Source organism: Rhodovulum visakhapatnamense, from assembly GCF_004365965.1.
GTDB lineage: Bacteria > Pseudomonadota > Alphaproteobacteria > Rhodobacterales > Rhodobacteraceae > Rhodovulum > Rhodovulum visakhapatnamense.
Window position 1 is genome coordinate 1 of record NZ_SOEB01000005.1, and the last position, 50,786, is coordinate 50,786.

Below are 50,786 nucleotides of genomic sequence, written 5' to 3' on the forward strand. Positions count from 1 at the left end.
TGCCGAACCGCGCGGCGAGCTGGTTCATGGTGGCAATGGCGTCCTGGCGCTGGCCCCAGACCGCGCGCTTCTTCTGCTGCCGCCCGTTCCGGGTCGCGACCTCGTACCAGCTGCCGAAGGCCGCGATATCGCCGGTGAAGCGGATGACATCGGCCACCGCCTCGCAATAGATCGCAAACGGATCCTCATAGGCCGGATCGAGCCGCCGCCTGGCCGCCAGCACCGGCGCGAGCCGGTCCCAGGCGTCGCGCCCCTCGGCGCTCATCCAGCCGGGCGCCTCGGGCACGGGCGCCGTCTGGTCGGCCTTCATCGGCACGACATTGTCGAGCTTCGGCTTCTGACCGCGCATCGGACCTCCCTCTGTTTTTGTCTCGGGGGCTTATGTTCGTGGGCTTTTTTTGCCAATTCGGCCCGCGCAACAGGAAAGCTCCCATGCGCGGTTCCCGAGGGGGGCCCCGGATTTTTGGACACCCCCCGGTGTCAGTTGCGCCCCAGCACCTCGCGGGCGGTCTTGCGGCTGTGGCAGCTCTTGCAGAGCGCCTGCCAGTTCGAGCGATCCCAGAACCGGGCGCGGTCGCCCTCGTGGCGGGCGATGTGATCGACCTCGGTCGCCGGGGTCACCAGTCCCAGCCCCGCGCAATCGGCGCAGAGCGGATGGACCTCAAGGAAGGCCGCCCGCGCGGTCTTCCAGGCGGGGCTCGCATAGAGCTTCGCGCGGCGCCGGATCTCTTCGGCCGTCTTCACCTTCGCCCGCCGCGCGCGGTTCCGCTCAATCCGTTCGGCCTCGTGCTCTTCGCAAAGCGCGGCGCCAGGCACAGCGAGGTCGTCGCAGCCCGAGGCCGCGCAGAGCTTGCGGATCGTCATGGGGGAGGCCTCCCGGAAGTTTGTCGGCAGATGGGCCGAGCCCAAAGCGCGACACCTATTGCTTTTTGGAGGCCGCTTCTTTTTCTGCCCGCTCGGCCTCATCGAATATCTGATCAATCCGCCCGCGTTTCTTAGAGCGGAAATACACGCCCGCTCCCAGTGACAACGCACCGAACGCGACGCAAGTCAGGCAAACAGCCGTTAGAGGAGTGATGATCAGAGCTTCGGCCTCAAGAACCTGTTGAACGAGAACCCAGCCCGCACCAGACAGAAGGAACACTCCGAATGAGGCCCAGAACGACGACATCCCATCGAATACGCGAATGGTTTCCAAATCAACTTTTGTCACTCCGACCACCTTTTGCTCACGGACCATATGACGGTTGATAAGCAATGCGCTATTCTGCGGAGAAATAACGAGCGCCCGGCGCCTCATCTCCTCTAGAGTTTCGGAATGGTCAGTCGACACCTGCTCCCCCCGATTGAGGCGAGCTACCATTCTTGTCTTTGAGTACGCCGGACAACACAGCGTTCAAGAAATGGGTGTTTCCGCAGTTCGAGCACATCAGCCCGACATACGTGTAGACTGGACCCGTTCCCCACATACTCTCATCAGGGAACGGCTTCACTTCCAGAAGGTTGTCCAGGACAACCCACTTCCGCTCGCCGCAGATCGCGCACTTGCCGATCAACTGCGTTCGAGAATGCAACCAGTTCCCGAACTCTTCTTTCTGCGACTCAGACAATTTTTCTACTGACATGGCCGCATCGTGACCACACCGGTTGGTCTACGTCCAGATGTCGAAGATCAACCGCAAAACAAAACGCCCGCAGCGGGGATCCGCTACGGGCGCAGCTTGGGTGCTGACCGTTTGTCAATCATGGATGCCTAAATAGTCAAGAAGAATTTTTCCACGGGGTCATCGGCGGCATGTCGTCGGTCAGGCGGAGACTGCGCAGTCCGGCAGCTTCGAGCGCACACCGGACCTCCAGAAGGTAGCCGTACCAGTCGAGCCAGGCGCGCCGAGCCGATGCGATCTGACCGGCGGTAGGATAGTAGGTCACCGGGCAGCACGGCGCGCGCAACTCGACCAGCTTGTTGCCGTTCCGACCGCGCCCGGCCCGGTATCGCCAAGTGTCGCCGAAGTCCTGCGCGGCGCGCGGCCCTGCCGGGCTCGGCCGCCACTTGACCGGAACGCAATGCGGACGGGCGTCGGGCATCCAGTCGGGGGTGCGGCCCGCCCGGGCGAGGTCGGCAACCAGCGTCGCGGCGTACCAGGGCAGCACGTTCCGGACCACCGTCGCGATCAGCTCGGCATCGTCATGCGGGCTCGACCGGCCGCGGCTCGTGTCGACCCGGGTGCCCAGCTGGGCGCGTTCGAGGGCGACATATTCCATGCCATAGGACCGCCAGCCGGTGCCGCCGACCGCCTCGATCTCGTCATGGTCGAGCCGGGCGCATTCGGTGCCGAAGGCCCATTCCAGCGCCGCCCGCACCGGCATCGCGCGCCGGGTCCGGGGCGCGGGCGGCACCCTCACCCGGGCCACCGCCGTCATGCCGCGACCCCGGCCTTGCGCAGAGCCCGCGGCCCCACCGCCACCCGGATCCGGTCGAGCTCGACCTTCAGGACCGACAGCTCGGCCAGCTTCTTCTCGGCCGCCGCCCGCTGCCGCGCCGCCTCGTCGGCCACCGCCCGCATGTCGCGTTCCAGCGCCTCCATCCGGCCGAGCGCCGCCGCGATGTCCTCGTTGCCGCCATCGGGCCCGAAGAACGCATCCCGGATCTCGGCCACCCAGCCCGGCATCACCCCCAGCACCTCGGCCACCGTCGCGTCGGTGTCCCCCTGCCGGTAGCGTTCCGCTGCGGTGTCATAGACCTCTTCCAGCAGATCCATGATCTCGCGCTTCTGCGCCCGGGTCGGGTGCCGCAGCGCCTCGTCGGGTTTCGGCGCCGGGGCCGGTTTCGTCGTCGTCTTCGTCATGCCTGTCGCCTTTCGTTTCGCCTCGCAGCCCGGGCAGTGCAGCTTGCCTTTCACCTCGGCCCAGCCCCGCCCGATCATTTTCCGCCTCGTCTGCCCCTCGTCCGGCGCCCAGGCCTGGCCCGGCCGCCGCAGGTAATTGCAGGTCACCACCTCCTCGCGGCCGCAGCCGTCGCAGATCACGCGCGCGCGGTTCACGCCCTTGCCCTGGATCGCCCGGACGCTCATGTCGCAGCCCCCGCGAGATCGGCGATCCGGCGGCAGCGGGCGAGGCGCGCCTCGCGGTCGCGCAGCCAGGCCGCCTCGGCCGGATCGAGGCGGGCCGGATCGGCGCCCGCCAGATGCGCGTGGCGGCGCAGCGCCTCACCCGCCGCCTGGCGGATCTGCCCCAGCGCATAGCTGCCCGGCCAGCGGCGGTTGTGGCGCAGATCGTCCAGCAGTTCCGGCGCCCAGCCCTCGGCCAGCGCCTGCCGCCCGACCGCATGGGCAAAGACCGCCCGGATCAGCGGCGAGGCATCGTCGGCGGGCGGCTGGATCTGCGTCGCCGCCTTCAGGATCGCATTGGCGATGGGGAAGCGGTCACGGTCCTTGCCGCCGGGGGCGGCCGCCGCCATCTCCTCGAGCGCGGCGAGGTTCGGCGCGCTCATGTAGGCCAGCCGCTTCGCGAGATCGGCCAGCATCTCCTCGAACTGCGCCTTCGTCATCGCGCCCGGCTTCACCAGCCCGCGCCGCAGCAGCGGCCCGATCAGCAGATCCCGCACCCGCTTTTCGCCCTCGGCCTGTTCCTTCGCGTCCATCGCCGCTTTCCTCTTCTCAGCCTCGCCCCGCCTGGCCCTCCGCGCCCCCGTCCGGGGCGGCGCGACCAGTTTTCTCTTCTCGTTTCTTCTCGTTTCCTCTCCTTTCAGCGGTGACGGAAACGGCGCAAAAAAAGGGGATCGCCCGGCGGAAACACGGAAAATTCCGTGACTTTTCCGTCCGGTTCCGTGATTTTCCGTGATTGTTCCGGAATATTCTGTGACGGTAACAGAATGTCACAGATCGAACCTGACCGGCTCATCGGGCCATCTCCGCGGTGAACTCGTCCAGCGCCTGGCGGATGAAGCCTTCGCGGCGCTGGGTTTCGGGGTAGCGCTCGGCCAGCCAGTCGTCGAAACGGTCGAGGAATTGCGGCCCGCGCAGAAGCTGCCCGGCCCCGATCCGTTTCTCGATCATCTCGCGCAGATCCTTCAGCCGCTTGTTGCGGCGGCGCTGTTCGGCCTCGGCGCGGTTGCGGCGGCTGCTGGCCAGCGCCTCGACCGCGACCTCGGTCACCACCGGATGCGCCAGCCGGATCTCGCCATTGTCGCAGCGCACCCGCGACCAGCCATGCAGCGGCGTCATCTCGCGCTCGCAGATCTGGTGCCAGCGGTCGACCGTGATCCCCAGCGCCTTGGCCAGCAGGCGTTCGTCGGTCGGCAGCGTGCCCACCGGGGTCTCGTCATGGGCCTCGCAGATCAGCAGGAAGCCGTACCAGCCGACCTCGGGCTCGGCCAGCTGGCGGAACTTGCTCTTGCGCCAGCGCTTGAGGTTCCATTGCACGAAGAAATGGGAATCGAGCCGGTCCTCGCTGGAAATCGGGTAATCCGGCAGCCCGCCGGTCTCGACCGGGGCCAGATGGCGACGCGCGGCCATCACGCGGGCGCCCCGTCCGGGCGCAGGGGATCTGGGCTATCCATGGTGAAGCTCCTCCATCTGGTCCGGGCCTGCGGACCCGGTCGGTGACGATGTGCGGGGGCTGGCCTGCCGGGCGCTGAGCGCCATTGCGGCGGCCAGAATGCGTTCGCGGGCGGCGCGGCCGCCCCGGGTCAGGGCATGGGAGAGATAGTCGTCAGAGAACCCCAGCGCCCGGCTTGCCTTGCGCTGCGAGGCAAAGCGCAGGCCCCCGATCTCGACGGGATGCGGGTCGCGGCCGGGGCGGCGCTGCGGCCGGCCGATCCGGTCGGGATCGCCATCGGCGAGCGCCTTCCAGACCGCCTGCGGCGTCACCCCGAAGCGGGCGGCGGCGGCATGGGCATCCGTGAAGACCTCGCCCCGGATCCTGACCGGCATCGGCTCGGCCCCCTTGCGGCCCGCGCCGACCCGGTCGAGCCGCCCCTTGCGCGCAGCCGAGCGCACCGCCTCGGGCGTCACCCCCAGCGCGCGGGCGGCGGTGGCCGCATCGGGATAGGTCGTGCCGCGGATCGTGAGGTCGGTGTAAATCCGCGTGGCCATCACATCCCCAGGGCCTCGCGATAGAGCTGCAGGACCGCCTCTTCCTCGGCGATGTCGTCCGCGTGCCGCTTGCGCAGCGCGATGATCCGGCGCAGGGCCTTGGTGTCGTAGCCACGCGCCTTGGCGGCGGCCATCACCTCTTTCTGCTGATCGCCGATCTGGGCCTTCTCTTCGGCCAGCGCCTCGAAGCGTTCGATGAAGCCCCGCAGCTCGTCGGCCGCGACCCGGTAGGTTTTTTCGCGCACCGCCTCATCCTCGGCGGTCTCCTTCATCGGGGGCCGCAGCCCGGCGGTGAAGCTGTCGAGCGGGATCGGGCCGGTCACGCCCGCCCCCCCTTGAACCGCGCCAAAAACTTTTCCGCCCGCGCCTCGAAAACCCGGGCCGCGGCGCGGGCTCTGCCCGCGCGCACCTGATTGAAGCGTCCGGCGACGCGCCAGTAGATCCGAATTGCCAGTGTCATGCCGTTTGCTCCGGGTCGAAGAGTTCGAAGACGGTCTCGGCGCCCGCCAGCGCCAGCACCGCCAGGACGTAATGCAGCCCCGGCGCGTTCTCGGACCGCAGCCAGTTCCGCACCGTGCGCGGGTTCACCGGCCGCTGCGCCGTGTTCAGCGCCTCGGCCACCAGGTCGGCCAGCTCGGCCTCGCTCGTTGCTTCGGGGAAAGACCGCCACAGAAGCGAGGCGAACCACTTCCGCTCCCGCTCCTGCGGGTCGCGCAAATTCTGGAAGGACTTTTGCATAGCGACATCCCTATGGTGGCTTCGTGCAAAATGACTCGGGGGCGAAATCGATGGGGCGGAGACTGTCAGCATGGGGTGTCCTCTGAAGAAGCGAGCCCGTTCCGCATTTCCGAGAGACGAACCCGAACTGCATTCGCCGTCTCTGGCCAAACGCGCCTTCCCTCACAAAGACGGCGGTAGAAGCGCCCGCCTTGCCCTGCCCGCTCTCCCACTGTGCTCGGCGCGATTCCGAGCAATTCAGCGGTGGCCTCAATCTCGGATCTAAGTTGATCGGCGGTACTCATGGCAAAGCACGCTAGTGTGATTTTTCACACGTATCAACGGGAAATTTCACATTCGCGCTCCAATTTGTCGCGCGGTAAACTTCTCACCATGGACGAGAATGAGACCTTTCGCAGCAACCTGCTGACCGCCTTGCGGGAGTCCGGGATGACCGAAGCCGAACTGTCGCGAAGGGCTGGCCTCAACCGCCGCGCCGTAACCGACATAAAGGAATGTCGCGTCGTTAGCCCGAAGCTCTCAACCGTCTTTGCTCTCAGCGCCGCTTTGGGACGGGATCCCGGGGAGATGATGGGCTTGGGGCGTCGCCCGCAGCTTCGTGAGAGTCTGACATCTCTTCTCTCTGAATACGACGAAGATGCTCAAGCGCAGCTAGAAACCGCGATTCGCTCGTTTCCCGTCGCGCCCGGCGCAAAGCAATAAGCGCCGCCACCTCCTGAAGGTGTGAAAATTCACTCTCGCAACCCGACATCCTAGGGATGCTGGAACATTTGTGAACGCCTGACAAGCGTGAAATTTCACACTGTTTCCGTTGCCGATGTGATTTTTCACACCCATACTCCCCCTCACCACAATCGGAAAGGGGAGACCCATGAAGACCATCCTGACCACCGCCGCCCTGGCCCTGCTGGCCGCGCCTGCGCTCGCCGCCGTCAATGCCACCGAGGATCTGTCGGCGATCCGGCAGCCCTCGGCCGATGGCGCGGACTGCTTCGCCGCCATCGCGGGCACCAACGCCTTTCAGCGCACCCACGCCCCGGGCTGCATCTATTACCGCGCCCCCACCGGCACCGACCCGAAGGAGGTCGAGGCCGCCGATCCCGAGCCCGCCGATCCGGGCGAGACCGAGGGCGACGATAGCGAGAACGCCGGTCTCTGAGCATCGGTGCGGGCCGCGCGTCGGCCCTCATCCCATGCCCAGACCCGGAGGACCCCATGCCCCGCATGCCCAAAATCCCCGACCTTCCCGCAACCTACGGCTTCGGCACCTGGCGCGACGCGCTGCTGGGCGCCCTGATCGGCGCGCTCTTCGTCGGCTCGGCCTGGGGCGGCCTCACGCTGGCCGAAATCGCCCACGGAAGTCTCTGATGGGCACGATCCTCGCCATCGCCCCGGAACTGGCCGATTTCGTCGCCGAATGGCGGTCCGCCGCCCCCGAGGTGCAACTGGCCGCGATCCGCGGCGCGCTGCGCCGCCGGGGCATCGCCCAGCCCGCGCCCGACGATCCCGCACGGGCAGGATACGAGATCCAGCTCTTCGGCCTCGCCGCCCTCGGTCGGGACGAGGCCGACGCCGCCCGCACCTGGATGGACGCGGCCGCCCGCCGCTGCCCCTTCGCCTGAAACCGCAAGGAACACCTCATGTCCGACGACATCACCGCCACCGACCAGCCGCGAGACCCGGCGGGCCGGGCCCCCGAACCGGACTGGATCCTGAAATTCTCGATCAAGGGAGGCGATATCGTCGAATGGATCGCGGCGAAATCGGCCGTCTTCGGCGCGCTGGAAGAGCTGAAGACGCAAGACCGCGCAACCGGCCCGTTGAGCTGGTTCTTCCTCCCCATGGGGGCGATCAACATGGGCGAGGTTCTGTTCGTCACGATCCGCCCGCGCCCGCCCGAGCCCCAGCCCGAACCCGAGCCCGCGCGGCGAGCGCGCTTCAGCCTGGTTTGAGCCGAATGTCGGCCCCCCTCCGCATCCTGATCGGCTGCGAGACCTCGGGCGTGATGCGCCGGGCCTTCGCCGCGCGTGGGCACGATGTCTGGTCCTGCGATCTGCTGCCCGCAGAGGACGCCACCAACCGCCACATGATCTGCGATATCCGCGACGTGCTGGATCTGGGCTGGGATCTGCTCGCGGTGATGCATCCTCCCTGCACCCGGCTCTGCAATTCGGGCGTGCGCTGGCTGCATGTGCCGCCGACCAACGCCCCGGCCGAGGCGCGTCCGGACGAGCGCGCCGCCTGGCCCGACCTGCCCGAAGAGGCCCGCCGCGCCATCATGTGGCGGCTGCTCGACGAGGGGGCGGCGCTCTTCTCGGCCTGCTGGCGGGCGCCGATCCCGCGCGTCGCGGTCGAGAACCCGGTGATGCACCCGCATGGCCGCGCCCGCCTGCCCCGCGATCTGCCGAAACCGCAGATCGTCCAGCCCTGGTGGTTCGGCGAGCCCTTCTTCAAGGCCACAGGGCTCTATCTGCGCGGCCTCTCGCCCCTGAGCGCCACCGACGACCGCCTGACCCCGCCCGCGCCCGGCACCGAGGCGCACAAGCGCTGGAGCGCGGTCCACCGGGCCTCGCCCGGCCCCGACCGCTGGAAGAGCCGCAGCCGCACCTTCGAGGGCCTCGCCGCCGCTGCGGCCAGCCAATGGGGCGGCGACGCAAGACAGGAGGCCGCGTGATGCCGCAAACCACCCCCGACCGGATCGAGGAAATCGAGAGCCTCGCCCGGCACAATTGCGACGAGCTGGCGGGCCTGACCGCCGAACTCGCCGAGTTGCAGGCCCGCGTCGATAAGCTGGAAGGCCGGACGGCCGAGGTACCGCCCTGTCCGACCTGCCCGCGATGCGGAGGGATTGGCGCGATCAGCAGGGAGGGTGGGACCGATGGCGATCACGCGTGATTTCGCGCCCCGCCTGATGCCAGCCCCGCAGGCGGCGCACTATCTTGGGGTCTCGGAAAGCACCTTGCGCAAGTTGGGCATTCAAACCCTGCCGCTTCGTGGCAAACGCCTCTATGATCGCTTCGACCTCGATGCCTTTGCGGACAACCTGGAGCGGGGCGAGGAATCGGACAGGGAGGAAGGGGCGTGCGACCGAGCCTTCGGCGTGGCGTCGTGAGCTTGACCGGCATCTTCGTGGTCCGGCGCAGAGGCAAGGTCTACACCTATTACCGCACCAAGGGGCAGCCGCTGGTGCCGCTGCCCAACCTGCCGCACGACCACCCGGACTTCCTGACAGCATACGCCGAGGCCAGACGGGCCGCACCGAAGCAGAAAGGGAGACCCGCCGGAACGGTCGGCGCGCTGGCCGAAGCCGCGATGCGCTCCGATGCCTTCAAGGCCCTGAGCGATGTCTACCGGGCCACCCTGCATCGGCACTTCGACACCATCACCAAAACGGCTGGCGACGCGCCAGCCAAAGGGCTGCGCCCCAAACACGTCCAGAAGAACGTGATCGAAGCGGCAAGCCCGGTCGACAGGCTGAAAGCGTGGCGATTCCTTGCTGGCCATGGCATGGCCGCGGCGCTGCTCGATCTCGATCCCACCGTCGGTGTCCGCGCGCCAAAGAGGCGCAAGACCACCGGTCACCCGCCATGGACGCCGGATGAAGTCGATGCGTACCGCGAACGCTGGCCGGTCGGCACGGTGCCGCGCCTGGCATTCGAGTTGATGCACTGGACGGGGGCCCGGCTTTCCGATGCCGTGCACCTCGGACCGGGCATGGTGGATCGCGGCGGCGTCCTGACCTTTCGTCAGTCCAAGACGCGCGATCCGGCCTACATCCCCTGGACCTGCCCCCTGCCCGCATGGGCCGCGAAGCTGGCCGAGGATCGGGAGAAGATGCACAGAGCCATCGAGGCGGCCTCTGGCGGCCACATGACCTATCTGGCGACCGCGCATGGCCAGACGCGCTCCTCAAAGGCGCTGGGAACGCTGATCCGGGAATCGGCCCGCATGGCCGGAATCGAGAAAAGCGCCCACGGGCTGCGAAAGGCGCGGGCCGTGGCCCTGGCCGAGGCGGGCGCGACGACCCACCAGATCGCGGCCTGGACCGGGCATGTATCGCTCAAGGAAGTCGAGCATTACACGCGGGCGACTCAGCGTCGGGCAGCGGTCGTGGGAATAGAACAGGAACAGAACGTTGCAAACACTTCCGCGCAAAGTGAAAAACGCGGGGAAAAGTGAAGCAATTTCAGTTGGATAAGTTTGAATTGGCGCGCTGGGGAGGATTCGAACCCCCGACCCCTTGATTCGTAGTCAAGTACTCTATCCAACTGAGCTACCAGCGCGTGGGAGGCTCATGTAACGCCGTTCGGAGAGGGGTGCAAGGGCCAAACCGACCGGAAGAGCGCAGTTTTTTTCGCGGGCGGCCTTCAGGGCTTCAGCCGGGCAGATCGCCCTCGCCCGGCAAGGCCGCCGCGGCCTTCGGCAGACGGATCTCGAAGGCGGTGCCGGAGGCGTCGCTGCGGCGAAGCTCCAGCGCGCCGCCATGGCCGCGAACCAGTTCCATCGCGATCGCAAGGCCTAGGCCGGTGCCGTCCTTGCGGGTGCCGCCGTGGAAGGGCTGGAACAGATGCTCGCGCGCCTTGGGCGGCAGGCCCGGGCCGGTATCGGTGACCTTGATGATCCAGTCTTCCTCGGTCTCTTCGGCGCGGATGCCGATCTCTCCGGGCTTGCCGGAGGCCACGATGGCCTGGCGGGCGTTGCGGACCAGATTGGTCAGCACCCGCAGCAGCTGCTCGACATCGGCGCGCAGCGTCAGACCGGCCGGCACGTCCTCGGAAAAGCTGATGTCATAGTCGCCCGCCGCCAGCCGCTCGCCGTCGACGACCTCGTTGACGATGGGCGCCAGCGCCAGCCGTTCGAGCCGCGGCGGCGGCTCCTGCGCCCGGCCGAAGGCCAGCGTCGCCTCGCACAGATGCACCGCGCGGCTGATCGCGCCGACGATCTTGGGGGCAGCGCGCTTGACCGCCGGATCGTCGCTAAGCTCCATCCGGTCGGCGAAAAGCTGGGCCGTGGTCAGGATGTTGCGCAGATCGTGGCTGATCTTGGCGACGGCCGCGCCCAGCTGCGCCAGCCGATCCTTCTGGCGCAGCGCGCCGGTCAGCTCTTCCTGCAAGGCCCGCAGCGCGGTCTCGGCCTCGTTCAGCTCGCGCACCCGGGCCGAGGGGACGATGATCCGCCGGTTGTCCTCGGGGGCCTCGGCATAGACCAGCATCGCCCGCACCACGCGCCGGATCGGCACCACCAGCAACCGCCGCGCCGCCAGGAACAGCAGCAGCGCCGACAGCACCGAGATCACCGCCGACAGGACCAGGATCCTGAGACCGTAGTCGATCATCGCCTTGCGCAGCTCGGCGGTGCTCATCGTGACCTCGATCAGCAGGCCCGCGCGCTGGACCGGCTGCCCGATCACCCGGATCACCCGGGTCTTGGGGTCGACCAGCCGGATCAGCGCATCGGGGATAAGATCGAACACGCCCGCCTCGCGCAGATCGAAGCTGCGGTAGACCGGTTCGGGAATCGGCGAGGACAGGACCAGTTCGCGCGCCTGGTCGCGGCGCAGCACGATGTTGTAGACGCCCGCATTCTGCAACAGTTCGCGTTCAAGCTCGTCGCCGATCATGCCGTCGCTGGCCAGAAGCGCGAGCGAGGCAATCTGCGACCGTTCCAGCCGCGCCAAAAGGAAATCGACGCGAAACCGGGCGACCGACGGCACGAAAATCAGGACCTCGGCCAGCATGACGAAGACAATCGTCAAAAGCAGGAAGCGTCCCGACAGGGAATTGAGAAACATGTGCCTCGCCCTCGCCCCGGCAGGGCGTCAGGGCAGCAGGCGCTGAATCGCCCTCACCCCCCGCTTGACCCAGGGATTCTCGAACAGTTTTGGGGAAAAATAGGCACCCGCCGCCCGCTTGTTAAGCTCGCCCAGTGTCGGATAGGGCGCAACCATGCCGGCGATGGCGGTCATCCGCTGACCGCTGGCGATGGCAAGAGCCCAGGGAGCGACCAGTTCGCCGGCCTCGGCGCCGACCAGAGTCGCCCCCAGAGGACGGCCGCGATGGACCACGACCTTGACGAATCCCTGCCTGCGGCCGCTGGCCACGGCGCGGTCATTCCCGGCGTAATCGGCCCGCACCACATCGATCGCGGCGCCATGGGCGGCGCGGGCCTCGGCCTCGGTCGGGCCGATCTGCGCCAGTTCGGGGTCGCAATAGGTGACGCGCGGGATGTGGTCGGTCCGGGCCCGGGCGGGCAGCCCGAACAGGATCGGCCGGATCACGACGCCCGCATGATAGCCCGCCAGATGGGTGAACTGACCCTGCCCGGCGGCATCGCCGATGGCATAGATCCGGCGGTTGGTGCTGCGCAGGCCGGAATCGACCCTAACCCCATGGGCATCGGTCTCGACCCCGGCCGCGCGCAGGTTCAGCCTGTCGAGCGCCGGACGGCGACCCGCCGCGACCAGCAGATGGCTGCCCTCGATGGGGCCTGCGTCGGTTTGCGCCGAGATCGCCCCAGCCTGCCCCGTGACGCGCCGCAGTTCGGTGCCTTCGAGGATCTCGGCGCCCTCGGCGCGGAGCCGGTCCAGAACCAGCGCCACGGCCTCGGGATCTTCCCGGCCAAGCGCCCGGCGTCCCTCGATCACCGTCACCGGCACGCCAAGCCGGGCATGGGCCTGGGCCATCTCGATGCCGATCGGCCCGCCGCCCAGAATCAACAGCCGCTCCGGGCGTTCCGTGAGATCGAACAGGGTCTCGTTGGTCAGGAAAGGCACCTCATCGAGCCCCAGGATCGGCGGGATCGAGGGGCGCGAGCCGGTGGCGATGACGAAGCGGCGGGCGCGGATCGTCTCGCCGCCCGCCTCGAGCTCGCGCGGGGACCGGAACCGGGCCCAGCCGCGGATCACGCGCACCCCGAGCCCCTCGAACCGCTCGACGCTGTCATGGGGCGCGATTGCGTCAATTGCGGAACGAACGTGGGCCATCACCGCGGCATGGTCGATCCGGGGCGCGGCCCCGGCGATGCCGCAGCCGCCCGCCCGCATCGCCTGGGCCTGGGCCGCCGCAGCGATCAGGGCCTTGGACGGCACGCAGCCATAGTTCAGGCAGTCGCCACCCATCTTGTGGCCTTCGATCAGCACCACGCGGGCGCCCATCTGCACCGCGCCCGCAGCCAGCGACAGCCCGGCGGACCCCGCCCCGATGATGCAAAGATCGGTCTTCGTCGGTGCCATGGGCCTAGCGCCTCCGCCGCAGGGCCCGGAGCACGATGGGCAGCGCGGCCAGCGCCGCGAGGCCCAGAAGCGGCCCCAGCACCTGCGGTTCGAAGACGATCCCCAGATCGGGCCGCTCGCCCCGGGCGAAGACCTCGCCCAACCCGGCGCCGACCCAGGTATAGACCAGCGCCCCGGGCATGATCCCGAAGAAGGTGGTGAAGGCAAAGCGCCCGGCCGAGACCCCCACCAGCGCGGGCAGCAGGTTCGCCACGAAGAAGGGCACCGCAGGCACCAGCCGGATCAGGAACAGGACCGACAGCTCATTCTCGCGCAGCCCCTCGCGGAGCGAGGCGACGCGGCCCTCGCTGGCGTCGAGCCGGGCCGCGAGCCTGTCGCCCAGCCCCCAGCGTGCCGCAAGGAAGATCAGCACCGCGCCAAGCGTCGCGGCGGTCACGTTGAAGAGCACGCCCGGAAACACCCCGAACAGGAAGCCGCCCGCCAGTGTCGCCACCGTCGCCCCGGGCAGCGAGAAGGCCACGATGGCGACATAGGCCAGCATGAAGCCAAGCGCCGCCCCGGCGTAATTCGCGTCTCGCAGCGCGATCAGCGCCTCGCGATGGGCCGCCAGCGCCTCGAAATCGAGCTGGTCGCGCAGGGTCAGCGCGCCGACCGCCGCCACTGCGGCAATCGCGATCAGCGGCAGGTGGCGGCCTCGGGCCAGCCGGGTCTGGGGCATCTCGGTCGTCTCTGTCATGATCCTCTGGGCCGCTCTGGCGGCGAATGAAGGGTGGGATGCGTTCTTGGACAAGATGCACGGCCCCTGCCGCCCTGCACAGGCCGTTCACGCCGCATTGATCGTTGGTGACCGGACTCCGGCCCCTTCGGAACCGCTTGCGCGGTGCGGACGCAGCCGATTGCAACATTTCCCGCGCGGGACGAATTGACTTGCCCGCGCCAAGCCCCTAAAGGACGGGCTTCGAACACCATGGGGCCTTCGAATCCGCACGCGGTTTGGGTCCATCTCGACGGAGCGACGCGCGATGAAACGCACCTATCAACCTTCGAACCTGGTCCGCAAGAAGCGTCACGGCTTCCGGGCCCGCATGGCCACCAAAGGCGGCCAGAAGATCCTGAACGCCCGCCGTGCCCGTGGCCGCAAGCGTCTGTGCGCCTGAGACCACGCCTGACGGCGACCAAGACATGACACCGCCGGGGATGGGCGGGGCCTCCGACATGCCGGAGCGTTCCGAAGCGTCCCCGGCGGTTTCGTCATGCCTGACGGTGCTGTCCAAGCGCGCCGACTTCCTGCTGGCCGCGCGCGCCCGGCGGCAGTCGGCCCCGGCCTTCACGCTGCAGGCGCGGCGCCGGGAGGAGGCGCCCGGGGGCGGCATCCGGATAGGCTTTACCTGCTCCAAGAAGGTCGGCAATGCCGTCGCCCGCAACCGCGCCAAGCGCCGGTTGCGCGAAATCGCCCGGGCCGAGCTGCCGCAGCATGGCCGCCCGGGCTGGGATTACGTGTTGATCGGCCGCCCCGACGCGACCGCGACCCGCCCGTTCGAGGCGCTTCGCGCCGATCTGCGCCGCGCCCTCGACCGGCTGCATGCCGACGCGCCATGAGCCCGCTCGCGCGCCTCTTTGCCCTGCCGATCCGGGCCTACCGGCTGGTGCTGTCGCCCTGGATCGGGTTCAACTGCCGCTATCAGCCGACTTGTTCGGCCTATGCGCTGGAGGCGCTGGAACGGCACGGCGCGCTGCGCGGCGGCGCGCTGGCGCTATGGCGGATCCTGCGCTGCAATCCCTGGGGCGGCTGCGGCTACGACCCGGTGCCGCCAAAACCTGGCGAGCCGCCGCCAGAGGGCTGACGGCGGGCCGCGCTCCGGGGCCGCGCCTTTCCCCTTCCCCGACGGCGGGCGATCTGGCATAGGCTGCGCCATGTTCGACGAGCCCGACGATATCCACCCGCTGTTTTACGGCGCGCCCTCGACCACCGAGTTCAAGAAGCTGCGCAAGCGGATCATTCGCGACACCCGCGAAGCCATCGAACAGTACGGGATGATCGAGCGGGGCGCGCGCTGGCTGGTCTGCCTGTCGGGCGGCAAGGACAGCTTTACACTGCTGGCCGCACTCCACGAGCTGAAATGGCGCGGGCTGCTGCCGGTCGAGCTGCTGGCCTGCAATCTCGACCAGGGCCAGCCGGGCTTTCCGGCGACGGTGCTGCCCGAGTTCCTGACGAAGATGGGCGTGCCGCACCGGATCGAGTATCAGGACACCTATTCCATCGTCATGGACAAGATCCCCGAGGGGCGCACCTATTGCGCCTTGTGCTCGCGCCTCCGCCGCGGCAACCTCTACCGGATCGCCCGCGAGGAGGGCTGTTCGGCCGTGGTGCTGGGCCATCACCGCGACGACATTCTCGAGACCTTCCTGCTGAACCTCTTCCATGGCGGGCGGCTGGCGACGATGCCGCCGAAACTTGTGAACGAGGAGGGCGATCTGTTCGTCTACCGCCCGCTCGCCCATGTCGCCGAGGCCGATTGTGCGCGCTTCGCGCAGGCGATGAGCTATCCGGTGATCCCCTGCAATCTGTGCGGCAGCCAGGACGGGCTGCAGCGGATGCAGGTCAAGGCGATGCTCGACCAGTGGGAGGCGAACCATCCCGGGCGCCGCCAGAAGATGTTCCGCGCGCTGATGCATGTGCGGCCCTCACATCTGCTTGACCCGGCGCTGTTCGATTTCGCGGCGCTGGCGCGTCCGGCGGCCGGGACGCCCGGCGCCTTGCCCGGGGAGGCGCCGGACCCCTGACGGCCCGCCCCTTGCCTGGGTTGCGTATCGGGTATTTTATCCAAGAAGAAGAACGCGCTGCCTTCTTCCCGGTCCGGATACCCCCAGAGGATGCCCGCACCGGGCGATCCGCCGGGACGAGGCAGGGCGCAGGCCCGCGCCGTCCCGGCCCAGCCCCTGTGCGTCGGCAAAACGACTTGACCTCCCCGGCCTCAATCTGTTGAAGCACCCACACCTTTAAAAGGACGGGGTGGCGGTCTGCCATGGACGATCAGAACAAGAATCTCATTCTCGCAACGGCGCTCAGCTTTCTGGTGATCCTCGGGTGGTTCCTGCTGTTCCCGCCCGAACAGCAGACCCCGAGCGAGGAACCGGCCGTCGCGACGACGACCGCGACCGACAATGGCACGACGCCGGACGTCGCCGCCGCTCCGCCCGCGGCCCCGGGCACCGGCGCGGCCGCCACGCCCGAGACCGCCGCGCCCTCGCTGGCCTCGGAGGCGCCCCGGCTTTCGATCGAGACGCCGCGCCTGACCGGGTCGATCTCGCTGCTGGGCGGGCGCATCGACCGGCTGTCGCTGAAAGGCTATCACGAGACGCTCGATCCGGACTCGCCGCTGGTGTCGCTGCTGGAGCCGGTCGGGACCGAACGGCCCTATTACGCGCTTTACGGCTGGGCGCCCGCGGGCGATCTGGGCTATGAGGACGTGCCCGGCGCCAACACGCTCTGGACGCTTGACGGCAGCGACACGCTGACCGTCGAAAGCCCCGTCTCGATGCATTGGGACAATGGCAAGGGCCTGACCTTCCACCGCACCATCAGCATCGACGAGAACTACATGTTCACCGTCGCGCAAAGCGTCGAGAACGCCACCGGCGGCGCGGTGCGCCTGGCCCCCTATGGCATCGTCGCGCGTCATGGCCAGCCCGAGGGCAGCCGGTTCTACATCCTGCACGAGGGTGTCGTCCGGCAGACCGACGAGGAACTGGAAGAGATCAAGTACAAGAAGATGCCCGACATGGATTATGTCGAGCGCGAAGGGGCCAATGCCGAGGTCACCGGCGTTCAGGAGAACGGCTGGATCGGTTTCACCGACAAGTACTGGATGACCACGCTGATCCCGGAACCCGGTCAGCCCTTCACCTCGGTCGCGAAATACGTCTCGGGCCCCGACATCTATCAGGTCGAGGCGCGGCTGCCGGTCGTGACCGTCGCGGCCGGTGCGACCGAGGGCACCTCGACCATGCTGTTCGCGGGCGCCAAGGAATGGGAGACGATCCACCATTACCAGACCGATGACGGCATCTTCCGCTTCATCGACTCGATCGACTGGGGCTGGTTCTTCTTCTTCACCAAGCCGATCTTCCGTGTGCTGCACTGGCTGAACGGGGCGATGTCGGGTCTGGGCGTGCCGGGCTCGATGGGCTGGTCGATCATCCTGCTGACCGTCATCATCAAGGCCGTCGTGCTGCCGCTGGCCTACAAGTCCTACAGCTCGATGGCGAAGATGAAGGAACTTCAGCCCAAGATGGAAGAGCTGAAGGAGCGCTGCGGCGACGACCGCCAGAAGCTGCAGCAAGAGATGATGGCGCTCTACAAGAAAGAGCAGGTCAACCCCGCCGCGGGCTGTCTGCCGCTCTTCGTGCAGATCCCGATCTTCTTCTCGCTCTACAAGGTGATCTTCGTCACCATCGAGCTGCGCCACGCGCCCTGGATCGGCTGGATCCACGACCTGTCGGCGCCCGATCCGTCCTCGATCCTGAACCTGTTCGGCCTGCTGCCCTATGCGCCGCCGGAGCCGGGCTCGTTCCTTGCGATCCTGTCGCTGGGTGTGCTGCCGATCCTGCTGGGGATCTCGATGTGGCTGCAGCAGAAGCTGAACCCGACGCCCACGGATCCGACGCAGGCCATGGTCTTTGCCTGGCTGCCCTGGGTGTTCATGTTCATGCTGGGCAACTTCGCCAGCGGGCTGGTGCTGTACTGGATCTGCAACAACACGATCACCTTCATCCAGCAATATGCGATCATGCGCATCCACGGGTATCACCCCGACGTGCTGGGCAATATCCGGTCGAGCTTCCGCAAGAAGAAGCCGGAACCGGAGCACAAATGACGGCACGGCTGGCCCGGATCTATCGCCACCCGATCAAGGGCCACGGCGCCGAGGCGCTGGAGGCGGTGGATCTTCAGGCCGGCCGGACCCTGCCCTGGGACCGCACCTGGGCCGTGGCGCACGAGGCGTCGCGGGCAGACGGAACCGGCTGGGCGCCCTGCGCGAATTTCTCGCGCGGGGCGAAGGCGCCGCAGCTGATGGCCATCGGCGCGCGGCTGGACGAGGCGGCCGGGCACGTGACCCTGACCCATCCCGCCCGGCCCGATCTGACCTTTTCTCCCGACCACGAGGGCGCGGCCCTGATCGACTGGGTCCGCCCGCTGATGCCCGGGGACCGCGCCGCCTCGGCCCGGATCGTCCGGGCGCCGGGGCGCGGCATGACCGACAGCGCCTTTCCCTCGATCAGCCTCCTGGGGCTCGCCTCGCTCGAAGCGCTGTCGGAAAAGGTTGGCCAGAGCCTGTCGCCGCTGCGCTTTCGCGGGAATTTCTGGATCGAGGGGCTTGCCCCCTTTGCCGAGTTCGACTGGGTCGGACAGAAGGTGCGGCTGGGCCGGGCGGTGATCGAGGTGCGCGAGCGCATCACCCGCTGTCTGGCGACCGCCGCCAACCCCGAAACCGGCGAACGCGACGCCGACACGCTGGGCGCGCTGCAGACCGGCTGGGGGCACAAGCAATTCGGCGTCTATGCCGAGGTGATCGAGGGCGGCCGCGTGGCCCTTGGCGACGCTGTGGAGGCGCTATGACACCCCTTCCCTTCCCCCTGACGCCCGAACCCGATGCCGAGGCCGCCGAACGCGGGCGCAAGCTTTTCGCGGGGCCCGTCGAGTTCCTGAAGGGCGTCGTTGCGATGGACGGGCTGCCGCCCGCCGACCGGCCCGAGCTGTGCTTTGCCGGGCGGTCCAATGTCGGCAAGTCGAGCCTCATCAACGCGCTGACCGGGCGCAAGGGGCTGGCGCGGGCCTCGAACACGCCGGGGCGGACGCAGGAGATCAACTACTTCACCCTGGGCGACAGCCATTACCTGGTCGACCTGCCGGGCTATGGCTATGCCGAGGCGCCGGTGAAGATCGTCGAGAAATGGCAACGCCTGCTGAAGTCCTATCTGGCCGGACGGCAGACGCTGCGCCGCGCCTTCGTGCTGATCGACGCGCGGCACGGGGTGAAGGCGGTCGACGACGAGATCATGAAGCTGCTCGACGGCGCCGCGGTGACCTTCCAGACGGTGCTGACCAAGGCCGACAAGGTGAAGGCCGCCGACCGCGACGCGGTCCTGACCCAGGTCCGGGGCGCGCTGGCGCGCCACCCCGCCGCCTTCCCCGAGATCCTGCTGACCTCGTCCGAGAAGGGCGACGGGATCGCCACCTTGCGCGCGGTGATCGAGGGTATCGGCTAGGGCCGGCGGCGCGTCCTTGGGCCTGCTCAGACGTGCTGGCCCGCGTTCACCTCGATCTCGGCGCCGGTGACGTAGCTTGCATCCTCCGAACAGAGGAAATGGATCACGCTGGCCACTTCGTCGGGCTGGCCCAGACGGCGCAGCGGCAGGCCCTCGACGATCTTATCGGTGCCGGGGCTCAGGATCGAGGTCTCGACCTCTCCGGGCGCGATGGCATTCACCCGGACGCCGAGCGGGCCGAAATCATGGGCCATCTCGCGGGTCAGCGCCGCCAGCGCCGCCTTGGATGTCGCATAGGCCGCGCCCGCGAAAGGGTGCACCCGGCTGCCCGCGATCGAGGTGACGTTGACGATGGCGCCCTTGGCGGCGGCCAGTTCGTCCTGCAGACCGCGCGCCAGCACGATCGAGGCGAAGAAGTTCACGTTGAAGACCTGCCCCCAGGTCCGCATGTCGGTGTCCAGCGTGTTCAGCCGCCCGCCCTCTTCGGTCTTGGGCGAGATCCCGGCATTGTTGACCAGCGCGTGCAGCTTGCCATCGGCCAGCTTGCCGCGCACCACCTCGATGGCGCGCTTGGTCATGGCGGGCTCGGCCAGATCGATCTGGATATGGTTCTCGGACCCGCCGGGCCAGGGACAGCGCGGGTCGAAGGGATGCCGCGAACAGGTCAGGACCCGCCAGCCTTCGGCCGAAAAGCGCTTGACCGTCGCATGCCCGATGCCCCGGCTCGCCCCGGTCAGCAACATTACCCTCTGTTCCATCGCACCCTTCCCGTTCTGCGGAGTGCTGAACGTAAGCCCGGTGCGCCAAAAGACAATCGCCCTTGGCCTGCGGACGCGCAGGCGCTAACAGAAGTTCAGCAGACGGACCCGCAGGATGAGAAAACAGACGGCCATGAATCGCGACTGGATCGCCACCGCCCGGACCCTGTCCGAGGCGCTGCCCTATCTTCAGCGCTATACCGGCGCCATCGTCGTCATCAAGTTCGGCGGTCACGCCATGGGCGACGACGCCGAGATGGAAAGCTTTGCCCGCGACGTGGTGCTGATGCGCCAGGTTGGCGTGAACCCGGTGGTGGTGCATGGCGGCGGGCCGATGATCAACGAGATGCTGGCCAAGCTCGGTGTCGTGTCCGAATTCGTCAAGGGCAAGCGGGTGACCGATGCCGCCACCGTCGAGGTGGTCGAGATGGTGCTGTCGGGCCGCGTCAACAAGCGGATCGTGCAGGCGATCAACGACCAGGGCGGCAAGGCGGTCGGACTGTCGGGCAAGGATGCGGGGCTGATCGTCTGCGACCAGACCGACCCGGCCCTGGGCTTCGTCGGCACGCCGTCTGAGGTCAATCCGCTGGTGCTGCGCCAGTTGTTCGAGGCCGGGATGATCCCGGTCGTGGCGCCGCTGGGCGCGGGGCGCGAGGGCGAGACCTTCAACATCAACGGCGACACTGCGGCCGGCGCCATCGCCGCGGCGCTGAAGGCCGACCGGCTGCTGCTGTTGACCGATGTGGCCGGGGTCAAGAACGCGGCGGGCGATGTTGTGACCGAACTGACCCCCGATCATATCCGCGAGATGACCGCCTCGGGCGTGATTGCGGGCGGGATGATCCCCAAGACCGAAACCGCATTGACGGCCATCGAGGGCGGTGTGCGCGCGGTGGTGATCCTCGACGGGCGCGCGCCCAATGCCTGCCTGCTGGAGCTTTTCACCGATCACGGGGCGGGGTCGCTGATCCGCGCGCCGCGTCCCTGACGCCGAACGCGCTGGCCGGGAGAGCAGAGCTGTGACAGGATGCGCCCGACCCGCGACAAGCAAAGCGGCCTGCCGATGAGTTTGCGCCTGATCCTCGTCCGACACGCGAAATCGAGTTGGGACGACCCGAGCGAGGACGATCACGACCGCCCGCTCAACCCGCGTGGCCGCGAGGCGGCGCCGAAGGTCGGCCAATGGCTGGCCGAGCGCGGGCATGTGCCCGCCGAAGTGGTCAGCTCGACCGCCCGCCGCACACTGGAAACCTGGGACCGGATGGCGCCGGTGCTGGGCGAATCGACGGTGATGCGGCGCGATCCCGGGCTTTACCACGCCCCTGCCGAACGGATGCTGGAGGCCCTGAACAATTGCGCGGCCTCGCCGGTGCTGATGCTGGGCCACAATCCCGGCATCGCCGATTTCGCGGCGCGGCTGCTGGACGGCCCGCCCGACGCACAGCGCTTTGCCAGCTTTCCCACCTGCGCCACGCTGGTCGCCGATTTCGACGCCGCCGACTGGACCGAGATCGAGTTCGGCACCGGGCGGATGATCGACTTCATCACCCCCAAGCAGCTTATGCCCTGACCCGCGGGCGCGGCCGGTCGCGCCCGCGGGCCGGTCTTCGGCCTAGTCGGCGCCGCCGGGCGTTCCGCTGAAGGTCACGGTCACATCCTCGTCGCGGGCGATGAACTGGCAGGCCAAGCGATAGCGCGGCGGCATGTCCCGCACTTCGGCATCCTCGATTTCCTCCTGGGTCAGCTTGCCCAGATCCTTCAGCTTCTGCTTTTCCTTGTCGGTCAGCATGATCGCCTTCTTCTGGTCGGGGTTGTCATAGGTGACCTCGATCAGGCACGAGCCGCAATTTCCGTCCCGGCAGTCGAAGGGGATCGGAATCCGGTTGTCCTCGGCCAGAGCCAGGATGGTCTTGGTATCTCCCGCCACGCCGTAAACGGCCTTGTCCTTGTGCATCAAGGGGGAGGAGAAGGTGATGATCGCCATGTCGCTAGATCCCTTGGCTGGGGCCGCCCGCACCCGAAGGCCCGGACGGCTGATGGTTGGTTCGAACCGTGTGCGCGTCTCCACCCTTGGGGAAGCAGCATTCATGCCAGCGCGTGACCCGGCTTTCGCGGCACTCGCCGCGCCAAAGTGGGGGAAATCCGACATCGCCCCCGCCAAAGACGACAAGGGCGCCCGGGCAGGCCCGGGCGCCAGTCGCGGAAAAATCGCAATCGACGGGCTATCAGTGCCCGAGGATCTGGCTGAGGAACAGTTTGGTCCGGTCGGAGCGCGGGTTGTTGAAGAAGGCCTCGGGTTCGTTCTGTTCGACCACCTGGCCCTGATCCATGAAGATCACCCGGTTCGCCACCTGCCGGGCAAAGCCCATCTCGTGGGTGACGCAGATCATCGTCATTCCCTCTTCGGCCAGCTGGATCATGGTGTCGAGCACCTCCTTGATCATCTCGGGATCGAGCGCCGAGGTCGGTTCGTCGAAGAGCATGATGTTGGGCCGCATGCAGAGCGAGCGCGCGATGGCGACCCGCTGCTGCTGGCCGCCCGACAGCTGACCGGGATACTTGTTCGCCTGTTCCGGGATCTTGACCTTCTCGAGGTAGTACATGGCGGTTTCCACCGCTTCCTTCCTCGGCACCTTCCGGACCCAGATCGGGGCAAGGGTGCAGTTTTCCAGGATCGTCAGATGCGGGAACAGGTTGAAGTGCTGGAACACCATCCCGACCTCGGACCGGACCTGGTCGATATGCTTGAGGTCATTGGTCAATTCGATCCCGTCGACGATGATCTTGCCCGACTGGTGTTCCTCCAGCCGGTTGATGCAGCGGATCAGGGTCGACTTGCCCGACCCCGAGGGGCCGCAAACGACGATCCGTTCGCCCTTGTTGATGGTCAGGTTGATGTCGCGCAGGACGTGGAACGCCCCGTACCACTTGTTCATGCCGAGGATCTGGATCGCGACCTCGTCCGAAACGGTCAGCCTGGACCGGTCGATGGCAGTGTCAGACATGGATGGACCTCCTCAGCGGTGCTCGGTCCGGAGCTTGCGCTCCAGATACATCGAGTAGCGGGACATGGAAAAACAGAAGACGAAGAACATCAGCGCGATGAAGCCGTAAAGCTCCCAGACGATGCCGTTCCAGTTGACGTCGGCCCGGATCGAGTTCGAGAAGCCGACCGGGTCGAGCAGCCCGATGATCGACACCAGCGTCGTGTCCTTGAAGACGCCGATGAAGGTCGAGACGATCCCGGGGATCGAGATCTTCAGCGCCTGCGGCATGACGACCAGCCGCTGCGCCTTCCAGTAGTCGAGCCCCAGCGCGTCGGCCGCCTCGTACTGGCCCTTTGGCAGCGCCGCCAGCCCGCCGCGGATCACTTCGGCCATATAGGCCGAGGCAAACAGCGTCACCATGATGATGACCCGGAGGATGATGTCGAAATTGGTCCCCGGCGGCATGAAGTAGTTCAGCAGCAGCGACGCCACGAACAGCAGGGTGATCAGCGGCACGCCGCGGATCAGCTCGATGAAGCCCACGCAGATCGCGCGCAGGATGAAGAGGTCGGACTGCCGCCCCAGCGCCAGCAGGACGCCGATGGGCAGCGACAGGGCGATGGCGGTCAGCCCGATGGTGATCGACAGCATGAAGCCGCCGAAGTTGCGGCTGCTCACGGGCTCGATCCCGAGCGGCCCGATCTGGTGCAGCAGGGTCGCGAAGGGCCCCGCCAGCAGAAACCACCACAGGACCGGCAGCAGCCCCGCCACAACCGCCCCGAGGAGGCCGCCCGCAAGCGGCGCGACGATGCGCTGGGCCGCATAGCCCAGAACGAAGCCCAGCGCGACCGAGACCGGCAGCCAGACGGTGCCGCCCCACAGAAGCCAGGGCACGACGAACGGCGCCGCCAATGACAGGTACAGCATCTTGCGCGGCAGGCCGGTGAACAGGACCGGCGCCATCCCCGCCAGCGCCAGGGCGAAGCCAAGGATCGGCCTCCAGTACAGCTCGGACGGGTAGAAGCCGAAGATCAGCTGCAGCCAGCGTTCGCGGATCACTGCCCAGCAGGCGCCGCTGGCCTCGGAACCGTAGGCGGCCTTGATCTGGTCGCGGCATTCGGCCAGCGACCCGGCCGACCAGCTGGACTGGAAGATCCAGGGCAGGATCGCCGCCAGCACGTAGCCGATCAGGGCCAGCGACAGCACCGTCAGGATGGCGTTCAGCCAGGACGAAAAGAGGTTCTGCCGCAGCCAGCCGAGCGCGCCCACCGAGGTCGCCGGCGGCGGTTCCTGGGGCAGCATCGCGTCGCGGACGAAGGCGGCGCTATGGGCATGGGTTCCGCTCATCCTACCGCTCCACCAGCCTGACCCGGGTATTGTACCAGTTCATCCCCATCGAGATCGCCAGCGAGATCGCAAGATAGACCAGCATCAGCATCAGCACGCATTCAAGCTCGCGCCCGGTCTGGTTCATGGTGATGCCGCCCAGCGTACCGGTGATGTCCATGTAGCCGACCGCGATCGCCAGGGACGAGTTCTTGGTCAGGTTCAGGTATTGCGAGATCAGCGGCGGGATGATGACCCTGAGCGCCTGCGGCAGGATCACCAGCGACATGATCCGGTTCGGCCGGAGCCCCAGCGCCGCCGCGGCCTCGGACTGACCCTTCGAGATGGCCAGGATGCCGCCCCGGACGATTTCGGCGATGAAGGCGGCCGTGTAGAAGCTGAGCGCCAGCCAGAGCGCGATCAGCGAGTTCCGCATGTAGACCCCGCCGCGGAAGTTGAAGCCCTTGAGTTCCGGATAGCCGAGGTGAAAGCCCAGTGCGACCAGCATAACCAGCACCGGCACGGCGACCACGCCGAGGCGCAGATACCAGGTGGTGGGCCTCAGCCCGGTGGCGTTCTGGACCCGATCCGCCCGCGCCCGGATCTTTGCGGAAACGAAGAGCCCCGCCCCAAGCACCGCGAGAATGGCGATCAGGTCCAGACTGATATTGAAAGCGCCGAAGACCGGCAGATCGCCGAGGCTGCGCGAAAACAGCGGCTCGGGGACGTAGACGCCGCGATTGGTCAGCGCCACGCTGTCGCCCAGAAGCATCGAGGCGGTGGCATCCTCGCCCCGGAAGGCGTTCGGCGGCGGCAGCGTCTCGATCAGGATCGCCATGAAGAACACGATCCACAGCAGCACCGGCACGTTGCGGAACATCTCGACATAGACCGTCATCAGCCGCGCCACGAGCCAGTTGCGCGACAGCCGCAGCACGCCGATCACGACGCCAAGCACCGTGGCCAGCGCGCAGCCAAGGACCGCCACCAGCAGCGTGTTGAGAAGCCCGACGAAGGCGGCCCTCAGATGGCTGTCGCGGTTGGTATACTCGATGAGGGTCTGGTTGATGTCGTATTGCGCCGCGCCCGTCAGAAAGCCGAAGTCGATGGGCTTGCCCATATTGGCGAGGTTCTGCACGGTGTTGCTGACGATCCAGGCCACCAGCAGCATGAAGGCGATCAGTGCGACCACCTGGATGGTGAGCGATCGGTAGCGGGTATCGAAGATCAACATGCGCAGACGGAACGTCTCGCGCGGTACGTCCGGATAGCTGGTCATGCGGGCGCTCCCTGTGGCTCCCTCCCGGCAAAAGGATATCCTGCGCGGACCGTTGCGGCCGCGTCCCTCCGGGGTTTTCTTGTTCTTGGTCCAGATAGGCGAAGGGCGCGGTCTGGTGCCGCGCCCTTCGAAGTCTGGTCTTACCGGAACGGCGGCGCGTACATCAGCCCGCCATCGGTCCACTGCGCGTTCAGCCCGCGCGCCAGGCCGATGGGGGTGTTTTGACCGATGTATTTCTCGAACAGCTCGCCGTAGTTGCCGCCCGCCTTGATCGCCTTCACCGCCCAGTCGGCCGGCAGGCCCAGCATTTCGCCAAGGGTGCCCTCGGTGCCGAGCAGACGGTTGATTTCCGGGTTGGTGGTCGGCGCCGCCGCCAGTTCGTCGATATTGGCCGAGGTCACGCCGTATTCCTCGGCGGCGATCAGCGCGTTCAGCGTCCAGCGGACGATGTCGGCCCATTCGTCGTCGCCATGGCGCACCAGCGGACCCAGCGGCTCTTTCGAGATGATCTCGGGCAGGACCACATGCGCGGTCGGGTCCTCGAAGGTGGCGCGCGTCGCGGCCAGCCCCGAGGCGTCGGTGGTGTAGACGTCGCAGGCGCCGGCCAGATATTGCTGCTGCGCCTGTTCGTTGGTCTCGATCGGCACCGGCTCGTAGGTGATGTTGTTCACGCGGAAGAAGTCCGCGAGGTTCAGCTCGGTCGTGGTGCCGGTCTGGATGCAGACGGTGGCGCCGTCGAGTTCCTTGGCCGAGCTGACGCCCAGCGCCTTCGGCACCATGAAGCCCTGACCGTCATAATAGTTCACGCCGACAAAGGTGAACTTGAGGTCGACATCGCGCGAGAAGGTCCAGGTGGTGTTGCGCACCAGCATGTCGATCTCGCCTGAGGCCAGGGCGGTAAAGCGGGTCTTGCCGGTGGTGGGCACGAATTCGACGGCCGAGGAATCCCCCAGCACGGCGGCGGCCACCGCGCGGCACACCGCCACGTCGAAGCCCTGCCAGTCGCCGTTGGCATCCGGCGCGGCGAACCCGACAAGGCCCGTGTTGGTGCCGCAGTTCAGCTTGCCGCGCGCCTTGACGTCGTCGAGGGTCGCCGCTCCCGCCGCACCCGCGGCGCAGGCGGCTACGGTCAGCGCGCCAAGAATAACGGATTTCTTCATGTTTACCTCTTCCTGAATATCCGTCCGTTCAGACGGCTTATATTTCCCCCCCGGCGGGCAGGGGCGTGGCTATGAGAGATCCCAGCCCCTCAGCGCCTCAAGTTTGGGCAAAATACCGCCATCAGGTCAAGGGCACAGGGGGTCCCCCCGCTTTCCCCGGCGGGCAGGGCTGCGACCATTGCGGCTTGCACAGTATTTAGGCAGCCGGGATCACCCCGGCGGCATCAGCGCGATGCCCGGGACAGATCGAGGAAATGCCGGGCCTGCAGGAAGTCGCGCCGCCGGGCGGCCGCGACCTCGGCGGCCTCGGCATCGCTGCCCCATTGCTCTTCCTGCCAGGTCTCGTCGATCCGTGACAGATCCCACAACCGTTCGGGGGTCTCGACCGCCTCGGCGGCGGCCAGCCCGATCACCAGCGACCCCGAGAGCCCGACCAGATCGTGCAGCGCGGTCAGCTCGAACGGGTCGAAACCGGCGACGCGGGCCCGGAGCCGTGCCAGGCTCTCGGCGGGCTGACGCATCGGAATCACCCCCGCCGTGGGGGTCAGCGGCGCGCCCAGCGCCTCGGCCGCCCAGGCCAGCAAGGGGTCCCATGCCGCCGCCTGACGGTGGGCCAGCGCGGGCGGATTCTCGGCGCGGTGACACAGAAGATCGCTTTCGCCATAGGCGGCGATCAGCTCGGCCACCTCTGCCCGCTGCACACGCACCTTGTCGATGGCGGCATTGGCGGCCCGGGTGACCGGCATGCTCAGCGGCGCAACCTGATCGTCCTGCGCGTCCCATTCAAGCGCGATGGCCTCGGCCATGGCGCGGGTCGGCACCACCAGCGGCATCTTGGCCGGGGTCTTGACCGGACGCCCGTCCAGCAGCACCGCAAAGCCGCCTTCGGCCGCGTCGATGCCCGCCTGGGTCCAGAACCGTTTGAGCGCCCATTCGGTCATGCCGTCTCTCCCACCAGCGCCAGCACCGCCGCGGGCAGGTCGGCAAAGCGCTCGACCACCGCGTCCGCCGCCCCCAGACGGTCGGCCGGGTGATAGCCCCAGGCCACGGCCAGGGTGCGAACACCGGCCGCGCGGCCCATTTCCATGTCGAATTCGGTGTCGCCGATCATCACCGCCCGGTCGGGCGCGACCCCGGTCTCGGCCAGCGCGGCCAGCACCATCGAGGGATGCGGCTTCGAGGGATGGTCGTCCGACACCTGCCGGGTGGCGAACTGTCCGGCCAGCCCATGCGCCTTTAGGATCGCGTCGAGCCCGCGCCGGGACTTGCCGGTGGCAATGCCCAGCTCCAGCCCCTCGACACCGGCCAGCAGGGCCAGCGCCTCGCGCGCGCCAGGGAAAAGCGGCGAGGCCGCCTGCCCGACCCTGAGCGCGAAGAACTGCTGCCGGTAGGCCTCGACCATGCGGTCGAGCCGCTCGGCGGACGCATCGGGCGCCAGCGCCGCCAGCGCCAGCGGCAGCGACAGGCCGACGACGCCAAGCACCTCGTGCGGGGGGGGCAGCGGCAGGCCCTCGGCGGCAAAGGCCGCCGCCATCGCGCCGGCGATATGGGCCTGACTGTCGACAAGGGTGCCGTCGACATCGAAAAGGGCAAGGCGGCGCGCGGTCATTCCAGATCCTCGAACGGGTCGGTCGGCACGTCGGCCTCGGACCAGCCGAGCATGTCCCAGGTGCGCTTCATATGCGGCGGCAGCGGTGCGGTCAGTTTCAGATGCGCCCCGGTCACAGGATGGGTCAGCGACAGGTGGCGGGCATGCAGATGCAGCTTGCGGCTGATCTCGCCGCCCAGCTGCGCGCCCCAGCCCTCGCCCAGGTTTTCCTGCCCCGAGCCGCCATATTTGCCGTCGCCGACGATAGGATGCCCGATCTCGGCCATATGCGCGCGCAACTGATGGGTGCGCCCCGTCACCGGCACAAGCGCGCACCAGCTGGCCCGCGTCCCCAGCGCCGACAGCACCGCGTAATCCGAGGTGGCGCGCTTGGCGCCCTCGGTCTGGTCGACCTTGGCGGGATGGATGCACAGCATCTTTTCGCCCTCGCCGCCCGAGCCGTGCCCCGGCGCCTTGACCAGCCCGAAGCGGATCGTGCCCATCCGCGGATGCGGCACGCCCGCCACCACGGCCCAGTAGATCTTGCGGGTCTCGCGGGCGCGGAAGGCGGCGGTCAGGTCCTTGGCGATGGCGCGGGTCCGCGCGAGGATCAGCACGCCCGAGGTGTCGCGGTCGAGCCGGTGCACGAGGCGCGGGTTCTCGTCATAGCCGAAGCGCAGCGCCTCGCCCATGCCGTCGACATGGCGCGCCTGCCCGCTGCCGCCTTGCACCGGCAGGCCCGGCGGCTTGTTCAGCGCGATGATATGGGCGTCGCGGAAGATCACGCAGCTGCGGATCATCTCTGCATCGGCGTCCGAGACCTTGGGCTTGGGCGCGGCCTCGACCTCGCCCGGATCGGGCAGCGGCGGCACCCGCACCTTCTGGCCCGCCTCGAGCCGGGTGGCGGGCTTGACCCGGCCGCCATCGACCCGGATCTCGCCCTTGCGGCAGAGCTTTTCGATGCGCCCCTGCGAAACATGGGGAAACTGCCGCCGGAACCAGCGGTCGAGCCGCTGGTCGCCATCGCCGGGGGCCACGGTCAGGGTCTGCACACCGCTCATGCCAGAACACTCCGCATCAGCCAGAAGGCCAGCGCGATGGCCCCCAGCGACAAGATCAGCGACCCGGCCACATAGGCCATCGCCAGTTCGGCCTGGCCGCGTTCGTAAAGCGTCAGCGCATCCAGCGAGAAGGACGAGAAGGTGGTGAACCCGCCCAGCAGGCCGATCTGGAAGAAGGGCGCGTAGGGCGTGCCGCCCTTTTTGGCCAGAACCACGATCAGCACCCCCATCAGGAACGAGCCAAGGATATTGACGAAGATCGTGCCCCAGGGAAAGCCGCGCCCCAGAAGCGAGGTCATCGCCACGCCGGACAGATAGCGGCCAACGGAGCCGATTGCGCCCCCGAGGGCGACTTGCAGGAGTGTCGCGCCAGTCATGGGCTTCCCATCGCGCCGCCGCGCGGGCTTGTCAACTGTCCTGCCGCCGGTCGCGGAGCTTTGAGAAATAGTCCAGCCGCCGTTTCAGCTCGCGTTCGAAACCGCGTTCGACGGGCGTGTAGTAGACGCCGCGCCGCATGCTTTCGGGAAAGTAGTTCTGGCCCGAAAAGCCATCCTCGGCTTCGTGGTCGTACTGATAGCCCGCACCATAGCCCTGGTCCTTCATCAGCCGGGTCGGCGCGTTCAGGATATGCTTGGGCGGAGGTTCCGACCCCGTCTTCTGCGCCGCCTGCCGCGCCGCCTTGTAGGCGCTGTAGCCCGCGTTCGATTTCGGCGCGAGCGCGAGATAGATCACCGCCTGCGCCAGCGCCAGTTCGCCCTCGGGCGAGCCCAGCCGTTCATAGACCGACCAGGCATCCAGGCAGATCGTCTGGGCCTGCGGATCGGCAAGGCCGATATCCTCGATGCTCATGCGGGTGATGCGGCGGGCCAGAAAGCGCGGGTCTTCGCCGCCCTCCAGCATCCGGGTCAGCCAGTAAAGCGCGGCATCGGGGTCCGATCCGCGCACCGACTTGTGCAGCGCGGAAATCAGGTTGTAATGGCCGTCGCCGCTTTTGTCGTATTGCGCAGCCCGCTTCTGCAGCCGCCGCGCCAGATCCGCGGGCGCGAGAGGCCCCGTCACCTTCCAGGCCATGACCTGCTCGATCAGGTTCAGAAGCGCGCGCCCGTCGCCGTCGGCCATGGCGATCAGCTCGTCCCGGGCCTCGCCGGTCAGGGGCAGCGGGCGGCCGATCTCGTGTTCGGCGCGCTGCGCCAGCAGCTCCAGATGCACGGGGGCGAGCCGTTCCAGCACCAGCACCTGCGCCCGGGACAGCAGCGCCGCGTTCAGCTCGAAGCTTGGGTTTTCGGTCGTGGCCCCCACCAGAAGGATCGTTCCATCCTCCATATGCGGCAGAAACCCGTCCTGCTGGGCCTTGTTGAAACGGTGGATCTCGTCGACGAACAGAAGCGTCCCCTGCCCGTTCTCATGTCGCAGCCGCGCCGCCTCGAACACCTTCTTCAGATCGGCCACCCCCGAGAAAATCGCGCTGATCTGCACGAAGGACAGGTCGGTTTCGTCCGCCAGCAGCCGGGCGATGGTGGTCTTGCCGACGCCGGGCGGCCCCCAGAAGATCAGCGACGACAACGTGCCCGAGGCCAGCATCACCCCCAGCGGCGCCTCGGGCCCCAACACATGGTCCTGCCCGATTACCTCGGCCAGCCGTCGCGGCCGCAGCCGGTCGGCCAGCGGGCGCGGCCCGGCGCCGGTCCGGCCGGGCGCGGTCTTGGGGGTCTGGTCGAAAAGGTCAGCCATCGGCGGAGCCTACGCCGAACCCGTCAGACACGGAAGCGCAAGACGCTGCGCCGCCCGCCCCGAAGATATTCGACATACCAGCTGCGCCCGCCCTCGCGCGCGGCCCGCGCCACATCCGCGGTGGTGGCGACGGGGCGGTCGTTGATCTGCAGCAGGATGTCGCCGGGCGCCAGCCCGACGCGGCCGCCGACCGAGCCGGGATCGGTGACCAGAACGCCCGCAAGCCCCGAGGGCAGGCCGTTTTCCTGCAGCACGGCGGGATTGAGGTTCACGACCGACAGCCCCGCCAGCACCCCTTGCCCGCGCACCGTCAGCGGGTCGCGCGGCGGCGTCTCGGGCGGGGCGATCAGATCGACGCGGGCGGTGCGGGGCCGCCCATCGCCCTGATGCAGATAGCTGACCTCGATCTGGCGCCCCACGCCCTCGGCCGAGAGGCGGAACAGCATCTCTTGCGGGGTGTTGACCGGATCGCCGCCCAGCGTCAGCACCACATCGCCGACGCCCAGCCCTGCCGCGCGGAACGGGCTTTCGGGATGCAGCTTGCTCAGCACGACGCCGCGCGGCGTGTCCATCCCCAGCGCCTCGGCCAGGCCCGCATCGACCGGCTGGCCGGAAAGCCCCGCCCAGGGCCGCTGGAACCGGCGCGCGCCGGTCTGGGCCTGCTCGATGAAGCGCGAGACCAGATTGGCGGGAATCGCGAAGCCGATGCCGTTCGACCCGCCCGAACGCGACAGGATCGCGGTATTGATGCCGACGAGCCGCCCGGCCATGTCGACCAGCGCGCCGCCGGAATTGCCCGGGTTGATCGCCGCGTCGGTCTGGATGAAATAGCCGCGCCCGCCGCCGATCGAGAGCCCCGAGCGGGCGAGCCCCGAGACGATGCCCGAACTGACGGTCTGACCGATCCCGAAGGGGTTGCCGATGGCCAGCACCAGATCGCCGACCTCGATCTCGTCGGAATCGCGCAAGGGCAGCGAGGGCAGATCGCGGGCGCCAGTCAACTGAAGGACGGCCAGATCGGCCTCTTCATCGGCCAGCAGCACCTGCGCGTCGAATTCGCGGCGGTCGGCCAGAACGACCCGGATCTGATCCGCGCGGCCCACGACATGGTAGTTCGACACGACCATCCCGTCGGGCGACACGATCACCCCCGATCCCAGCGCGTTCTCGACCCGGGGCTGGGCGCGGCCGAAATTGCGGAAGAGATCGGAAAAGAAGGGATCGGCCGCGAAGGGCGTCGGCACGTCGGCGACCGTGCGGCTGGTGAAGACGTTGACCACCGCCGGGGCGGCCTCGCGCACCACCGGGGCAAAGCTCAATTGGATCTCGGCGCGGCTGCCGGGCGCGCGGGTCTCGGCCCACAGGGGCGCGGCGGTCAGGGCAAGACAGAGACAGGTGACAAATCGGGTCATCGGACGGCTCCGGATCGGCGGCATGGCCGATCATATGCGGCCCCACGCGCATAAGTTCAACGGCCGCCGGGACCGGGACAGGACCCGGGTCGGGCCGGGGCGCCCCTTGCGGATGCGCGCCCCGGCCCCCTCACCGGTCCGGAGGGTCTAGTGAAGGTTGGCGGCGAAGTTCATCGAGATCACCTGGTTCCGGATCCCGTCGATTTCCATCACCGGCCCCATCGCGGTCATGTCGATGCCCACGCGCTTGTTCCAGAGCGGCCAGTTGGCATTCAGAAGCGCCAGGCACTGGGTCGCGCCGAGGCTTCGGGCGGCGCGGGCCAGCTCCTGCACCAGGTTGAAGTAGATCGGCCGGCGCAGATGCAGCGGCACCTTCTGGGTCACGAAGCAGCGCGAGCTTTCCCAGACGGTTTCGCCGACCGGAGCCTCGTCGTGAAGAAGATGCGACGGGATCGTGTCCAGAAGCCCCTTCTGCGCATCGCGGATCATGTAGGAATAGATCCCGCAGCGCGCCGTGGTGGGGGTCAGCCGGTTGCCGGCCAGAACCTGGCCCAGATCGTCATGCACGACGACCCAGCGGCTGGCGGGGGTGTCGTACTGGTCGTATTCCATGCCCATGGCCTCGGGCAGGTCCCACTTGTTGCGTTCGATGAACAGATCGCGCCTTGCGCGAAGCATGTTCGCAAAAAGCTCGCCATGGTTGTGTAGATTTTCAAAGGAGAGAGTCGTGGTCTGCATAGGTGCCTCCTGCAGGGTGGTGGTGGGTAAGAACCGTGCGGAGGGCGACTGCGTTCAAAGCAGTCTGTAGTCTTTTGCGCGCTGAATCGCTTCGGCCGTCGTGCGTGCCATCAGCCTCTGTCGCGCAGAGGACAGTCTGGCCTTGAGTGCACTTTCGGAGATTCCCAGCTTGCAGGCCGCAGCTGCATGGCGATCGCCATCCGCAATGCATTTCAGCGCATCGATCTGAGCCTTGGTAAGCTCTTGCGGTGGCTCGGTCATGTCGTGGAGACGACGCACGAGGGCTTCGATCTGGGCGATCTCGCTATCCTCGAATTCCCGATCTGCTCTTGCCACACTCGCAATGGTTCTGGAGGTTATCGGCCCCCAGGAGATCGTAACGCCGTACTTGAGACCGAACCGCGCGGCATCGACGAAAATGCCGAACGGGTCGGGAATGTTGTCATTGCTCCACCGTGTCGCGCCGGTGGTTGAGAAGCCCCAGGCGACCGACGGGTCGCGCAGGAGGTAGCCATGTTCGGTATAACGCGCCAGCCACTCTGGCGCATACGTCTGGAATGCGAGCAACGGGGATGTAAAGCGGATATGCAAGCCGATATTGTATCCCTGAGGCGCAAGCGCATCGAGGGTCCGCAGTTCCCGATCGAACACCGACTTTTCGAACATGGCTTTTTAGACAAGTTGCCTCGATGCCAGTCAACCGTAAATTGGCGTCGGTTACGTATAGTTTTTTTGAGTCTGTCGGAGCAATCAGTGCGGGCAATGCATCCTGGTTTGTTCAATCGTGTCATGCGCTTGCCGACACCCGTTCGGACCGAGATCCTGGAATATGCGGGCTCGGCACAGGTGGAGGATGCCCAGCTTCGATCCCTGCTCGATGACGCGGTTGCGCGCATCGAGAATGCTGGCCCGACGGCGCAAGAGCGCTCGGGCGAACCCAAGGGCCGCCGTAACGCGGCCTGAGATCATGGCGCCTGGGGGGGCGTGGGTCCAAGGGAACGAAAACGAAGGGGCCCTGCCGAAAGGCTGGGCCCCGTGTTTTTCCAGGGTTTTCCGGCTTTCCCGAAGAAGTCCCGGTCGCTTTTCCGATGCTTCACTTCCGGTGCGTCGTTTCCGATGCGCCGGTGTCGGCCCGCCTGGGCCCGCGCGAGGCGGGCCGGCCCGGCGGGCCGGGAAGAGCTCAGTCTTCGGCTGTCTCTTCGGCTTCCAGCCGGGCGCGGTCCGCAAGGCCCTTGGCGTCGAGATCGCGGTCCACGAATTCGACGATGGCCATCGGGGCCATGTCGCCATAGCGGAAACCGGCTTTCAGCACGCGGACATAGCCGCCATTGCGTTCGGCATAGCGCGGGCCGAGCACCTCGAAGAGTTTCGCCACATGGGCGTCCTGCTTGAGACGGGCCGCGGCCTGACGGCGGGCATGCAGGTCGCCGCGCTTGCCAAGCGTGATCAGCTTGTCGGCAATCCGCTTGAGTTCCTTGGCCTTGGGCAGCGTCGTCTTGATCTGCTCGTGCTCGATCAGCGAGCCGGCCATGTTGGCGAACAGCGCCTTGCGGTGTTCGTGGGTCCGGTTGAGGCGGCGATAGCCGCGGGCGTGACGCATTTCAAACTCCTATGTTTTGCTTTGTCTGGCGGTCCTGCGTTTGGGGCCGCTCTCCTTGGGGCGGAATTGCCCGGGTCTTGCACGCCGGGCGAACCTGCCGCCCGGCGCGAACGAGGCGCCTCAGAACTGGTCCTCGAATTTCTTCGCCAGTTCCTCGATGTTTTCCGGCGGCCATTCCTCGACATCCATGCCAAGGTGCAGGCCCATGCCGGACAGCACTTCCTTGATCTCGTTCAGCGACTTGCGGCCGAAGTTCGGGGTCCGCAGCATCTCGGCCTCGGTCTTCTGAATGAGGTCGCCGATATAGACGATATTGTCGTTCTTCAGACAGTTCGCCGAGCGGACCGACAGTTCCAGTTCATCCACCTTCTTCAGCAGAAGCGGGTTGAACTCGAGCCCGTCATCGTCCGACTCGCGGCTGGCCGATTCCGGCTCGTCGAAGTTGACGAAGATCGACAGCTGGTCCTGCAGGATGCGCGCGGCGAAAGCCACGGCGTCGTCCGGCGTGACCGACCCGTCGGTCTCGATCTTCAGGGTCAGCTTGTCATAGTCCAGCACCTGGCCCTCGCGGGTTGGCTGGACGTCGTAGGCGACCTTCTTGACCGGCGAATAGATCGCATCGATCGGGATCAGACCGATCGGCGCGTCTTCGGGCCGGTTCTTGTCGGCAGCGACATAGCCCTTGCCGGTGTTCACGGTCAGTTCCATGAACAGGTCGGCCCCGTCATCGAGGTGGCAGACCACGTGGTCGCGGTTCAGGACCTCGATCCCGGCGCTTTCCGAGATATCGCCGGCGGTGACGACGCCCGGCCCCTTGGCCGAGATCGACAGCCGTTTCGGCCCCTCGACATCCATCCGCAGAGCGACGCCCTTGAGGTTCAGCACGATGTCGGTGACATCCTCGCGGACCCCGGCCACCGACGAGAACTCATGCAGCACGTTGTCAATCTGGACGGAGGTGATGGCCGCCCCCTGCAGCGAGCTCATCAGCACCCGCCGCAGCGCGTTGCCAAGCGTCAGCCCGAAGCCGCGTTCCAGCGGCTCGGCCACGACCGTCGCCTGACGCGCCGGATCGTTACCCGGCTTGATCTCGAGCTGGGTCGGCTTGATGAGTTCCTGCCAGTTCTTGTGGATCATGCGTGTCTCCTCAATTCCTGCCCGCAGCCCATGTCCAGAAGCAGCAGACGCCCGAGGTCAATTAAGACAGGCGCGGGCCACGCGGAAGCCGCGCAGCCCGAGCGAAAGGTACGAAATCAGACCCGGCGGCGTTTCGGCGGACGGCAGCCGTTATGCGCGATCGGGGTCACGTCGCGAATCGACGTGATGTTGAAGCCGATGGCAGCCAGCGCGCGCAGCGCGCTTTCACGGCCCGAACCGGGGCCCTGCACTTCGACTTCGAGCGTCTTGACGCCATGTTCCTGAGCCTTGCGGCCGGCATCCTCGGCAGCCATCTGGGCAGCATAGGGGGTCGACTTGCGCGAGCCCTTGAAGCCCATGGTCCCGGCCGACGACCAGGCGATGGCGTTGCCCTGAACGTCCGAGATCAGGATCTTGGTGTTGTTGAAGGACGAATTCACATGCGCCACACCGGCGGCGATGTTCTTGCGTTCCTTGCGGCGGACCCGGGTTTTATCGCGTGCCATATCTCGAGCCCTCCCTTATTTCTTCTTGCCGGCGATGGGTTTCGCCGGCCCCTTGCGGGTACGGGCGTTGGTATGCGTCCGCTGACCGCGAACCGGCAGGTTGCGGCGGTGACGCAGGCCGCGATAGCAGCCGAGGTCCATCAGGCGCTTGATGTTCATCTGGACTTCGCGGCGCAGGTCGCCCTCGACGGTCAGGTTGGCGTCGATATGTTCGCGGATCGACAGCACCTCGGCGTCCGACAGCTCGTTGACCCGGCGGGTCTTGTCGATGCCGACGGCCTCGCAGATCGCGTCGGCCGTGGTCGGACCGATGCCATGGATGTAGGTCAGGGCGATCGGCACCCGTTTCCCGGTGGGGATGTTGACGCCAGCAATACGTGCCACGCGCAATATTCCTTTCGTTGCGGTTCCGTCGCTCCAGAACCTTTTTTCACAACTATGGCCCGAAAGCCTGTCGCCTCCGGGCCGCCTTGATCGGACCGCCGCTCCGGGTCAGCTTCACCCGCCTGCGGCAATTGGTCGATTCTCTATCGAGACGCCGTGCGTAGGGCGATTCTGCGGACCCGTCAAGGGCATTCATAAGCTGTCAAGATCCATTTCGCGGATTTGCCGCCCATTCGCCGCATCGCGCCCCGGCCACCATCGCGATGGACCGACGGCCGCCGCAGCGCTATCCTTTCGGTTGTATCCCTCGCCCGCGGGCCGCGGCAGCAGCGTTCGCATGTCCTGCCAGAAAGGAGGATCCGCGTGAAGTCTTCTGACACACGGTCCCGTCCGCGCGTGCCCGCCAGGACCGCCGCCACCGCACCGCGCCACGCCCCCTCGCCCGTGTCGGCGACCGCCCCGCTCGACACCCTCAGGGGCCTTGCCGAGACCAGCGCCCCTGTCCAGCGGTTGCGCGCCCTCGGCCCGGCCCTGCAGCGCGAGGTCGACACCTCGTCGAGCCCCTTCCTGCCCACCTACGGCCCGAACGAGACGCCGGCCTGGAAGAAGGAAACCGGCATCCCGAAATGGGCGCTGGACGAGCTTGGCGGCAACGAGGAGGTGACGCTGATCTGCAGCCTGAAGGACGGCATCATCGGCAGTGTCTATTTCCCCGAGGGCGGGCGCATCCGGACGACCCATGGCAGCGGACCGGAAAAGGAGCAGACCCCCGAGCGGGTGACACAGCAGTTCAACATGGACATGAGCAAGGCCCGCAAGATCTTCAAGGACGGCTCGCCCAAGCTCCTGGCCAGTCTTTACGACAAAACCGACGCGACCAAGACCGAGGAAGAGCGCAAGAAGGAGGCCGCCAAGGCCTGGGACCGCGCCTTCAAGAGCTGGCTGTCGAACCAGCTGGTCAAGACCCCCAAGGAAAAGCTGCCCGACTGGATCGAGCCCGTCACCGGCCCCGACAGCGCCTTCGACCCCACGACCGGGGCACCGCCCAAGGACAGGAAGCTGTTCGAGGTGTTCACCACGCTCGAAGGCGTCGTCACCGGCTGGCACCCGTCGCGCGGGCTGGCCGCCAAGTTCCAGACCAGCAAGAAGGTGGTGAACGTGCTCAACGCCGCCATCGAGCAGATCAAGGGCATCAAGGATCCGGGCGAACGGAACAAGGCGTTCTATGCCTACATCAAGCCCCGCATCCCCGAATTCGCCGCCCAGATCAGAAAGCCCGATCAGGTGTGACGGCCCGCCGCCATGCCGGGGCGGACCGTCCGGATCAGGCGTCCAGAATGGCCTTGATCGCGCCCGAGACCTCGTCGATCTCCGCCAGGCCGTCGACCCCGGTCAGGTCGCCCTTGGCATAGTAATAGCCGATCAGCGGCGAGGTCTTCTTGTAGTATTCCATCAGCCGCTGCCGCAGGCTGGTCTCGTTGTCGTCGGCCCGGCGCTTGAATTCGGTGCCGCCGCATTTGGTGCATTTGCCGTCGGCCGGGATCGGCCTGGTCAGGTCGTTGTAGACCTCGCCGCAGCTGCCGCAGGTCGACCGCGCGGTGATCCGGGCGACGAGCGCCTCGTCATCGACGCGCATCTCGATCACCGCATCGAGCTTTTGCCCCATCCGGTCCAGCAGCGCGCCAAGCGCATCGGCCTGGGCCAGCGTCCGCGGAAAGCCGTCGAAGATGAACCCGCCCCCGGCGCCCGACTCGAGCTTTTCGGCGATCAGGCCGATCACGATCTCGTCGGTCACCAGTTCGCCGCGGTCCATGACCTCGGCCACCTTCCGTCCCATCTCGGTGCCCGAGCTGCGCGCCTCGCGCAGCATGTCACCGGTGGAAAGCTGGGTCATGCCCCGTTCCTCCACGAGCCGGCGGGCTTGCGTACCCTTACCGGCTCCGGGGGGGCCCAGTAGGATGATGTTCATCTGCGAGCTGTCCCTTTTCTTGCGCCTTTGCGCTTGCGCCTGAGTTGCGATTTCTCGATCAGCCCCTCGTACTGATGCGCCAGCAGGTGGGACTGGATCTGTTGGATCGTGTCCATCGTCACCGAGACCACGATCAGGACGGACGTACCGCCGAAGTAGAACGGAATGGCCAGCTGCGAGCGCAGGATCTCGGGCAGGAGGCACACGAGCGCCAGATAGGCCGAGCCCAGCACCAGAACCCGGGTCACGACATAGTCCAGATAGTCCTGGGTTCGCTTGCCGGGCCGAATGCCGGGGATGAAGCCGTTCTGGTTCTTGAGGTTGTCGGCCACGTCCTCGGTCTTGAAGGCCACGTTGAACGTGTAGAAGTAGGTGAAGAACACGATCATGGCCGAGAAGAACAGCAGGTACAGCGGCTGACCGGGCCCGAAATAGGCCAGGATCACCGACATCACCGGACCGGTCTGGGCGCCCGAGAAGGTCGAGATGGTCGTGGGCAACAGCAGCAGCGACGAGGCGAAGATCGCCGGGATGACGCCCGCCGGGTTGACCTTGACCGGCAGGTGGCTCGACCCGCCGTCATACATCTTCATGCCGACCTGACGGCGCGGATACTGGATATGGATCTTGCGCAGCGCGCGTTCCATGAAGACCACGAAGGCGATCACCAGGACGACCATCACCAGAACGCCGATGATCACGCCCGGATGGATCGCGCCGGACCGCCCCTGGCTGAGGAACTGCGCCAGCGCCGCCGGAGCCTGGGCGATGATGCCGACGAAGATGATCAGCGAGATGCCATTGCCGACGCCCCGCGCGGTGATCTGTTCGCCCAGCCACATCAGGAACATGGTGCCGCCGACGATGGTGATGACCGTCGAGGCCCGGAAGAACCAGCCCGGATCGGTCGCCAGATTGCCCGCCTCGAGGCTGACCGCCAGACCGTAGGCCTGGAAGGCCGCCAGCAACACCGTGCCGTAGCGGGTATACTGGTTGATCTTCTTGCGGCCCTGTTCGCCCTCTTTCTTGAGCGCCTCGAGCTGCGGGACCATCGCCGCCAGAAGCTGGACGATGATCGAGGCCGAGATATACGGCATGATCCCCAGAGCGAAGATCCCCATCCGTCCCAGCGCGCCGCCGGTGAACATCGACAGGATGCCGCCGAGCCCGGTCGAGGCGCGCTCCATGAAGTCGCGAAGCGCCGCCCCGTCGATGCCGGGAACGGGGATGTAGGTGCCAAGCCGGTAGACGATCAGAAGCCCCAGGGTGAACAGGATCCTCTGGCGAAGCTCGGTGGCCTTGCCGAAGGCCCCCCAGCTCATGTTCGCCGCCATTTGCTCTGCTGCTGATGCCATGCTGAGCCTCTTTCAAGGACAGCGCCGCCGGACCGTCTTCCGGCTCCGGCGGCGCATTGGAAAACTAGGGCAGATTTAAGCGGCGAGGACGCCGCCCACAATCCCTTAATTCGAAGCCTTACGCGGCCTCGGCCGAAACGGTCGCGACCTTGAGCGACCCGCCGGCCTTCTCGACCGCCTCGATGGCGGCTTTCGACGCGCCGGTGACTTCGATCGAAAGCTTCGAAGTCACCTCGCCTTTCGCCAGCACGCGGACGCCATCGAGCTTGCGGCGCACCAGACCCGAGGCGATCAGCGCATCTTCGGTGATCGCGGCCGAGCCATCGAGCTTGCCGGCGTCGACGAATTTCTGGATCAGGCCCAGGTTCACCACCGCATAGGCCTTGCGGTTCGGCTTGTTGAAGCCGCGCTTGGGCAGACGTTGGTAGAGCGGCATCTGACCGCCCTCATACCCGTTGATCGCCACGCCCGAGCGGGATTTCTGACCCTTGATACCGCGACCGGCGGTCTTGCCCTTGCCGGAGCCCGGGCCGCGGCCGACCCGTTTGGCTTTCTTGGCGGCGCCGTCATTGTCGCGCAGTTCATGCAGTTTCATGTCGCTTCTCCTTTGCCGGACGCGCCCCCGAAGCGAATTGGGCGGCCACGGCGTTTCTTGATTGGTTTCGTGCAGCCCTGCTGGGCCACCGGGGGCGTATAGACGCAGAGCCGCCGCGAAGCAAGGGATTCGCGGGCGCCCGCTTCCGGCGCCCCGCCCTGCCCCGCGCTGCCCTGCCCGCGCCGGGGCGTCCCCGCGAAACGGAAAAGGCGCCCCGGATGTCCGGAGCGCCTTTCAGATCTGCGAACGGGCGATCAGCCGCGTTCTTCGATGATCTCGACCAGGTGCGGGATCTTGGCGACCATGCCGCGGATCGCGGGGGTGTCTTCCAGTTCCCGGGTCTTGTGCATCTTGTTCAGCCCCAGACCGATCAGGGTCCGGCGCTGGATGTCGGGGCGGCGGATCGGCGAGCCGATCTGCTTGACGACGATGGTCTTGGCCATGCTCGGATCTCCTTACGCTTCGGCCGCTTCGGCAACCGGCGCATCGTCCTTCTTGAGGATTTCAGCGACCTTCTTGCCACGGCGTTGCGCAACCTGACGCGGCGAGCTTTCGCGGGCAAGCCCGTCCAGCGTCGCGCGGATCATGTTGTAGGGGTTTTGCGAACCGATCGACTTGGCGACCACGTCCTGGACGCCCAGCATCTCGAACACGGCGCGCATCGGACCGCCGGCGATGATCCCGGTCCCTTGCGGGGCGGTGCGCATCACGACGCGGCCCGCGCCATGGCGGCCCTCGATGTCATGGTGCAGGGTGCGGCCTTCGCGCAGCGGGACGCGCATCAGGCTGCGTTTGGCCTGCTCGGTCGCCTTGCGGATCGCCTCCGGCACTTCCTTGGCCTTGCCCTTGCCGAAGCCGACGCGGCCTTTCTGGTCGCCCACCACCACGAGAGCGGCAAAGCCGAAGCGCTTGCCCCCCTTCACGGTCTTGGACACGCGGTTGATCGCCACGAGACGATCGGCGAATTCCGGGGTTTCCTCGCGATCGCGACGGTCCCGGCGGTTCTCACGTTCTGCCATATCTCGTCTCCTTAGAACTTCAGGCCGCCTTCACGCGCGGCGTCGGCCAAGGCCTTGACGCTGCCGTGAAAGAGGAAGCCGCCGCGGTCGAAGTAGCATTCCTCGACGCCGGCTTTCTTGGCGCGCTCGGCAATCGCCGACCCCACCTTGGCAGCCGCCTCGACGTTGTTCTTGCCGATGACGCCCAGCTCTTTCTCGAGCGAGGACGCCGCGGCCAGGGTCACGCCCTGAACGTCGTCGATCAGCTGCACGCTGATGTTCTTGTTGCTGCGATGAACCGACAGGCGAAGCCGCCCGGCATTCATCTTGCGAAGCTTGTTCCGAACGCGCAGGCGGCGTTTCAGGAACAGGTGTCTTTTGCTGTTTGCCATCTGTCGCGCCCTTACTTCTTCTTGCCTTCCTTGCGGAAGATGAACTCGCCCTTGTAGCGGATGCCCTTGCCCTTGTAGGGCTCGGGGCCGCGCCACTCGCGGATGTTCGCGGCGACCTGGCCGACCTGTTGCTGGTCGATGCCTTCCACCACGATCTCGGTCGGTTTCGGGGCGGTCACGGTGATGCCCTGCGGAACCTCGAAGTTGACTTCGTGCGAGTAGCCGAGGTTCAGCTTGAGCACGTTGCCCTGCATCGCGGCCCGGTAGCCGACGCCCTGGATCTCAAGCTCGCGCTTGAAGCCCTCGGTCACGCCCTTGACGAGGTTCTGAACCATCGTCCGGGACATGCCCCATTGCTGACGGGCGCGCTTGGACGTGCCGCGCGGGGTGACGCTGACGGCGTTTTCCTCGACCGCGATGGTGACATCGTCGGTCGCGGTAAAGCTGCGGGTGCCCTTGGGCCCCTTCACTTCGACGGTCTGGCCGGAGACGGATGCCGAAACACCCGACGGCAGCTCGACCGGTTTCTTACCAATACGAGACATTGCCTTCCTCCTTAGAACACCGTGCAGAGCACTTCGCCGCCGACATTCGCCGACCGCGCAGCCGCATCCGACATCACGCCCTTCGACGTCGACACGATCGAGACACCCAGACCCTGGCGCACCGAGGGCAGGTCCTTCACGCTCATGTAGACGCGCCGGCCGGGGGTCGAGACGCGCTTGACTTCGCGAATGACCGGCTGGCCTTCATAGTATTTCAGGCTGACTTCCAGCTCGGGCAGGCCGGTCTTGCCGGTCGTCGCCTCGTAGCCGCGGATGTAGCCTTCGTCTTTCAGCACGTCCAGCACCCAGGCACGAAGCTTGGAGGCGGGCGTACGCACCGTCGATTTGCCACGCATCTGCGCGTTGCGGATGCGGGTCAGCATATCGCCGAGAGGATCGTTCACAGACATCTCTTCCCCTCCTTACCAGCTCGACTTCACCATGCCGGGGATCTGGCCCATCGAGCCCAGATCGCGCAGCATGATCCGCGAGATTTTCAACTTGCGGTAATAGGCGTGCGGACGCCCGGTGAGCTGGCAGCGGTTGTGCAGCCGGGTAGCCGAGGAATTGCGCGGCAGCTTGGCGAGCTTGAGGCGCGCCTTGAACCGCTCTTCCATCGGAAGATCCTCGTTGGTCGCGATTTCTTTCAGCTTGGCGCGTTTGGCGGCGTATTTCTCCACCAGGCGCTGGCGCTTGAGTTCGCGCTCGACCATAGATTTCTTAGCCATGTGGTGTTCTCCCTCCCGCGATCAGCTGTTGAACGGCATGTTGAAATGCTTCAACAGCGCCTTCGCTTCCGCGTCGGTGCTCGCGGTGGTGGCAATGACGATATCCATGCCCCAGACCTCGTCGACCTTGTCGTACTCGATCTCGGGGAACACGATGTGCTCTTTCAGGCCCATCGCGTAGTTGCCGCGGCCATCGAAGGACTTGCCGGGGACACCCCGGAAGTCGCGAACGCGGGGCATCGCGATGGTGATGAGGCGGTCGAGGAATTCGTACATCCGGTCGCCGCGCAGCGTGACCTTGGTCCCGAGCGGCATGTCCTCACGGACCCGGAAGCCGGCGATCGATTTCTTGGCCTTGGTGATGACCGCTTTCTGACCGGCGATCCGGCTGAGGTCTTCCTGGGCGGATTTCGACTTCTTGGAATCGCGCACCGCTTCGGCGCCGCAGCCGATGTTCAGCACGATCTTGTCGAGCCGCGGGATCATCATGTCGTTCTTGTAGGCGAACTCTTCCTTCAGAGCGCCCCGGATGGTTTCCCGGTAGAGCGCCTTGAGGCGCGGGGTGTAGGTGGCAGCATCAAGCATCGATCACTTCCCCCGATTTCTTGGCAAAACGAACCTTCTTGCCGTCTTCCACGCGGAAGCCGACGCGGGTCGGGCCGCCCTCTTTGGGGTCGACCATGGCGAGGTTCGACAGGTCGATCGGCATGGCTTTCGGCATGCGGCCGCCCTGGCTCGTCTGGGTCTGGCGCTGGTGGCGGACCGCCATGTTCAGGCCCTCGACCACGGCCTTGCCGGCCTTGGGGTCGACCGACAGGATGGTGCCTTCACGACCCTTGTCCTTGCCGGCGAGCAGGACGACCTTGTCGCCCTTCTTAAGCTTGGCAGCCATCAGAGCACCTCCGGAGCCAGCGAGATGATCTTCATGAAGTTCTTCGCGCGCAGTTCGCGCACGACGGGCCCGAAGATCCGGGTGCCGACAGGTTCGTTGTTGTTGTTGAGGATCACGGCGGCGTTGCGATCGAAGCGGATCGCGGTGCCGTCCTCGCGACGGACTTCCTTGGCCGTGCGCACGACGACAGCCTTGCGGACATCGCCTTTCTTGACGCGGCCGCGCGGAATGGCTTCCTTGACGGAAACGACGATGATGTCGCCGACAGAAGCGTATTTCCGCTTGGACCCACCGAGGACCTTGATGCACTGCACCCGGCGTGCGCCGGAGTTGTCAGCGACATCCAGATTGGTCTGCATCTGGATCATTTGGTTTCTCCCGACCTTTGGGAACTGGTCCCAGGGTTTCGCTCAAACCGGAAGGCGGTACAGGTCAGACCTGCGCCACCACCTCCCAGCGTTTCGTCTTCGACTTCGGCGCGCATTCCTGAATGCGGACCGTGTCGCCCACCTTGAAGGTGTTGTTCTCGTCGTGAGCCCGGTATTTCTTGGACTTACGGATGGTCTTTTTCAGCACGGGGTGCGTGAAGCGGCGTTCGACCAGGACGGTGACGGTCTGATCGTTCAGATCGCTGGTCACGGTGCCTTGCAGGATACGTTTGGGCATCTGTCAGGCTCCCCTTATTCCGACGCCTTGGCGGCTTTTTCGTTCAGCACCGTCTTCACGCGGGCGACGTCGCGGCGGACTTCGCGGATGCGGGCGGTGTTCTCGAGCGCGCTCGTGGCCTGCTGAAAGCGCAGGTTGAAGGCCTCTTTCTTCAGGCTCGCCAGCGCATCGCGCAGCTGGTCGGGCGTCTTGTCTCGCAGTTCCTGGGCGTTCATCGCCTTTTTCGTCCTTTCAACATCAACGGAGGGCCCCAAGCCTCTCGCGAGGGTCACCCTGATTCCGATGGAGGTTCGCGGATGAGAGGCCCGCATAAGCCCCTAACCCGAATAAAGCAAGCCCCGATCGCATCCGCCCGTCCGGGCCGCGCCTCGGGAACCACCGGAAAGGAAAGGCCCCCGCCTTGGCGCGGGGGCCCCTCGTGATTTCAGGCGACCGGAATTACCAGTCTTCGCGTTCGACGATCCGGGTCTTGATCGGCAGCTTCATGGCCGCAAGACGCAGCGCCTCGCGGGCGATGGCCTCGTTGACACCGTCGATCTCGAACATGATCCGGCCCGGCTTGATCTTCGCGGCCCAGAAATCGACGGAGCCCTTCCCTTTACCCATCCGGACCTCGGTCGGTTTCGATGAGACGGGGGTGTCGGGGAAGATCCGGATCCAGACCCGGCCCTGACGTTTCATGTGGCGGGTCAGGGCGCGGCGGGCAGCCTCGATCTGACGCGCGGTCACTCGCTCGGGCTCGGTCGCCTTCAGGCCGAAATGGCCGAAGTTGAGCTCGAATCCGCCTTTAGCCTGGCCGTGAATCCGGCCCTTGTGCATCTTGCGGAATTTCGTGCGCTTGGGTTGCAGCATCTCTGTTCTCCTTCAGGGCTCAGCGGCGCGGACGGGACGGGCCGCTCCCGCCCTCCTGGAGCTCTGCCTGACGACGGTCGCGGGCACTGGGATCGTGCTCCATGATCTCGCCTTTGAAGATCCAGACCTTGATGCCGATGATGCCGTAGGGCGTCGTGGCTTCGGCGGTGGCATAGTCGATGTCGGCGCGCAGCGTGTGCAGCGGCACCCGGCCTTCGCGATACCATTCCGTCCGGGCGATCTCGGCGCCGCCGAGGCGGCCCGACACGTTGACCCGGATACCCAGCGCCCCCATGCGCATGGCGTTCTGCACCGACCGTTTCATCGCGCGGCGGAAGCTGACCCGGCGTTCCAGCTGATGGGCGATCGATTCCGCCACCAGCTGACCGTCAAGCTCGGGCTTGCGGACCTCGACGATGTTCAGGTGCAGCTCGCTCTTGGTCATGTTGGCAAGCTTCTTGCGCAGCGTCTCGATATCCGCGCCTTTCTTGCCGATGATCACGCCCGGACGCGCCGTGTGGATCGTCACCCGGCATTTCTTGTGCGGACGCTCGATGATGATGCGGCTGACGCCGGCCTGCTTGCACTCGTCCTTGATGAACTCGCGCATCTTGACGTCTTCCAGAAGAAGATCGCCGTAATCCTTGGTGTCGGCGTACCAGCGGCTGTCCCAGGTCCGGTTGACCTGGAGGCGCATGCCGATCGGATTGACCTTGTGACCCATTAGGCTTGCTCCTCGACCTGGCGGACCTTGATGGTGAGTTCCGAGAACGGCTTGATGATCTTGCCGAACCGGCCACGGGCGCGCGGCTGCCCGCGCTTCAGCGTCAGGTTCTTGCCCACATAGGCCTCGGCCACGATCAGTTCGTCGACGTCGAGGTTGTGGTTGTTCTCGGCGTTGGCGATCGCGGACTGAAGGCATTTCTTCACGTCTTCGGCGATCCGCTTCTTCGAGAAGGTCAGATCGGCGAGCGCACGGTCGACCTTCTTGCCGCGGATCATCGCAGCGACCAGGTTCAGCTTCTGCGGAGAGGTGCGAAGCATGCGCGTCTTGGCCATCGCTTCATTCTCGGCCACGCGGCGGGGGTTCTTTGCCTTGCCCATGACGCTTACCTCTTCTTCGCTTTCTTGTCGGCCGCGTGACCGTAATAGGTCCGGGTCGGCGAATATTCACCGAACTTCTGGCCGATCATCTCTTCGGTCACCAGCACGGGAATATGCTTGTGGCCGTTGTAGACGCCAAAGGTGAGCCCCACGAACTGGGGCAGGATGGTCGAGCGGCGCGACCAGATCTTGATGATCTCGTTGCGGCTCGACTCGCGGGCTTTCTCGGCCTTCTTGAGGACATAAGAGTCGACGAAGGGGCCTTTCCAGACAGAACGAGACATGGCTTAGCGACCCTTCTTGCGCGCGTGACGGGACCGGAGGATGTACTTGTCGGTCGCCTTGTTGCGGCGCGTCTTGGCGCCTTTGGTCGGCTTGCCCCAGGGGGTCACCGGGTGGCGGCCGCCCGAAGTCCGGCCTTCACCGCCGCCATGGGGGTGGTCGATCGGGTTCATCACGACGCCGCGGACCGACGGGCGTTTGCCCAGATGGCGGTTGCGGCCGGCTTTACCGAGGTTCTGGTTCGAGTTGTCGGGGTTCGACACCGCGCCAACGGTCGCCATGCATTCCTGACGGACCAGGCGCAGCTCGCCCGACGACAGCCGGATCTGCGCATAACCGCCGTCACGGCCGACGAACTGGGCATAGGTGCCCGCGGCGCGCGCGATCTGGCCGCCCTTGCCGGGCTTCAGTTCGACGTTGTGAACGATCGTGCCGATCGGCATGCCGGTGAAGGGCATCGCGTTGCCGGGCTTCACGTCGGCCTTCTTCGAGGCGACGACCTTGTCGCCGACGCCCAGGCGCTGCGGCGCCAGGATGTAGGCCTGTTCGCCATCCTCGTAGCGGATCAGGGCGATGAAGGCGGTCCGGTTCGGGTCGTATTCGATCCGTTCAACGGTGCCGACCACATCGAACTTGGTCCGCTTGAAATCAACGATGCGGTAGAGGCGTTTCGCCCCGCCGCCCCGGCGGCGTGCCGTGATCCGCCCGGCATTGTTCCGGCCGCCCGATTTGGTCAGGCCCTCGGTGAGGGTCTTGACCGGGCGCCCTTTCCAAAGCTCGGAACGGTCGATCAGAACCAGCCCACGCTGGCCCGGCGTCGTCGGCTTGTACGACTTGAGTGCCATGCTTTCTGTCTTCCGTCAGCTTCGGACCTGATTGGTCCGGTTGTCGTCAGGGGTCCGAAAACCCCGCCTTGGTCGAAAAAATCCGGCCCCGGTCGAGCCGGGGCCGAAGATTCGCGGCGTTCTATCAGAGACCGGTGGTCACGTCGATAGTGTTGCCCTCTTCGAGGGTCACATAGGCCTTCTTGACGTTCTTGCGGCGGCCGAGAATGCCCTTGAACCGCTTGACCTTGCCCTTGGTGATGGTGGTGTTGACCGCCTTCACCTTGACGCCGAAGAGGTTCTCCACCGCTTCCTTGATCTCGGGCTTGTTCGCGTCCATCGCCACCTCGAAGACCACGGCATTGGCCTCGGAGGCCATCGTCGCTTTCTCGGTGATGATCGGCTTGCGGATCACGTCGTAATGTTCGGGCTTCACGCTCATTTCAGTCGAGCCTCCAGGGCTTCGACACCCGCCTTGGTGAGCACGAGGGTGTCACGGCGAAGGATGTCATAGACGTTGGCGCCCATCGACGGCAGCACATCGAGACCCTCGATGTTGCGGGCCGCCATGGCGAAGTTCTCGTTCACCTCGGCACCGTCGATGATCAGCACGCGCTTCCAGCCCAGGTTCTTGACCGACTTGGCCAGTTCCGAGGTCTTGGGCGCGGCCATCTCGGCCGATTCCAGAACGATCAGTTCGCCCGCCTTCAGCTTGGCGCTGAGCGCGTGCTTGAGGCCCAGCTTGCGGAATTTCTTCGGCAGGTCGTGGGCATGGCTGCGCGGGGTCGGGCCCTTGTAGACGCCACCCTTGCGGAAGATCGGCGCGTTCCGGTCACCGTGACGCGCGCCGCCGGTGCCCTTCTGGCGATAGATCTTCTTGGTCGAGTAGCTGGTCTCGGACCGGGTCTTGACCTTATGGGTGCCGGCCTGCGCGCGGGCGCGCTGCCAGCGCACCACGCGGTGCAGGATGTCGGTGCGCGGCTCGAGGCCGAAGATCTCGTCGCCGAGATCGACGGTGCCGGCCTTGGCGCCGTCCAGTTTGATCACGTCGAGTTTCATTCTTCGCCTCCTTCGGCGGTCGCTTCGGCAGCGGGCGCCTCGGCCGTGGCCGACTTCAGAGCCGCCGGCAGGACCAGGTTGTCCGGGGTCGGTTTCTTGACCGCGTCCTTGATGGTCACCCAGCCGCCCTTGGCGCCGGGGACGGCACCCTTGATCATGATCAGGCCACGATCGGCGTCGGTCTTCACCACCTGCAGGTTCTGCGTGGTGACGCGGGCCGAGCCCAGGTGACCGGCCATCTTCTTGCCCTTGAACACGCGGCCCGGGTCCTGACATTGACCGGTCGAGCCGTGCGAGCGGTGGCTGACCGACACGCCGTGCGAGGCGCGCAGGCCGCCGAAATTGTGCCGCTTCATGACACCGGCAAAGCCTTTACCGATCGACGTGCCGCTGACATCGACGAACTGGCCTTCGAAATAGTGGTCGGCGGTGATTTCCTCACCGACGCCGATCAGGTTCTCGGGGGCCACGCGGAATTCCGCGAGCTTCCGCTTGGGCGCCACGCTGGCCTTGGCGAAGTGGCCGCGCATCGGGGCCGACACGCGCTTGGCCTTGGCCGAGCCCGCGCCCAGCTGGACCGCGGTGTAGCCGTCGGTTTCGACAGTCCGCTGGGCCACGACCTGGCAGCCGTCAAGCTGCAGGACCGTCACCGGCACCTGACGGCCGTCGTCCATGAACAGCCGGGTCATGCCCAGCTTCTTTGCGATAACTCCAGAGCGCATCTCGGGTGCCCTCCTCAAACCTTGATTTCGACGTCGACACCGGCAGCCAGGTCGAGCTTCATCAGCGCGTCCACGGTCTGGGGGGTCGGGTCGATAATGTCGAGAAGCCGCTTGTGCGTGCGGATTTCCCATTGATCGCGGGACTTCTTGTCGATGTGGGGACCACGAAGAACCGTGAATTTCTCGATCTTGTTCGGCAGCGGAATAGGCCCGCGCACCTGGGCGCCGGTCCGCTTGGCGGTATTCACGATCTCCTGCGTGCTGGCATCCAGAACGCGGTAGTCGAAGGCCTTCAGCCGAATGCGGATATTCTGACTTTGCATGTTTTTGTGCCCTCAGGCTGAAGGGCGGGTCCGACGGACCCGCCCGGGCCTTTTCGTTACTTGATGATCTTGGAGACGACGCCGGCGCCGACGGTGCGGCCGCCTTCGCGGATGGCGAAGCGGAGCTTCTCTTCCATCGCGATCGGCGCGATCAGCTCGACCGTGAACTTCAGGTTGTCACCCGGCATCACCATCTCGGTGCCCTCGGGCAGCTGAACCGTCCCGGTCACGTCCGTCGTCCGGAAGTAGAACTGCGGACGGTAGTTCGCAAAGAACGGCGTGTGACGGCCACCCTCTTCCTTGGTCAGGATATAGGCCTCGGCCTCGAACACCGTATGCGGCGTCACCGAACCCGGCTTGCACAGAACCTGGCCGCGTTCCACCTGGTCGCGGTCGATGCCGCGCAGCAGCGCCCCGATGTTGTCGCCCGCCTCGCCGCGATCCAGCAGCTTGCGGAACATCTCGACGCCCGTGCAGGTCG

General features: G+C 66.5%; 76 protein-coding genes and 1 tRNA gene (1 of these 77 running past the window's edge). 20 read left to right on the top strand and 57 right to left on the bottom strand.

Annotated features, from left to right (window positions below; all coding sequences use genetic code 11):
- The 11 genes from EV657_RS05750 to EV657_RS05795 form a co-directional block, all read right to left on the bottom strand.
- The coding region (locus EV657_RS05750) for a P27 family phage terminase small subunit (RefSeq protein WP_134077381.1) at nt 1-349 on the bottom strand (349 nt) is incomplete at its 3' end.
- A gap of 131 nt (nt 350-480) precedes the next feature.
- The gene (locus tag EV657_RS05755; RefSeq protein WP_134077382.1) at nt 481-864 is read right to left on the bottom strand and encodes an HNH endonuclease signature motif containing protein; all 384 of its coding nucleotides are present in this window, start codon (nt 862-864) and stop codon (nt 481-483) included.
- A gap of 55 nt (nt 865-919) precedes the next feature.
- Nucleotides 920-1,333, bottom strand: a complete 414-nt coding sequence (locus EV657_RS05760) for a hypothetical protein (protein WP_166673652.1) — start codon at nt 1,331-1,333, stop codon at nt 920-922.
- Between the two features lie 428 nt (nt 1,334-1,761).
- The gene (locus EV657_RS05765; protein WP_134077384.1) at nt 1,762-2,421 is read right to left on the bottom strand and encodes a hypothetical protein; all 660 of its coding nucleotides are present in this window, start codon (nt 2,419-2,421) and stop codon (nt 1,762-1,764) included.
- Nucleotides 2,418-3,071 (bottom strand): LIM domain-containing protein, encoded by a 654-nt coding sequence (locus tag EV657_RS05770; RefSeq protein WP_134077385.1) that lies wholly within the window; start codon nt 3,069-3,071, stop codon nt 2,418-2,420. The genes EV657_RS05765 and EV657_RS05770 overlap by 4 nt, the downstream gene beginning before the upstream one ends.
- Nucleotides 3,068-3,640: a hypothetical protein gene (locus EV657_RS05775; RefSeq protein ID WP_134077386.1), complete on the bottom strand. Its 573-nt coding sequence runs from the start codon at nt 3,638-3,640 to the stop codon at nt 3,068-3,070. Before EV657_RS05775 ends, EV657_RS05770 begins: the two co-directional genes overlap by 4 nt.
- Nucleotides 3,641-3,896: 256 nt before the next feature.
- The gene (locus tag EV657_RS05780) at nt 3,897-4,514 is read right to left on the bottom strand and encodes a hypothetical protein (protein ID WP_134077387.1); all 618 of its coding nucleotides are present in this window, start codon (nt 4,512-4,514) and stop codon (nt 3,897-3,899) included.
- A 36-nt stretch (nt 4,515-4,550) separates the two neighbouring features.
- Complete coding sequence (locus EV657_RS05785; protein ID WP_134077388.1) at nt 4,551-5,093, bottom strand: hypothetical protein; 543 nt, start codon at nt 5,091-5,093, stop codon at nt 4,551-4,553.
- On the bottom strand, nt 5,093-5,365 hold the full coding sequence (locus tag EV657_RS05790; protein ID WP_134077473.1) for a DUF2312 domain-containing protein: 273 nt from the start codon (nt 5,363-5,365) through the stop codon (nt 5,093-5,095). The genes EV657_RS05785 and EV657_RS05790 overlap by 1 nt, the downstream gene beginning before the upstream one ends.
- A gap of 47 nt (nt 5,366-5,412) precedes the next feature.
- A complete protein-coding gene (locus tag EV657_RS21480; protein ID WP_165828173.1) occupies nt 5,413-5,553 on the bottom strand; it encodes a hypothetical protein in 141 nt (46 codons plus the stop codon).
- The gene (locus EV657_RS05795) at nt 5,550-5,831 is read right to left on the bottom strand and encodes a hypothetical protein (RefSeq protein WP_113670333.1); all 282 of its coding nucleotides are present in this window, start codon (nt 5,829-5,831) and stop codon (nt 5,550-5,552) included. Before EV657_RS05795 ends, EV657_RS21480 begins: the two co-directional genes overlap by 4 nt.
- A gap of 282 nt (nt 5,832-6,113) precedes the next feature.
- Between EV657_RS05795 and EV657_RS05800 the strand changes: the two genes are divergently transcribed.
- From EV657_RS05800 to EV657_RS05835, 9 genes are all read left to right on the top strand, one after another.
- Nucleotides 6,114-6,533 carry a helix-turn-helix domain-containing protein gene (locus EV657_RS05800; protein ID WP_134077389.1) on the top strand — a complete coding sequence of 140 codons (420 nt, stop codon included), beginning with the start codon at nt 6,114-6,116 and terminating at the stop codon, nt 6,531-6,533.
- Nucleotides 6,534-6,702: 169 nt separating this feature from the next.
- Complete coding sequence (locus EV657_RS05805; RefSeq protein WP_134077390.1) at nt 6,703-6,990, top strand: hypothetical protein; 288 nt, start codon at nt 6,703-6,705, stop codon at nt 6,988-6,990.
- Between the two features lie 56 nt (nt 6,991-7,046).
- Nucleotides 7,047-7,199, top strand: a complete 153-nt coding sequence (locus EV657_RS21485; protein WP_166673653.1) for a hypothetical protein — start codon at nt 7,047-7,049, stop codon at nt 7,197-7,199.
- Nucleotides 7,199-7,453: a hypothetical protein gene (locus EV657_RS05810; RefSeq protein ID WP_134077391.1), complete on the top strand. Its 255-nt coding sequence runs from the start codon at nt 7,199-7,201 to the stop codon at nt 7,451-7,453. Before EV657_RS21485 ends, EV657_RS05810 begins: the two co-directional genes overlap by 1 nt.
- 18 nt (nt 7,454-7,471) lie before the next feature.
- Nucleotides 7,472-7,783, top strand: coding sequence for a hypothetical protein (locus tag EV657_RS05815; protein WP_134077392.1), 312 nt, complete (start codon nt 7,472-7,474; stop codon nt 7,781-7,783).
- A gap of 5 nt (nt 7,784-7,788) precedes the next feature.
- A complete protein-coding gene (locus EV657_RS05820; RefSeq protein WP_134077393.1) occupies nt 7,789-8,505 on the top strand; it encodes a hypothetical protein in 717 nt (238 codons plus the stop codon).
- On the top strand, nt 8,505-8,726 hold the full coding sequence (locus tag EV657_RS05825; RefSeq protein ID WP_134077394.1) for a hypothetical protein: 222 nt from the start codon (nt 8,505-8,507) through the stop codon (nt 8,724-8,726). The genes EV657_RS05820 and EV657_RS05825 overlap by 1 nt, the downstream gene beginning before the upstream one ends.
- Entirely contained in the window at nt 8,710-8,943 is a 234-nt protein-coding gene (locus EV657_RS05830; protein ID WP_134077395.1) for a MerR family transcriptional regulator, read from the top strand. The genes EV657_RS05825 and EV657_RS05830 overlap by 17 nt, the downstream gene beginning before the upstream one ends.
- On the top strand, nt 8,940-10,010 hold the full coding sequence (locus tag EV657_RS05835) for a tyrosine-type recombinase/integrase (RefSeq protein WP_243837496.1): 1,071 nt from the start codon (nt 8,940-8,942) through the stop codon (nt 10,008-10,010). Before EV657_RS05830 ends, EV657_RS05835 begins: the two co-directional genes overlap by 4 nt.
- Nucleotides 10,011-10,037: 27 nt before the next feature.
- Here EV657_RS05835 and EV657_RS05840 read toward each other — a convergent pair.
- The 4 genes from EV657_RS05840 to EV657_RS05855 form a co-directional block, all read right to left on the bottom strand.
- Nucleotides 10,038-10,114, bottom strand: a tRNA-Arg gene (locus tag EV657_RS05840).
- A 92-nt stretch (nt 10,115-10,206) separates the two neighbouring features.
- A complete protein-coding gene (locus EV657_RS05845) occupies nt 10,207-11,622 on the bottom strand; it encodes a sensor histidine kinase (RefSeq protein ID WP_075784708.1) in 1,416 nt (471 codons plus the stop codon).
- A gap of 27 nt (nt 11,623-11,649) precedes the next feature.
- Complete coding sequence (locus tag EV657_RS05850) at nt 11,650-13,062, bottom strand: dihydrolipoyl dehydrogenase family protein (RefSeq protein ID WP_113669674.1); 1,413 nt, start codon at nt 13,060-13,062, stop codon at nt 11,650-11,652.
- A gap of 4 nt (nt 13,063-13,066) precedes the next feature.
- Complete coding sequence (locus EV657_RS05855) at nt 13,067-13,798, bottom strand: TVP38/TMEM64 family protein (protein ID WP_134077396.1); 732 nt, start codon at nt 13,796-13,798, stop codon at nt 13,067-13,069.
- Nucleotides 13,799-14,084: 286 nt separating this feature from the next.
- Between EV657_RS05855 and rpmH the strand changes: the two genes are divergently transcribed.
- From rpmH to yihA, 7 genes are all read left to right on the top strand, one after another.
- Nucleotides 14,085-14,219 (top strand): 50S ribosomal protein L34, encoded by a 135-nt coding sequence (rpmH, locus tag EV657_RS05860; RefSeq protein ID WP_075784705.1) that lies wholly within the window; start codon nt 14,085-14,087, stop codon nt 14,217-14,219.
- 25 nt (nt 14,220-14,244) lie between these two features.
- Nucleotides 14,245-14,661: a ribonuclease P protein component gene (rnpA, locus tag EV657_RS05865; protein WP_134077397.1), complete on the top strand. Its 417-nt coding sequence runs from the start codon at nt 14,245-14,247 to the stop codon at nt 14,659-14,661.
- Entirely contained in the window at nt 14,658-14,906 is a 249-nt protein-coding gene (gene yidD, locus EV657_RS05870; RefSeq protein WP_075784703.1) for a membrane protein insertion efficiency factor YidD, read from the top strand. Before rnpA ends, yidD begins: the two co-directional genes overlap by 4 nt.
- A 70-nt stretch (nt 14,907-14,976) precedes the next feature.
- Complete coding sequence (gene ttcA / locus EV657_RS05875; RefSeq protein ID WP_075784702.1) at nt 14,977-15,846, top strand: tRNA 2-thiocytidine(32) synthetase TtcA; 870 nt, start codon at nt 14,977-14,979, stop codon at nt 15,844-15,846.
- 242 nt (nt 15,847-16,088) lie between these two features.
- Nucleotides 16,089-17,939 carry a membrane protein insertase YidC gene (gene yidC, locus EV657_RS05880; RefSeq protein WP_134077398.1) on the top strand — a complete coding sequence of 617 codons (1,851 nt, stop codon included), beginning with the start codon at nt 16,089-16,091 and terminating at the stop codon, nt 17,937-17,939.
- Nucleotides 17,936-18,682 (top strand): MOSC domain-containing protein, encoded by a 747-nt coding sequence (locus tag EV657_RS05885; protein ID WP_113669678.1) that lies wholly within the window; start codon nt 17,936-17,938, stop codon nt 18,680-18,682. Before yidC ends, EV657_RS05885 begins: the two co-directional genes overlap by 4 nt.
- Nucleotides 18,679-19,332 (top strand): ribosome biogenesis GTP-binding protein YihA/YsxC, encoded by a 654-nt coding sequence (yihA, locus tag EV657_RS05890; protein ID WP_075784699.1) that lies wholly within the window; start codon nt 18,679-18,681, stop codon nt 19,330-19,332. The genes EV657_RS05885 and yihA overlap by 4 nt, the downstream gene beginning before the upstream one ends.
- Before the next feature lie 26 nt (nt 19,333-19,358).
- Here the strand turns inward: yihA and EV657_RS05895 are convergent, their stop codons facing one another.
- Complete coding sequence (locus EV657_RS05895) at nt 19,359-20,090, bottom strand: SDR family NAD(P)-dependent oxidoreductase (RefSeq protein ID WP_134077399.1); 732 nt, start codon at nt 20,088-20,090, stop codon at nt 19,359-19,361.
- A 115-nt stretch (nt 20,091-20,205) separates the two neighbouring features.
- On the opposite strand from EV657_RS05895, the gene argB reads away from it, so the two are divergent.
- Both argB and EV657_RS05905 read left to right on the top strand, forming a co-directional pair.
- A complete protein-coding gene (argB, locus tag EV657_RS05900) occupies nt 20,206-21,078 on the top strand; it encodes an acetylglutamate kinase (RefSeq protein ID WP_243627915.1) in 873 nt (290 codons plus the stop codon).
- 39 nt (nt 21,079-21,117) lie between these two features.
- Nucleotides 21,118-21,660 (top strand): SixA phosphatase family protein, encoded by a 543-nt coding sequence (locus EV657_RS05905; protein ID WP_341800918.1) that lies wholly within the window; start codon nt 21,118-21,120, stop codon nt 21,658-21,660.
- 42 nt (nt 21,661-21,702) lie between these two features.
- Here EV657_RS05905 and EV657_RS05910 read toward each other — a convergent pair whose 3' ends face one another.
- The 13 genes from EV657_RS05910 to EV657_RS05970 form a co-directional block, all read right to left on the bottom strand.
- Entirely contained in the window at nt 21,703-22,074 is a 372-nt protein-coding gene (locus EV657_RS05910; RefSeq protein ID WP_075784696.1) for a 2Fe-2S iron-sulfur cluster-binding protein, read from the bottom strand.
- Between the two features lie 241 nt (nt 22,075-22,315).
- Nucleotides 22,316-23,095 (bottom strand): amino acid ABC transporter ATP-binding protein, encoded by a 780-nt coding sequence (locus tag EV657_RS05915; protein WP_113669682.1) that lies wholly within the window; start codon nt 23,093-23,095, stop codon nt 22,316-22,318.
- Between the two features lie 12 nt (nt 23,096-23,107).
- Nucleotides 23,108-24,424: an amino acid ABC transporter permease gene (locus EV657_RS05920; protein ID WP_134077400.1), complete on the bottom strand. Its 1,317-nt coding sequence runs from the start codon at nt 24,422-24,424 to the stop codon at nt 23,108-23,110.
- 1 nt (nt 24,425) lies between these two features.
- Nucleotides 24,426-25,682 (bottom strand): amino acid ABC transporter permease, encoded by a 1,257-nt coding sequence (locus tag EV657_RS05925; RefSeq protein ID WP_134077401.1) that lies wholly within the window; start codon nt 25,680-25,682, stop codon nt 24,426-24,428.
- 140 nt (nt 25,683-25,822) lie between these two features.
- On the bottom strand, nt 25,823-26,842 hold the full coding sequence (locus EV657_RS05930) for an amino acid ABC transporter substrate-binding protein (protein WP_075784692.1): 1,020 nt from the start codon (nt 26,840-26,842) through the stop codon (nt 25,823-25,825).
- A 224-nt stretch (nt 26,843-27,066) separates the two neighbouring features.
- A complete protein-coding gene (locus EV657_RS05935) occupies nt 27,067-27,783 on the bottom strand; it encodes an ATP12 family chaperone protein (RefSeq protein WP_075784691.1) in 717 nt (238 codons plus the stop codon).
- Nucleotides 27,780-28,451, bottom strand: a complete 672-nt coding sequence (locus tag EV657_RS05940) for an HAD-IA family hydrolase (protein WP_075784690.1) — start codon at nt 28,449-28,451, stop codon at nt 27,780-27,782. Before EV657_RS05940 ends, EV657_RS05935 begins: the two co-directional genes overlap by 4 nt.
- On the bottom strand, nt 28,448-29,491 hold the full coding sequence (locus tag EV657_RS05945; RefSeq protein ID WP_113669685.1) for an RluA family pseudouridine synthase: 1,044 nt from the start codon (nt 29,489-29,491) through the stop codon (nt 28,448-28,450). The genes EV657_RS05940 and EV657_RS05945 overlap by 4 nt, the downstream gene beginning before the upstream one ends.
- Nucleotides 29,488-29,868 carry a fluoride efflux transporter CrcB gene (gene crcB / locus EV657_RS05950; protein ID WP_075784688.1) on the bottom strand — a complete coding sequence of 127 codons (381 nt, stop codon included), beginning with the start codon at nt 29,866-29,868 and terminating at the stop codon, nt 29,488-29,490. The genes EV657_RS05945 and crcB overlap by 4 nt, the downstream gene beginning before the upstream one ends.
- A 31-nt stretch (nt 29,869-29,899) precedes the next feature.
- Complete coding sequence (locus EV657_RS05955) at nt 29,900-31,222, bottom strand: replication-associated recombination protein A (protein WP_134077402.1); 1,323 nt, start codon at nt 31,220-31,222, stop codon at nt 29,900-29,902.
- 23 nt (nt 31,223-31,245) lie between these two features.
- Nucleotides 31,246-32,634, bottom strand: coding sequence for a trypsin-like peptidase domain-containing protein (locus EV657_RS05960; RefSeq protein WP_134077403.1), 1,389 nt, complete (start codon nt 32,632-32,634; stop codon nt 31,246-31,248).
- Nucleotides 32,635-32,781: 147 nt separating this feature from the next.
- Nucleotides 32,782-33,372, bottom strand: a complete 591-nt coding sequence (locus tag EV657_RS05965; protein ID WP_075784685.1) for an acyl-homoserine-lactone synthase — start codon at nt 33,370-33,372, stop codon at nt 32,782-32,784.
- Nucleotides 33,373-33,426: 54 nt separating this feature from the next.
- Nucleotides 33,427-34,038 carry a helix-turn-helix transcriptional regulator gene (locus EV657_RS05970; protein WP_075784684.1) on the bottom strand — a complete coding sequence of 204 codons (612 nt, stop codon included), beginning with the start codon at nt 34,036-34,038 and terminating at the stop codon, nt 33,427-33,429.
- A 129-nt stretch (nt 34,039-34,167) separates the two neighbouring features.
- On the opposite strand from EV657_RS05970, the gene EV657_RS21490 reads away from it, so the two are divergent.
- Nucleotides 34,168-34,335, top strand: a complete 168-nt coding sequence (locus tag EV657_RS21490; RefSeq protein WP_166673654.1) for a hypothetical protein — start codon at nt 34,168-34,170, stop codon at nt 34,333-34,335.
- A 217-nt stretch (nt 34,336-34,552) separates the two neighbouring features.
- Here EV657_RS21490 and rplQ read toward each other — a convergent pair whose 3' ends face one another.
- The 4 genes from rplQ to rpsM all read right to left on the bottom strand — a co-directional run bounded on the left by rplQ (nt 34,553) and on the right by rpsM (nt 36,999).
- Complete coding sequence (gene rplQ, locus EV657_RS05975) at nt 34,553-34,972, bottom strand: 50S ribosomal protein L17 (RefSeq protein ID WP_075784683.1); 420 nt, start codon at nt 34,970-34,972, stop codon at nt 34,553-34,555.
- A gap of 120 nt (nt 34,973-35,092) precedes the next feature.
- A complete protein-coding gene (locus EV657_RS05980) occupies nt 35,093-36,109 on the bottom strand; it encodes a DNA-directed RNA polymerase subunit alpha (protein WP_075784682.1) in 1,017 nt (338 codons plus the stop codon).
- A gap of 116 nt (nt 36,110-36,225) precedes the next feature.
- Entirely contained in the window at nt 36,226-36,615 is a 390-nt protein-coding gene (gene rpsK, locus EV657_RS05985) for a 30S ribosomal protein S11 (protein ID WP_075784681.1), read from the bottom strand.
- 15 nt (nt 36,616-36,630) lie between these two features.
- Nucleotides 36,631-36,999, bottom strand: a complete 369-nt coding sequence (gene rpsM, locus EV657_RS05990) for a 30S ribosomal protein S13 (protein ID WP_075784680.1) — start codon at nt 36,997-36,999, stop codon at nt 36,631-36,633.
- A 363-nt stretch (nt 37,000-37,362) separates the two neighbouring features.
- Between rpsM and EV657_RS05995 the strand changes: the two genes are divergently transcribed.
- The gene (locus EV657_RS05995; RefSeq protein WP_134077404.1) at nt 37,363-38,289 is read left to right on the top strand and encodes a hypothetical protein; all 927 of its coding nucleotides are present in this window, start codon (nt 37,363-37,365) and stop codon (nt 38,287-38,289) included.
- A 34-nt stretch (nt 38,290-38,323) separates the two neighbouring features.
- Here the strand turns inward: EV657_RS05995 and EV657_RS06000 are convergent, their stop codons facing one another.
- From EV657_RS06000 to tuf, 24 genes are all read right to left on the bottom strand, one after another.
- Nucleotides 38,324-38,968: an adenylate kinase gene (locus EV657_RS06000; protein WP_113669690.1), complete on the bottom strand. Its 645-nt coding sequence runs from the start codon at nt 38,966-38,968 to the stop codon at nt 38,324-38,326.
- Nucleotides 38,965-40,323 (bottom strand): preprotein translocase subunit SecY, encoded by a 1,359-nt coding sequence (gene secY / locus EV657_RS06005; protein WP_075784677.1) that lies wholly within the window; start codon nt 40,321-40,323, stop codon nt 38,965-38,967. The genes EV657_RS06000 and secY overlap by 4 nt, the downstream gene beginning before the upstream one ends.
- Before the next feature lie 118 nt (nt 40,324-40,441).
- A complete protein-coding gene (rplO, locus tag EV657_RS06010) occupies nt 40,442-40,918 on the bottom strand; it encodes a 50S ribosomal protein L15 (RefSeq protein ID WP_134077405.1) in 477 nt (158 codons plus the stop codon).
- Between the two features lie 254 nt (nt 40,919-41,172).
- Complete coding sequence (gene rpmD / locus EV657_RS06015; protein WP_075784675.1) at nt 41,173-41,361, bottom strand: 50S ribosomal protein L30; 189 nt, start codon at nt 41,359-41,361, stop codon at nt 41,173-41,175.
- A 12-nt stretch (nt 41,362-41,373) separates the two neighbouring features.
- Nucleotides 41,374-41,937 (bottom strand): 30S ribosomal protein S5, encoded by a 564-nt coding sequence (rpsE, locus tag EV657_RS06020; RefSeq protein ID WP_075784674.1) that lies wholly within the window; start codon nt 41,935-41,937, stop codon nt 41,374-41,376.
- 11 nt (nt 41,938-41,948) lie between these two features.
- Nucleotides 41,949-42,308 carry a 50S ribosomal protein L18 gene (gene rplR / locus EV657_RS06025; RefSeq protein ID WP_075784673.1) on the bottom strand — a complete coding sequence of 120 codons (360 nt, stop codon included), beginning with the start codon at nt 42,306-42,308 and terminating at the stop codon, nt 41,949-41,951.
- Nucleotides 42,309-42,319: 11 nt separating this feature from the next.
- Nucleotides 42,320-42,853 carry a 50S ribosomal protein L6 gene (rplF, locus tag EV657_RS06030; protein ID WP_113669691.1) on the bottom strand — a complete coding sequence of 178 codons (534 nt, stop codon included), beginning with the start codon at nt 42,851-42,853 and terminating at the stop codon, nt 42,320-42,322.
- Nucleotides 42,854-42,864: 11 nt separating this feature from the next.
- Nucleotides 42,865-43,263, bottom strand: a complete 399-nt coding sequence (gene rpsH / locus EV657_RS06035) for a 30S ribosomal protein S8 (RefSeq protein ID WP_108028827.1) — start codon at nt 43,261-43,263, stop codon at nt 42,865-42,867.
- Nucleotides 43,264-43,275: 12 nt separating this feature from the next.
- On the bottom strand, nt 43,276-43,581 hold the full coding sequence (gene rpsN / locus EV657_RS06040; RefSeq protein WP_075784671.1) for a 30S ribosomal protein S14: 306 nt from the start codon (nt 43,579-43,581) through the stop codon (nt 43,276-43,278).
- 21 nt (nt 43,582-43,602) lie between these two features.
- Entirely contained in the window at nt 43,603-44,166 is a 564-nt protein-coding gene (gene rplE, locus EV657_RS06045) for a 50S ribosomal protein L5 (protein WP_134077406.1), read from the bottom strand.
- On the bottom strand, nt 44,159-44,473 hold the full coding sequence (gene rplX / locus EV657_RS06050; protein ID WP_075784669.1) for a 50S ribosomal protein L24: 315 nt from the start codon (nt 44,471-44,473) through the stop codon (nt 44,159-44,161). Before rplX ends, rplE begins: the two co-directional genes overlap by 8 nt.
- Nucleotides 44,473-44,841, bottom strand: a complete 369-nt coding sequence (gene rplN / locus EV657_RS06055) for a 50S ribosomal protein L14 (protein WP_005621870.1) — start codon at nt 44,839-44,841, stop codon at nt 44,473-44,475. Before rplN ends, rplX begins: the two co-directional genes overlap by 1 nt.
- Before the next feature lie 64 nt (nt 44,842-44,905).
- Nucleotides 44,906-45,139, bottom strand: a complete 234-nt coding sequence (rpsQ, locus tag EV657_RS06060; protein ID WP_075784668.1) for a 30S ribosomal protein S17 — start codon at nt 45,137-45,139, stop codon at nt 44,906-44,908.
- A gap of 14 nt (nt 45,140-45,153) precedes the next feature.
- On the bottom strand, nt 45,154-45,354 hold the full coding sequence (gene rpmC / locus EV657_RS06065; RefSeq protein ID WP_075784667.1) for a 50S ribosomal protein L29: 201 nt from the start codon (nt 45,352-45,354) through the stop codon (nt 45,154-45,156).
- A gap of 223 nt (nt 45,355-45,577) precedes the next feature.
- Nucleotides 45,578-45,991: a 50S ribosomal protein L16 gene (rplP, locus tag EV657_RS06070; protein WP_042456826.1), complete on the bottom strand. Its 414-nt coding sequence runs from the start codon at nt 45,989-45,991 to the stop codon at nt 45,578-45,580.
- Nucleotides 45,992-46,010: 19 nt separating this feature from the next.
- Entirely contained in the window at nt 46,011-46,715 is a 705-nt protein-coding gene (rpsC, locus tag EV657_RS06075) for a 30S ribosomal protein S3 (protein ID WP_134077407.1), read from the bottom strand.
- Nucleotides 46,715-47,095 (bottom strand): 50S ribosomal protein L22, encoded by a 381-nt coding sequence (rplV, locus tag EV657_RS06080; protein WP_075784664.1) that lies wholly within the window; start codon nt 47,093-47,095, stop codon nt 46,715-46,717. Before rplV ends, rpsC begins: the two co-directional genes overlap by 1 nt.
- A 5-nt stretch (nt 47,096-47,100) precedes the next feature.
- The gene (gene rpsS / locus EV657_RS06085) at nt 47,101-47,379 is read right to left on the bottom strand and encodes a 30S ribosomal protein S19 (RefSeq protein WP_075784663.1); all 279 of its coding nucleotides are present in this window, start codon (nt 47,377-47,379) and stop codon (nt 47,101-47,103) included.
- Between the two features lie 3 nt (nt 47,380-47,382).
- A complete protein-coding gene (rplB, locus tag EV657_RS06090; RefSeq protein ID WP_075784662.1) occupies nt 47,383-48,222 on the bottom strand; it encodes a 50S ribosomal protein L2 in 840 nt (279 codons plus the stop codon).
- 124 nt (nt 48,223-48,346) lie between these two features.
- Nucleotides 48,347-48,643, bottom strand: coding sequence for a 50S ribosomal protein L23 (locus EV657_RS06095; RefSeq protein ID WP_042456841.1), 297 nt, complete (start codon nt 48,641-48,643; stop codon nt 48,347-48,349).
- Nucleotides 48,640-49,260, bottom strand: coding sequence for a 50S ribosomal protein L4 (rplD, locus tag EV657_RS06100; RefSeq protein WP_075784661.1), 621 nt, complete (start codon nt 49,258-49,260; stop codon nt 48,640-48,642). Before rplD ends, EV657_RS06095 begins: the two co-directional genes overlap by 4 nt.
- Nucleotides 49,257-49,982 (bottom strand): 50S ribosomal protein L3, encoded by a 726-nt coding sequence (rplC, locus tag EV657_RS06105; protein ID WP_075784660.1) that lies wholly within the window; start codon nt 49,980-49,982, stop codon nt 49,257-49,259. The genes rplD and rplC overlap by 4 nt, the downstream gene beginning before the upstream one ends.
- Before the next feature lie 14 nt (nt 49,983-49,996).
- Entirely contained in the window at nt 49,997-50,305 is a 309-nt protein-coding gene (gene rpsJ, locus EV657_RS06110; RefSeq protein ID WP_042456850.1) for a 30S ribosomal protein S10, read from the bottom strand.
- Between the two features lie 56 nt (nt 50,306-50,361).
- Nucleotides 50,362-50,786: the 3' end of an elongation factor Tu gene (gene tuf / locus EV657_RS06115; RefSeq protein WP_113669937.1), read on the bottom strand. 751 nt of this gene lie beyond the right edge of the window; the window shows 425 of its 1,176 coding nt (coding positions 752-1,176); its start codon lies off the right edge, out of view — the gene reads right to left on this strand; the stop codon is at nt 50,362-50,364.

Coding starts and splice junctions, on each gene's coding strand:
- EV657_RS21480 (WP_165828173.1), bottom strand. CDS start 5,553: ATGACACTGGCAATTCGGATCTACTGGCGCGTCGCCGGACGCTTCAAT.
- EV657_RS05790 (WP_134077473.1), bottom strand. CDS start 5,365: ATGAAGGAGACCGCCGAGGATGAGGCGGTGCGCGAAAAAACCTACCGG.
- rplX (WP_075784669.1), bottom strand. CDS start 44,473: ATGGCTGCCAAGCTTAAGAAGGGCGACAAGGTCGTCCTGCTCGCCGGC.
- rplF (WP_113669691.1), bottom strand. CDS start 42,853: ATGTCTCGTATTGGTAAGAAACCGGTCGAGCTGCCGTCGGGTGTTTCG.
- EV657_RS05765 (WP_134077384.1), bottom strand. CDS start 2,421: ATGACGGCGGTGGCCCGGGTGAGGGTGCCGCCCGCGCCCCGGACCCGG.
- EV657_RS05895 (WP_134077399.1), bottom strand. CDS start 20,090: ATGGAACAGAGGGTAATGTTGCTGACCGGGGCGAGCCGGGGCATCGGG.
- EV657_RS05965 (WP_075784685.1), bottom strand. CDS start 33,372: ATGCAGACCACGACTCTCTCCTTTGAAAATCTACACAACCATGGCGAG.
- rpsS (WP_075784663.1), bottom strand. CDS start 47,379: ATGTCTCGTTCTGTCTGGAAAGGCCCCTTCGTCGACTCTTATGTCCTC.
- rpmC (WP_075784667.1), bottom strand. CDS start 45,354: ATGAACGCCCAGGAACTGCGAGACAAGACGCCCGACCAGCTGCGCGAT.
- EV657_RS05795 (WP_113670333.1), bottom strand. CDS start 5,831: ATGCAAAAGTCCTTCCAGAATTTGCGCGACCCGCAGGAGCGGGAGCGG.
- rplV (WP_075784664.1), bottom strand. CDS start 47,095: ATGGGCAAGGCAAAGAACCCCCGCCGCGTGGCCGAGAATGAAGCGATG.
- rpsJ (WP_042456850.1), bottom strand. CDS start 50,305: ATGCAAAGTCAGAATATCCGCATTCGGCTGAAGGCCTTCGACTACCGC.
- rplP (WP_042456826.1), bottom strand. CDS start 45,991: ATGCTGCAACCCAAGCGCACGAAATTCCGCAAGATGCACAAGGGCCGG.
- EV657_RS05910 (WP_075784696.1), bottom strand. CDS start 22,074: ATGGCGATCATCACCTTCTCCTCCCCCTTGATGCACAAGGACAAGGCC.
- EV657_RS05955 (WP_134077402.1), bottom strand. CDS start 31,222: ATGGCTGACCTTTTCGACCAGACCCCCAAGACCGCGCCCGGCCGGACC.
- rpsH (WP_108028827.1), bottom strand. CDS start 43,263: ATGTCTGTGAACGATCCTCTCGGCGATATGCTGACCCGCATCCGCAAC.
- rpmD (WP_075784675.1), bottom strand. CDS start 41,361: ATGGCCAAGACCATCGTCGTCAAGCAGATCGGCTCGCCGATCCGCCGC.
- rplO (WP_134077405.1), bottom strand. CDS start 40,918: ATGAAACTGCATGAACTGCGCGACAATGACGGCGCCGCCAAGAAAGCC.
- EV657_RS05850 (WP_113669674.1), bottom strand. CDS start 13,062: ATGGCACCGACGAAGACCGATCTTTGCATCATCGGGGCGGGGTCCGCC.
- EV657_RS05805 (WP_134077390.1), top strand. CDS start 6,703: ATGAAGACCATCCTGACCACCGCCGCCCTGGCCCTGCTGGCCGCGCCT.
- EV657_RS05770 (WP_134077385.1), bottom strand. CDS start 3,071: ATGAGCGTCCGGGCGATCCAGGGCAAGGGCGTGAACCGCGCGCGCGTG.
- EV657_RS05920 (WP_134077400.1), bottom strand. CDS start 24,424: ATGAGCGGAACCCATGCCCATAGCGCCGCCTTCGTCCGCGACGCGATG.
- EV657_RS05855 (WP_134077396.1), bottom strand. CDS start 13,798: ATGACAGAGACGACCGAGATGCCCCAGACCCGGCTGGCCCGAGGCCGC.
- EV657_RS05925 (WP_134077401.1), bottom strand. CDS start 25,682: ATGACCAGCTATCCGGACGTACCGCGCGAGACGTTCCGTCTGCGCATG.
- EV657_RS05915 (WP_113669682.1), bottom strand. CDS start 23,095: ATGTCTGACACTGCCATCGACCGGTCCAGGCTGACCGTTTCGGACGAG.
- rpsE (WP_075784674.1), bottom strand. CDS start 41,937: ATGGCAGAACGTGAGAACCGCCGGGACCGTCGCGATCGCGAGGAAACC.
- EV657_RS05775 (WP_134077386.1), bottom strand. CDS start 3,640: ATGGACGCGAAGGAACAGGCCGAGGGCGAAAAGCGGGTGCGGGATCTG.
- rpsQ (WP_075784668.1), bottom strand. CDS start 45,139: ATGCCCAAACGTATCCTGCAAGGCACCGTGACCAGCGATCTGAACGAT.
- rplD (WP_075784661.1), bottom strand. CDS start 49,260: ATGAAACTCGACGTGATCAAACTGGACGGCGCCAAGGCCGGCACCGTC.
- rplN (WP_005621870.1), bottom strand. CDS start 44,841: ATGATCCAGATGCAGACCAATCTGGATGTCGCTGACAACTCCGGCGCA.
- EV657_RS05930 (WP_075784692.1), bottom strand. CDS start 26,842: ATGAAGAAATCCGTTATTCTTGGCGCGCTGACCGTAGCCGCCTGCGCC.
- EV657_RS05755 (WP_134077382.1), bottom strand. CDS start 864: ATGACGATCCGCAAGCTCTGCGCGGCCTCGGGCTGCGACGACCTCGCT.
- EV657_RS05845 (WP_075784708.1), bottom strand. CDS start 11,622: ATGTTTCTCAATTCCCTGTCGGGACGCTTCCTGCTTTTGACGATTGTC.
- rpmH (WP_075784705.1), top strand. CDS start 14,085: ATGAAACGCACCTATCAACCTTCGAACCTGGTCCGCAAGAAGCGTCAC.
- EV657_RS05800 (WP_134077389.1), top strand. CDS start 6,114: ATGGCAAAGCACGCTAGTGTGATTTTTCACACGTATCAACGGGAAATT.
- rnpA (WP_134077397.1), top strand. CDS start 14,245: ATGACACCGCCGGGGATGGGCGGGGCCTCCGACATGCCGGAGCGTTCC.
- EV657_RS05980 (WP_075784682.1), bottom strand. CDS start 36,109: ATGATCCACAAGAACTGGCAGGAACTCATCAAGCCGACCCAGCTCGAG.
- rpsN (WP_075784671.1), bottom strand. CDS start 43,581: ATGGCTAAGAAATCTATGGTCGAGCGCGAACTCAAGCGCCAGCGCCTG.
- EV657_RS06000 (WP_113669690.1), bottom strand. CDS start 38,968: ATGAACATCATCCTACTGGGCCCCCCCGGAGCCGGTAAGGGTACGCAA.
- rplB (WP_075784662.1), bottom strand. CDS start 48,222: ATGGCACTCAAGTCGTACAAGCCGACGACGCCGGGCCAGCGTGGGCTG.
- rplE (WP_134077406.1), bottom strand. CDS start 44,166: ATGCTTGATGCTGCCACCTACACCCCGCGCCTCAAGGCGCTCTACCGG.
- EV657_RS05960 (WP_134077403.1), bottom strand. CDS start 32,634: ATGACCCGATTTGTCACCTGTCTCTGTCTTGCCCTGACCGCCGCGCCC.
- EV657_RS05780 (WP_134077387.1), bottom strand. CDS start 4,514: ATGGCCGCGCGTCGCCATCTGGCCCCGGTCGAGACCGGCGGGCTGCCG.
- rplR (WP_075784673.1), bottom strand. CDS start 42,308: ATGGCAAACAGCAAAAGACACCTGTTCCTGAAACGCCGCCTGCGCGTT.
- EV657_RS05945 (WP_113669685.1), bottom strand. CDS start 29,491: ATGAGCGGTGTGCAGACCCTGACCGTGGCCCCCGGCGATGGCGACCAG.
- yidC (WP_134077398.1), top strand. CDS start 16,089: ATGGACGATCAGAACAAGAATCTCATTCTCGCAACGGCGCTCAGCTTT.
- EV657_RS05825 (WP_134077394.1), top strand. CDS start 8,505: ATGCCGCAAACCACCCCCGACCGGATCGAGGAAATCGAGAGCCTCGCC.
- crcB (WP_075784688.1), bottom strand. CDS start 29,868: ATGACTGGCGCGACACTCCTGCAAGTCGCCCTCGGGGGCGCAATCGGC.
- rplQ (WP_075784683.1), bottom strand. CDS start 34,972: ATGCGTCACGCCCGCGGCTATCGCCGCCTCAACCGGACCCACGAACAC.
- EV657_RS05970 (WP_075784684.1), bottom strand. CDS start 34,038: ATGTTCGAAAAGTCGGTGTTCGATCGGGAACTGCGGACCCTCGATGCG.
- EV657_RS05905 (WP_341800918.1), top strand. CDS start 21,118: ATGCGCCCGACCCGCGACAAGCAAAGCGGCCTGCCGATGAGTTTGCGC.
- EV657_RS06095 (WP_042456841.1), bottom strand. CDS start 48,643: ATGAGCGTGAAGCCCGAACATTACGACGTGATCCGCAAGCCGATCATC.
- EV657_RS05885 (WP_113669678.1), top strand. CDS start 17,936: ATGACGGCACGGCTGGCCCGGATCTATCGCCACCCGATCAAGGGCCAC.
- rplC (WP_075784660.1), bottom strand. CDS start 49,982: ATGCGCTCTGGAGTTATCGCAAAGAAGCTGGGCATGACCCGGCTGTTC.
- EV657_RS05830 (WP_134077395.1), top strand. CDS start 8,710: ATGGCGATCACGCGTGATTTCGCGCCCCGCCTGATGCCAGCCCCGCAG.
- EV657_RS05810 (WP_134077391.1), top strand. CDS start 7,199: ATGGGCACGATCCTCGCCATCGCCCCGGAACTGGCCGATTTCGTCGCC.
- rpsC (WP_134077407.1), bottom strand. CDS start 46,715: ATGGGTCACAAGGTCAATCCGATCGGCATGCGCCTCCAGGTCAACCGG.
- EV657_RS05815 (WP_134077392.1), top strand. CDS start 7,472: ATGTCCGACGACATCACCGCCACCGACCAGCCGCGAGACCCGGCGGGC.
- ttcA (WP_075784702.1), top strand. CDS start 14,977: ATGTTCGACGAGCCCGACGATATCCACCCGCTGTTTTACGGCGCGCCC.
- argB (WP_243627915.1), top strand. CDS start 20,206: ATGAGAAAACAGACGGCCATGAATCGCGACTGGATCGCCACCGCCCGG.
- EV657_RS05940 (WP_075784690.1), bottom strand. CDS start 28,451: ATGACCGCGCGCCGCCTTGCCCTTTTCGATGTCGACGGCACCCTTGTC.
- rpsK (WP_075784681.1), bottom strand. CDS start 36,615: ATGGCACGCGATAAAACCCGGGTCCGCCGCAAGGAACGCAAGAACATC.
- EV657_RS05785 (WP_134077388.1), bottom strand. CDS start 5,093: ATGGCCACGCGGATTTACACCGACCTCACGATCCGCGGCACGACCTAT.
- EV657_RS05820 (WP_134077393.1), top strand. CDS start 7,789: ATGTCGGCCCCCCTCCGCATCCTGATCGGCTGCGAGACCTCGGGCGTG.
- secY (WP_075784677.1), bottom strand. CDS start 40,323: ATGGCATCAGCAGCAGAGCAAATGGCGGCGAACATGAGCTGGGGGGCC.
- EV657_RS21485 (WP_166673653.1), top strand. CDS start 7,047: ATGCCCCGCATGCCCAAAATCCCCGACCTTCCCGCAACCTACGGCTTC.
- EV657_RS05935 (WP_075784691.1), bottom strand. CDS start 27,783: ATGACCGAATGGGCGCTCAAACGGTTCTGGACCCAGGCGGGCATCGAC.
- yidD (WP_075784703.1), top strand. CDS start 14,658: ATGAGCCCGCTCGCGCGCCTCTTTGCCCTGCCGATCCGGGCCTACCGG.
- yihA (WP_075784699.1), top strand. CDS start 18,679: ATGACACCCCTTCCCTTCCCCCTGACGCCCGAACCCGATGCCGAGGCC.